The organism is Variovorax sp. KK3, from assembly GCF_001984055.1.
Classification (GTDB): domain Bacteria; phylum Pseudomonadota; class Gammaproteobacteria; order Burkholderiales; family Burkholderiaceae_C; genus Variovorax.
Genome location: NZ_LYVO01000045.1, coordinates 1 through 55,043 on the forward strand (window position 1 = coordinate 1; position 55,043 = coordinate 55,043).

Below are 55,043 nucleotides of genomic sequence, written 5' to 3' on the forward strand. Positions count from 1 at the left end.
TCCATGCAGTGGCCGCCTGCAGGCGGCCGACCTCGGCTTCCGCGACCGCGGCCTCCGCCGCCGCGACCGTGCCCTCGGCCTGGTGGCTGTCGGCGCGGGCCAGGTCGCCGGCACGCACGCGCCGCGTCACGTCGTCGGCCAGTTGCCGCGCGTTCGCGAGCCGCCGCGCAGCGAGCTGCTGTTCGCTGCCGGCGCGCTGGAGGGTCCAGTACGCCTCGCGCACCTCGGCCGCCAGGCGCCATTGGGCCGCGGCGAGCCGCGCGTCGACCGCCGAGGCATCCGACGACGCACTGGCCTGCGCCCGCGCGCGCTCGCCCGGCAGCCAGAGCGGAATGGCCACGCTGGCGTCGTACTCGCGCACGCCTTCGTTGCGGTTGTAGCGGTCGGTCCTGGCGGACAGGTCGAGCGATGGCGGCTCGGGTGTCCACCGGTCGGCGGCCGCGCGGTGGGCGGCCGCGGCCTCGTGCCGCAGGGCCGCGGAGCGCTGCTCGGGCTGGCGTGCCCAGGCCGCTTCGAAGCCTTGCCGGATGAATGAAGTCTGTGCGGATGCAGTACCCGGCGATGCGGACGCCATCAGCGCCATCGCCAGGACGCCGGGCCATGCCCAGGGTCGCTTTCTCATGAAACTCTCGTCGTGAAAGGAAGCTCGGGCTTCCCGGTCGATCAATCCGACGAGGACGTGGCGCCCTGCTGGGCGCCCAAGAAACATCCGCCTCGTCAGCCGCTAGGCGACGAGATGCAGTGGCGGCCGCAGAAGGCTCTGGATGGGGGGATCGGGCAGGAAGCGGCCGTAGGCCGGCAGCGCCCCGTGGTCGACCCACGCCTGCACGTCGGCCACGACCGATGCCAGGCAGGCCGCGCCGATGCCGTGGCAGGCCTGGCAGTCCGGGTGGTAGTTGACGCTGGCGTCGGTGGCCTCGTCGCCTGCGTTCGACGATGCGTGTCGGGTGTCGTCGGCCGCGCCGTGCTGATGCGCGTGGTGGCCGAAGTGCACCTTGTCCTGCTCCCGCTCGTGCGCGCAGACGCTCGCTGCCGCGGCCCAGCTCCACTGGAACGACAGAAGGCACATCATGACGATGAGGACGAGGCGGCGCATGCGCGGCGGAGTGTAGCAGTCGATGTCGAAGGGTTCGATGACGAAAGACGTTCGGTATTCAGGCCTTCTTGCGTACGCCGCCGAGCAGCCTCAGCCCATTGAAGACCACCAGCAGGCTGGCCCCCATGTCGGCGAACACGGCCATCCACATGCTCGCGTTGCCGAACACCGCGAGCACGAAGAACACGGCCTTGATGCCCAGCGCGAGCACGATGTTCTGCCACAGCACCGCATGCGTCCGCTTCGACAGGCGGATGGTTTCGGGCACCTTGCGCAGGTCGTCGTTCATGATGAGCACGTCGGCGGCTTCCTTGGCGATGTCCGTGCCGGCGGCGCCCATCGAGAAGCCGACCGCGGCGGCGGCGAGGCTCGGCGAATCGTTGACGCCGTCGCCGACCATGCCCACTTGTCCGGCGCTGCCCAGCCCTGCGACGACCTTCTGCTTGTCTTCGGGCAGGAGGCCCGCCTGCACGTCGTCGATGCCGACCTGCCGCGCGATCGCCTGCGCGGTCGCCGGGTTGTCGCCCGTGAGCATGACAGGCCGCAGGCCCATGGCTTTCAATTCGGCGATGGCTTGCTTGCTGCTGTCCTTGGTGGTGTCGGCCACAGCGAACACGGCCAGCACGGCATCGCCGCTGGCCAGCACAGAGGTCGTGCGGCCTTGGGCTTCGTGCGCCTGCAGGGTCGCTTCGAGTGCGTCGGAGCATTGGCCGCGTTCGTGAATCCAGCGGTGGTTGCCCAGCACGTAGTCCTTGCCATCGATGCGCCCGTGAACGCCGCGGCCCAACTCGGCACCGAAGTCCTCCACCGGCAGCGGCTCGCCCGCCAGGCCGGCGGCGACGGCCTTCGACACGGGATGGTCCGAACGCGCGGCCAGGCTGCGCGCGATGCGCAGCGCCTGGTCGTCGGGCAGAGAACCCGGCATCACCTGCTGCGCCACCAGCTTGGGCTTGCCCTCGGTGAGCGTGCCGGTCTTGTCGACCGCCACCACGCGCAGGTGGCGCGCCTGTTCGAGGTACACACCGCCCTTGATGAGGATGCCGCGCCGTGCCGCCGCCGCGAGCCCGCTCACGATCGTGACTGGCGTCGAGATGACCAGCGCGCAAGGGCAGGCGATGACCAGCAGCACCAGCGCCTTGTACAGCGCCGTGAGCCAGGGCCAGCCGAGCCACAACGGCGTGACCACGGCGACGGCCAGCGCCAGCACGAAGACGGCCGGCGTGTAGACCGCGGCGAAGCGATCGACGAAGCGCTGCGTCGGCGCGCGCTGCGACTGCGCCTCTTCGACCGCGTGGATGATGCGGGCGAGCACGGTGTCGCTCGCCGGCTTGGTGACCTCGAACTCGAGCGAGCCGCTCTGGTTGATGGTGCCGGCGAACACCTCGTCGCCGGGGCCCTTGTCGACCGGGATGCTCTCGCCGGTGACGGGCGACTGGTCGACCGCGCCTTGGCCTTCAGTCACCCGCCCGTCGAGCGCCAGGCGCTCACCGGGCTTGACGCGTACGGTGGCACCGACGTCGATGGCCTTGGCGTCGCGCATCGCCCACGAACCATCGGGCTGTCGCACCTCCGCCTGCGGCGGCGACAACGCGAGCAGCCCGGCGATGGCATTGCGCGCCCGTTCGACCGAGCGCGCCTCGATGAGCTCGGCCAGCGAGTACAGCGCCATGACCATCGCGGCTTCGGGCCATTGGCCGATCAGGAATGCGCCGATCACGGCCACGCTCATCAGCGCGTTGATGTTGAGTTGGCCCCGCAGCAGCGCGGAAAGCCCCTTACGGAACACGGCGAGGCCCGACAGCGCAATGGCACCCGCTGCGACGGCCATGCCGACCATCTTCCAGGCCATCGTGTCGGGCGCGAAGAAGTGAACGCCCTCGGCCGCAATGGCGACCACCAGGGCCGCGATCAGGCGCGTCAGTTCGTGGCGCTGGGCCCGGGCCGTGTCTTCGGCCTGCGGCGGCGCCGAGAGCGTTTCGGTCTTGAAGCCCGCGGCGCGAATGGCCGAGACGATGGGCTCCCACGATGCCGCCGGCGCATCGACGGCCAGCGCGCGGCCCGGAAGGTCGAACTGCAGTCGGCGTACTTCGGCGAAGCCTTCGAGCGCGCGGCGGATCTGGCCTTCTTCGACCGGGCAGTCCATCTGCGGAATCCGCAGCAGCAAGCCACCTGCAGCTGTTGCAGTCGGGGGAGTCGCCGCCGCCTGCGTCGAACAACCCGAGTCGCAGCACGCAGCGGCTTCATGCCGATGCGCCTGCGGCACGACCACCGGCCCGGGCACGACGTCGTCGTGGCTGCAGCAGTCGGCATCCTGGTGGCCGTGTTCTCGAATTCCGGTGCTCGTCATGAATGGTCCTGTTCCTGGAAGGCCATTTGAAACCCTGTAGCCACTCCAGAGTCAAGCCCCCTAAACTGAATCGCACCACTGATTCGTACAGCTGATTCGAGCAACCGAATCGCAAGCTTCCCCGGAGCACCCCATGAAGATTGGCGAACTGTCGGCCGCGTCATCGACGCCGGTCGAGACCATCCGCTACTACGAACGCGAGGGCCTGCTGCCTTCGCCGGCCCGCACGCAGGGCAACTTTCGCATGTACGAAGGCATGCATCTGGAGCGCCTGCAGTTCGTGCGCCACTGCCGCAGCCTCGATATGTCGCTGGACGAAGTGAGGCTGCTGCTGCGCTTCAAGGACGCGCCCGGTGCGGGCTGCGGCGACGTCAACGCGCTGCTCGACGAACACATCGGGCATGTGTCCAGGCGCATCGAGGAACTGCGGCTGCTCGAGAAGCAACTGCAGGAGCTCAGGCAGCGTTGCTGCGATGAAAGGTCCGCAGAGGAGTGCGGCATTCTTGCGGGACTGTCGGAAGCGGCCCATGAACCCAGTGCCACTTCGAAGGAGCCGACTCACCTTCGCTCCGTCCACTCGCATTGAGCGGCCTGGCAGGCCTGCCCGGGCGCACCGCGCTCAGAAGAACAGCCAGTAGAACAATCCGCCGAAGATCGCCCACTTGACGGCGTAGTAGCTGGGCTTGTTCCAGGCCTTCAGGCGCTTGCCCAGCACGCGGATCTTGTAGACCTGGGCGAAGGCCTTGTTGAGCCCGCCGATGGGCTCGCCTTCTTCGTTCTGCGTGGCGGCGGCCTTGATCATGCGCCAGCCGATCTCGCGGTTGATCCAGCGCGCGATCGGGTTGTTGAGCGGCCGCTCGATGTCGCAGAACAGGATGAGCCGGGTCTCGTCGGTGTTGTTCTCGGCGTAGTGGATGTACGTTTCGTCGAACATCACCGCCTCGCCGTCCTTCCAGAAGTAGGACTGGCCGTCGACCACGATGCGGCAGGCGGCCGCGTCCTGCGGCACCTTCAGGCCCAGGTGGTAGCGCAGCGAGCCGGCGAAGGGGTCGCGGTGCCGAACCAGCTTGCTACCCGGCGGCAGGATCGCGAACATCGCCGCGCGCACCGACGGAATGCCCGCCAGCAGCTCGGTCGTCTTGGGGCACAGGCCTTTGGCCGAAGGCAGGAAGTCGCCGTACCAGTTGAGATAGAAGCGCTTCCAGCCCGTGCGGAAGAAGGAGTTGAACCCGATGTCGGTGTAGCCCTTCGCCGCCTTGATGTGCCCCTCGTCGAACAGCCCCAGCCCTTCGTCGCGGATGGTCTGCCAGTTCTGCTCGAGCACCTTCAGCTCGGGGAACTGCTTCACGTCGATGTAGGGCTTCGACGGCACCGACGAGAACCAGTACATCAGCACGTTGAGCGGCGCGAAGAAGGTCGAGTGGTCGCTCAACTGCCGCCCCAGCCCATGCCGCACCTGGCCGCGAAAGTGCACGTACAGGCCGGCACCGAGAAAGATCAGGGGGATCAGGAGCTTGTAGGACAGGTAGCTGGACATCGGGCTCGCGGGCTGGGGGCCGCGGATTTTGGGCGAAGGGCGTATTTTCGCCGAACGGGCCTGCTTGACCCGAACATGGGGCTTCCAAAGGTAACCCGCTGTGGTGACATCGCCCTGCAGCTATATCAGCCGTCCGCGGCAGTTTGCCTTGGTCCGCCCTTCAACCAAACAGATACTGCGGCGTCCCATCCGCCGCGCTGACCTGCTGGCAGGGCGTGCCCCAGACTCGCTCGATCAACGCCGGCTGCAGCAGTTCGGCGGCCGGGCCGGCGTGCAGGGTGCCGAGGCCGTCGAGCACCAGGGCGTCGTCGGCGTAGCGACGCGCGAGGTTGAGGTCGTGCAGCACCACCACCACGCCGACGCCCTGCGCAGTCCAGCGGCGCAGCAGGCGCATGGTGGCGTGCTGGTGCGACAAGTCCAACGCAGCGGTCGGCTCGTCGAGCAGCAGCCAGCGCGCGGCGCCGTCGGGCCGGGGGCGCCAGAGCTGGGCCAGCACGCGCGCCAGTTGCACGCGCGCTTTCTCGCCGCCCGAAAGCGTGTTGAGCACGCGTGCCGCCAAGCCCTGCACGTCGGTATGGGCCATGGCGGCGGCGACGATGCCGTCCTCGCCGCCGTCGGGGCTGGTGGCCGGTTCGGGCGCGTGGCGGTGCGGGAAGCGGCCCAGCGCCACGACTTCATGCGCGCGGAAGTCGAAGGCGACCGCGTTTTCCTGCGGCATCAGGGCGCGGCGCAGCGCCAGGGCCTCGGGCTTCGATGCAGCGAGCGGTCGTCCGTCCAGCGTCACCCTTCCGGCAGCGGGTGCGCGGGCGCCGGCCAGCACGCCGAGCAGCGTGGACTTGCCGGCACCGTTGGGGCCGAGGATGGCCGTCACGCGGCCTTCCGCCAGCGGCAGCGTGCACGGCGCGAGCAGCTGCCGCGTGCCGGCTCGCAGCTCGAGCGCGTCGAATCGAAGGGTCATCGCTTCGGTCATGGCTTCTTCAGATGCGGCCGCGAAAGTGCCGCAGCATCAGCAAGAACATCGGCACGCCGATGGCCGCGGTGAGCACGCCCAGCGGCAGCTCGGCCGGCGCCATCACGGTGCGCGCCACCGCATCGGAGGCCAGCACCAGCGCGGCACCCACCAGGCCCGAGGCCGGCAGCACCGTGCGGTGGTCGGGCCCCGCGACCATGCGCACCCAGTGCGGTGCGATCAGGCCGATGAAACCGATGATGCCGGTGGTGGCCGTCACCGCGCCCACGGCCAGCGCGGTGAGCAGGATGGCCAGCCGCTTGGTGCGTTCGACGCGCACGCCCAGCAGCGTGGCCTGGCTCTCGCCCAGCGCGATGGCGTTGAGCGGCGCCGCCAGCGCCAGCGCTGCCGCGCAGGCCAGCATCACCACCGTGCCCACCAGCGCGACCGCGCTCCACCGCGCCCCGCCCAGGCTGCCGAGCAGCCAGAACTGCAGGCTGCGCAGCTGCTCGTCGGTGGCGATCACGCTCAGGAAGCCCAGGCCCGCGCCGGCCAGCGCATTGACGGCGATGCCGGCCAGCAGCATCAGCGCCATGCGCGTGCCGCCCTCGCTCTGCGACAGGCCGTAGATCAGCAGCGTGACCGCGAAGCCGCCGGCGAAGGCCATGCTCACGAGCGTCCAGCTGCCCAGCGTGCGCGGCAGCATCGGCAGCAGCGTGGCGCCCATCACGATGGTGAGGCCCGCGGCCAGCGCGGCGCCGCTGCTCACGCCGATCAGCCCCGGGTCGGCCAGTGGATTGCGGAACAGTCCCTGCATCAGCGTGCCCGACATGCCCAGGCCGATGCCGGCCGCCAGGCCCAGCAAAAGCCGCGGAAGGCGGATGTTGACGAACACCAAATACTCGGGCGTCGGATCGGCGGTGCCGGTGACCAGCGACCACAGCACGCGCAGCAACTGGCCCGGGCTGATCGCGTAGGCGCCGGTGCCGGCGGCCAACATGAAGCACAGCAAGGCCAGCAGGCCGGCACCGATCAGCACCAGCCGGCGCGAGCGCCGCAGTTGCGCGGCCAGCGGTATCCAGGTCGGATCGACAGGCGCGCCAGGCAAGGTAGCGCTCATGCCATCGCAGCGACGAAGCTCTTGTGCGCCTGCCCCACCGCCTGCGGCAGGCGCGGGCCGAAGCCGAGCAGCAGCAACGCGTCGAGCGTGACCAGCGCGCGCTTGCGGTACGCCGGCGTGAGTGCCAGCTCGGGCCGCTCCCAGAACTTGTCGGCGCCGCCGTGCGCCTCGATGCTCTGCTGGCTGGTGAGCACCACGTCCGGCGCCGCACTCGCCAGCGCCTCGGCATTCATCGGCCGGTAGCCCGCGAAGCCCGACAGGCAATTGATGCCGCCGGCATAGCGAATCATCGAATCGGCCGCCGTCTTCTCGCCCGACACCTGCGGATGCGCGCTGTGCGACAGCACGAACAGCACGCGCGGCTTGCGCCCCTTGGCCGCGGCCACCTGTTGCTGCGTGGCGGCCCACTGCGCATCGAGCTCGGCCTGCAGCGTGCGGGCCTGCGCCTCGCGCGCGGCGGCGCGGCCCACGGCCTGCACCTTGGCCTGCACCTCGGCCCAGCTGTGCTCGGCCGCCACCATTTCGACGCGCACGCCGGCGCTGCGCACCTGGTCGAGCACCACCGTCGGGCCGGCCTCGTTGGTGGTGATCAGCACGTCGGGCCTGAGCGAGAGCAGGCCTTCGGCGGACAGCTGCCGCATGTAGCCGACCTTGGGCGTCTTCTGCGCGGCCGCCGGGAACAGGCTGGTGGTGTCGGTGCCGACCAGCTGCCCTTCGGCGCCGAGCAGGTACACCACTTCGGTGATGGCGCCGCCGATGGTCACGAGCCTGGGCGCCGCGCCTTGCGCGCGTGCGGGCAAGGCCAGCGTGCCAACTCCCAGCAGTGCCAGCATTGCCAGCGCATCGCGCCGGCGCATGGTGGTGTCCAGGGCATTCATGGTTCGCGCGGGATGTTCTGCCCGATGCGCCAGCACACGCCCGCCGGGTCGATGAGGTTGAAGTCGATCATGGCCCAGGGCTGCTTGACCGGCTCGGTGACCCGCACGCCGTAACGCTCGACGATGCCGCTCGCCAGCACCTGGTCGTACCAGGCTTGCACGTCTTCCACGAGCAGGTGCATCTGGAGGTTCTTGGCAAATTCCTTCACGTACCAGTCCTGCAGCAGAAAGGCGCAATTGACATGGTGGAAGTACGCGATGCCGCCGCCCTCGGAGGCGCGCGTGAAGCCCAGGTCCTGGTAGAAGCGCTGCGACAGCGCGTAGTCCTTGGCGGGCACGAAGGCCTTGATCTCGACGGTCTTGAGATTGGGATCGCTCATGAGGCCGCCTCCAAAGCCGGCAGCTTGCGCACCAGCGCGCGCCAGGTTTCGAGTTCCGGCTTGCCGGGCTTGCGCGCGCCGAAGAACATCGCCATCAGCTCGCCCTTGCCGTCGAAGGCCTCGACCGACGTGACGACACCGTCGCTGGTGGGCTTCTCGACGATCCACACGGCGTCGATCATGTCCTCGCGCAGGTGCAGGTTGAAGCCCGGGTCCAGCACGTTGAGCCACTGCATGCCGTGCATGTCCATCGGCTCGATGCGCGTCACCGGCCCGGTGTGGATCTGGATGCAGCCGGGGCTGCCCACGAACACCATGATCGGCGTGCCGTCGAAGGACGCGTCGAACAGCAGCGAGCGCACGGCCTCGCGGCTCGCGCGGCGCGTGAACTCGCCTTCGGCCAGGCGAAAGCCCTGCTGGCGCTCGACCTCGAAGTTCTTGAGCAGACCGAAGAACTCGTGCGTGTCCTGCATCGCGCCCCAGGCCGCGCGAAAACCGGCCCCGTCGATCGCGGCATCGTCGCGCGGCCCGGCCTTCGGTGCCGCGGGCGTGAAGGCGACCTGCAGCGAAGGATCGGCGAAGCGCCCGGCCACGGCCTCGAAGGCGGCGCGGTCGCTGGCCTCGCGCAAGAAGATCTTGTGCACCGCCACGCCGTGCGGGCCGAAGAACTGCAGGCTGACCGACGGCTCGCCGTCACCGCTGGCTGGTGCCTCGCGCACCGCGAAGCCGGCATGCCATTGGCTGAAGAACAGGCGCAGGTCGATGTCTTCGCCGAGCGCCAGGCCCATGGCTTCTCCGCCACTGAGCTTCTGGTACACGCCGGTCTTTTCATGCACCGTGCTGTGGTTGCGCGTGAGCGCCAGCAGCGGGCCGCAGGGCTCCAGGTCTTGCAGCAGCGCGAGCCAGGGGCCCCGCAGCGGCGTCGCCTGCAGGCGTGCGTCGTGGGTGCCGATGTGGGCGGCGATGGCCTGGCCTTCGGACAGGCCGAGCGCCTCGGCCGCGTCCTTGTGCCGGCGGCCCTGGGCGCGCAACTCGGCGAAGCGTTGTCGGATGTCGGGGGAATTCATCTGGCAGCTTTCCTTTCGAGAAGTCACTCAGAAATCCTTGACCAGCGACACGTTCAGGTGCCGGCCGGCCTGGGTGAAGGCGTCGATGTTGGTGGCTGTGACTGCCCCGCCGCGCACGTCGCTCCACATCCAGTACTTTTTGTTGGTGAGGTTGACGATGGCCACATTCAGCCGCAGGTCGGGCCGGATGCGCCACTGTCCGCTCAGGTCCAGCGTGGTGGCGGACGGAATTGCATAGTACGCGCCCGGCAGCGCGCTGCGGTCGATGTCCTGCAGCTTCTTGGCCGCGTGGTAGACCGCGTCGACGCGCACGTTCCAGGTCGGCGCCTGGTACTTCAGGCCGATGCTGGCCTTGCGCGGGTCCACCGAGTTGAGCGGCTGGCCGCTGGTGCGGTCGCGCCCGCGTGTCTGGCCATAGGCGAAGGGCACCGACAACAGGTCGCCGCCCGCCAGCGGGAAGTTGGCCTCGCCCTTCATTTCGAAGCCGCTGATGCGTGCCCGCGCGATGTTGACCGACTGGAAGATCAGCGGATCGATGCGCGGAATGCCGCGTCCGCCGACCTGGCGGTTGTCTTCGATGAAGTCCTTGTAGTCGCCGGTGAAGGCGGCCGCATCGAAGTTGAAGTTGGCCCAGCGCGCACGCAGGCCCAGCTCGAAGTTCTCGCTGCGCTCGGGCTTCAGGTCGGGGTTGGGAATGGTCTTGTAGCCGGCCGTGACGTTCTCGAAGAAGTTGTTCACCTGGAACGCGTTGGGTGCCTTGAAGCCGCGCGCATAGTTGCCGTAGGCGCTCCACTCGGGCGTGAAGCGGTACAGCACGCCCAGCTTGGGCGACACGGCCGAGTCCTTCAACGACACGGCCTGCGCGTTGAAGCCCGCCTGGTCGGCCGCCAGCTTGAAGCGGTCGAAGCGAACCCCCGGCGTGATGCTCCAGCGGTCGCTGAAGATCTCGTCCTGGATGTAGAAGGCGCTGCTGGTTTCGCGCGTGTCCGGAAAGCGCTTGAGCGGAAAGCTCTCGCCCGCCGGCGGCGTCAGGCCGGTCTGCAGGTTCTCGACATTGGTGCGGACGTAGTCGACGCCGTAGATGATCTTGTGCGCCCAGCCCGTGTCGCCGATGCGCAGCGTCTTGCCGGCCTGCAGGCCCAGCTGCAGCGTGTTCTCGTCGTACACCGTGTCGCGCACCCGGTCGGCGGCGCTGCGCCGGTCTTCGAACGCGTATTCGCGCGAGCTCGACTTTTGATAGCTCGCCACCGCCTGCAGGTCGTCGGCCAGCGCGGCGCCGAGGCGCAGGCGGCCGTCCCAGCTCAGCCGGTCGCGCTTGAGCTCATTGCGTGCGTTCAGTCCGATCACCGAGGTTGCGACGTTGTTGGCCGGGTAGGTGAGGCCCGACAGCAGGTCGTAGTCACTGTGCTTCTGCACGTGCTCGAAGCTCAGGGTGTGCTTCTGGTCCGCGTTGGGGCGCAGGATCAGCTTGCCGAGAAAGGCGCCGTCGCGGTCGGTCTCGGGGTTGGGCACCGTACGGTCGTCGCCGGCGATGGCGCGGTCGCCCCGGTTCTTCAACTCGCCGTTGCGGCCCACCTTGCCCGAGATCAGCCATTCGACGGCGTCGCTGGGCCGCCCGGCCAGCGTGGCGCCGACGTACTTGCCGTTGTCGTCGCCGCTGTAGCCGATGGTGGCGCTGCCGCCGAAACTCTTGCCGCCTTGCAGGTACGAGCCCGGCTCACGCGTGATGAAGTTGACCAGGCCTGCCATGCCGTCCGAGCCGTACAGCGCCGACGCGGGGCCCTTGATCAGTTCGATGCGCTCGACCAGGCCGATGTCGATGTAGTCGCGGCCGAAGGCATTGGCGCTGAAGACGTAGCTGCGCGGCTGGCGGATGCCGTCGACCAGGATCAGCACGCGGTTGCCGTCCAGCCCGCGGATGTTGATGCCGGCGTTGCCGTCGCGCCCGGTGGCGCCGGCCGCGAGCCCGAAGCGGGCCGGGGCGCGCCGCACCGACACGTTGGGAATGTCCCTCACGGCCTCGCGCATGTCCTGCGCCTGCGACTGCTCGAGCTGCTGGCTGTCGATCACGTCGATCGATGCGGGCAGGTCGTCCTTGGGCTGCTCGGTGCGCGAGCCGCTGACGACGATCTCGTTGAGGGCGGCGACGCGTTGGGTCGATGGTGCAGCGCTTTGCGCCAGCACGGCGCCGGGCAGCGCGAAGCCGAGCGCGATGAGCCAGGGCAGGGCGCGCGGGCGCGAAGGAGGAATTGAACGAGAAGCGAGGAGTGCCATGGCAAGTCCAGGAAAGCAGTGAAGAAGCTGCTCGCTGGAACCCGTGCTGGCATCGCGTAGGCGATGGGGCGGGTGTCTTGCTGGCGGGGGCGCCGGGTTTGGGCCGGGCGGACGGCGGAGTATAGGAGATTGGTTTTCGTTTTGCGTTGAGAAGCCCGCTAATTCTTGAGCCTTGTCTCGGCGCGCGAGACACGTTGGCAGGTGGGCATGCCGAAGTCGGAAGCGAGCTTGGCGGTGTTGGAGACAGTGGGGCGTGATGGCCCAATGCAACACGTACTATGGTCTCTGGTGTTGCGCGATTCAGCCTTGCAAACTTGGTGGATGACAGAGTCCGACGCACACCATCCCCTCCCTTCCATTGGGTCAACCTTAGGGCCGATCCGCCGGCTGTTGGCGGAGCTGAAGCAGGTCCCGATTTCGCCGACGGGACAACTCGATGTGCAGGCTTGCGACGAGGCCGTGCGGCTCGGACTGGCCCAGCGTGTCGAATCGACGGTCACGATTATTGAGAGGGGCCTGCGTGTGATCGAGTTGCTGCTTGAACGGGCAGGGCCGTCGATCGATGAAGCCGCAGCTGATACGGATTCCTTGACCTGTCTTGGGCTTTTGATGGGTGAACTGCGGGGCGTGGCTGCCGCGTGCAGGTATCTGGCTGCTCGTTGTGGTGAGTGATGAGGCGGATTCGGCAATTGCGTGAGCGACGGTGCTGCAGCGCTTGACACCGTTCGTCTTCCGTGTATGAGTGATTGCTTTGGTCACGAAAGCTGACCCTTCACCCCGCGCCAGTCGGGCTTGGTCGCAATTCTGAGCGGATGGGCCAACTGAACGTCGGGGATGGAGCACCGAGCAGTGCACGGGCAGACGGCGGGGGGCGACAGTATGTTACGTTTCACGCAGTTTCGGTTTTGTATAGCCTGCCCCGGCACACAGGAGATCTCATGACTGCGGAAGACAAGAAAAGTCAATATGACGCGTCCGCCTCAGCGACAGGTTATCTGTACCAGTGCAGATACGCCCTACTTTTGGGCCTGCAGGCAATTGCCACTCGTCCAGAGTTGCTCCTAAGCATCGAGAAGTTCGACGACATTTCGTTTTCCGATGGCGAAGGCCCCGTCGCCCAGATCCAAGCCAAGCATCACGTCAGCAAGAAAGGAGATCTCACTGACGCCAGTGAAGATCTCTGGAGTACGCTGCGCATTTGGAGCGAGCAGGTCGCGACGGACCATGAGAAGGCCTTCCAGACGGCATTCATCCTTACGACCACCGCGACCGCGCCTGCTGGAACAGCGGCGTCGTTCCTGCGCGCTGCCGACCGCGATCCAGATAAAGCGCGCACCCTTTTGCTTAAAGTCGCGGCCAAGTCAAAGAGTAAGAAGAACGCACCGGCGTACCTTGCATTCACATCACTTTCCGAATTTTTACAGCAACGTTTGCTGAACGCCGTATCCATTCTGGACCGCTCAGCAAACATCGCAGATGTATGGGACGAGCTTTGTCAAGCTGTCAGGCTCGCGGTTCCCAAAGAACATGTCGGGCAACTTGTCGAACGTCTTGAGGGCTGGTGGTTTGGGCTAATGACAAGGATCCTGCTATCCGGATCGGATGTGTCCGTGCTCGCCATAGATAGCAAGCTTGATGAACTCCGTGAAGAATTCTCGCGCAGCCGTCTGCCCGTCGAGTTTGCAAGCGCCCAGCCGCCAACGTCCATCGTTGCTGACCTCGACAAGCGTCCCTTCGTTGCACAACTTCGGCGCGTCAACGTAGGCGCTCAACGCATCGAGTGGGCCATCCGCGACTATTACCGCGCATCGGAGCAACGGTCCAAATGGGCAAGAGAAAAACTCACCCTTGACGGCGAAGTCGAGCAGTATGAGCAAGATCTAATTGAGGCATGGCAACCGCGCTTTGCCGCCATGGTCGACAACCTTCCCATGCTCTGTGATGAAAAGACCAAAACTGCATCAGGACAGAAGCTCTATCAGTGGGCGGAACAAGATGCGCTGTTGCCGCTGCGTTCATTGGCCCAACGCTTTCTGACGCACGGCAGCTTCCATATTCTCGCCAACCGTCACGCTGTGGGCTGGCACCCTGAATTTGACCAGCCCGAAAGCAGCACGAAGGGAGTTGCATCGTGAGCCGCGCATGGACGAGTCGCGTAGTCGAAGAGGCTAACCTTTTCAATCCCGCCTACTGCGCGACGCTCCTAGCGGTAGCGACTAAGGACTATGCCAAGAAGGCCGAACGCCCTCTGCCTTTCGCACTCGCCTTTCTCGTACTCCCCATCGTCTTGCACGAAAAGACGCGAGAAGAACTGCCTCATTCCACGATCACCACATTGCTGCCCTGGTTGCAAGAGCACAAACCGGTACTCGTGGGATTTTCTCAACGCGCTGCCGGGCTAAGGCCTGCCACGCAGGAAGCTGTCATGTTTGGAATTCGCCAAGGTTCACTCGCTCTCGATGGGGCCGCGTTGAAAACCACCAGCAAGTACAAAGCACCCACCCCAGCACGCACCGACATGTTCACTAAGGAAACCACCGACACCGTAGAAGCAGCAGGCTTTCTAGGCCGTTGGTTTGCCAATGCGGGAACGACTTCTACGATCTACGCCGCCTGGGGAGTTACCCCATGAGCATGCAGATCGCAAAGATCGTCCTATACAGCCATCGCGGTGAAATCCGCGAGGTCTCGTTCCGGCTGGGGGCGATGAACATCCTCACTGGTGCCTCGAAGACGGGCAAGTCCGCGATCATCGACATCATCGACTATTGCTCGGGCCGCAGCGAATGTAACGTCGCAGCAGGCGTCATACGCAAGCATGTGAGTTGGTATGCCATCATCTTCCAGCTCGGTGAGGGACAACTTTTTGTCGCACGCAAGAACCCCGGCGTTGGAGACAAGACGAGCCCCGATGTTTACATCGCGCGGGGAAAGGCAATCGAAATTCCGCCGTTTGAAGAACTTCACAAGAACATCACCGTCGATGCTCTCGAAAAGTTTTTAGGCAGCGCCATTGGCATCAGCGAGAACGAACACCGACCGGATTTGCAGACGAGAGATCCTCTCGAAGCGAACTTCAGGCACGCGCTTCTGTTCTCGCTGCAAGATCAGAATGACATTGACAGTAAACAACGCTTGTTTCATCGACAGGGCGAGGATTTCATCGGCCAAGCGATCCGGGACACGTTCCCGTACTTCCTTGGTGCCGTAGATGAGGAGCGACTTCTCAAGCAAGCGCAACTGGACCAAGCACGTCGGCAGTTGCGTCAACTTGAACGGCAGTTGCGCGACGCCGAAGAGGTCGATACGCGCGCACTTCCCCGGGCCATGATGCTCCTTGACGAAGCGCGCCAGGTGGGACTTGTCGACGAACGCTATCGCGCCCCAGATAGCGAGGCAGCGCTCGCCGCATTGCGCCGGATCGCAAAAGAAGATCGCGCGCGGGACGACGTGATCATTGCTGACGGAGAAGCTGATCTTGCGGATCTGCGCGCTGAACGGCAGAGCTTCAGAACCGACCTTGAGCGCGTCAACGCCGAGATTCGCTCAACAAAGCTCTTCACCGCCGAGACCGGTGGATTTGAACGCGAAGCGAAAGAACAGAGAGCGAGGCTCAGTGCTGTTGGCCTCTTCAAGCACAACTCCGACCATGATCCCGAACAGTGCCCCGTGTGCTCCAGTGTGCTGTCGGCTCCTGTGCCCGCGGTCACAGAAATCCTCAGCTCGCTGCAGGACCTCACTCAAGACCTACAGGCAGTCGAAGCAGAAAATCCTCGACTGCAAATGCGCCTGGCTTCGCTAGAGGCAGAAGCTGACGCGCTTGAGAATAGGCTGCGGGAGAACCAACAAAGGATAAGCGCACGCATCCGAGAAAACGAAATTCAGAAGGTGCAGCAGGACACCTTCATTCTGCGCGCACGCGTCATCGGCAAGGTCATTCAGTATGTCGAAACAGCCGGGGAAACGCGTGCGGACTCGACGCTCAAGTCTCGAGTCGACTTGATGCGTGCTCGCGTGACTATGCTCGAAGCTGAACTCGACTCTGAAACAGTAAAGGAAAAGCTGCGGGCGTTCTTGAACATCATCGGCCACCACATGACGGAGTACGCCGCACAACTGGAGCTGGAGCATTCAAACTCCCAGCTTCGCCTCGACATTCGAAACCTGACCGTTGTGGCAGACACTGAGGATGGGCCAGTGCCACTTTACAAGATGGGCAGTGGTGAAAACTGGGTCGGCTATCACATCCTTGCTCACCTTGCTCTGCATCGGTGGTTCCGAAAGAAGGGGCGCCCCGTGCCGGCCTTCCTGATCCTCGATCAGCCCTCACAAGCTCACTACCCCCCTAGCCAGGATGTTGAAGGATCACTTGATGTACTTGAGGATGATGACCGCAAGGCGGTCAGAAGCTTGTTTAATTTAGTCGATCAGGCTGCGAAAGAACTTTCGCCTACGCTTCAAATCATCATCATGGATCACGCCGATCTTAAAGAAGACTGGTTTCGAGAAGCCGTCGTGGAGCGTTGGAGAGGAGGCGTCAAACTCATCCCTCCCGAATGGCTCAACAACTAGACGTCATGCGTGAAGATTCTCTGGGCTGTTGAGCCTAGAGCACTGGAGGCGGCGATGCTTCCGGCACTCGTTGACACACCGTTGGTCGCTCGCATGAGCGCCGCCTACGACCTGAAAAGCGCATCGGAGGGGTTTAACATCAACTTGATCGCTAGAACCCTAATGGACTCCACCCATCACATCCAGAAACAGCTAACCGGTTGGTTCATGAGACGCACCGCCAGCTCTGGGGTGCGCCGCGTCTCCGCGCTAGCCGCCGCCGTCGCAACGGAAGTGGGAAGCGTGCGCGCGGACAACCAAGACCGAGTGGCCGTGGCGAGGGGGTGGGACAAGGACGGCAGACCCTTTGCGGTGGCGGCCGTCGCCGACGGGATCGGCGGAATGCAAGACGGCGCACTCTGCGCCGCGATGGCGCTCGCGGGCCTCTTCGCCGAAGTCGCGGAGCAAGCCAGGGCCGGCTCGCCCTTTCACGAGTGGCTGCCCCGGGCGGTGGATGTGGCCAACGTGGCGGTGCACGCGAAGTTCAGGGGTGATGGAGGATCGACGTTGGTCGCTGCGCTCATGGGCGCGGATGGCAAAGTCGCGTGGACGAATATCGGCGACAGCCGCGTCTATCACCAGTTAGCTGGCAAGCTCGTTCGCCTTTCAACCGACGACACCATCGCCGGGCAGCTTGGTAAGGGCCGCGAAGCGGGCCCCGACCAATCCAAGCTGCTCCAATTCATCGGCATTGGCAATCCCATCGAGCCAGGCTTGGGGATGATCGATAGTCCAGCGGGCCAAGTGCTGCTTGCGTCCGACGGCGTGCATTTTCTCGACAGCACCCCGTGGTTCGAGGCGATCATCGCCTACGCGCCCGATCCTGGCGTTTGCGTCCGCCGGTTGACGGACTTGTCTAAAGCTTGCGGCGGCCACGACAACGCGAGCGCGTGCGTGATGGGCCTCGCGCTTGACGCGCAGGAGCGTGAACCAGAATTCTCATCAGCTTTGGAAATTTGGGACCCGTTCGGCGACTTGCAGATCATCGTCAGCCAGACGCCCGCGATCGCGGCGGCGAAGCCGTCGAGCATTGAGCCTTTCGACGCTCGCCACCCCGCGCCGCCCGCCATGGCGTCGGTCGAACCTGCGCTCCCCGACGCAGTCGAGGCGCCAGCGCCGTCCGCGACGCCTTTCGCGTCCGAGAAGTCTCAAAAGAAGCCTCGCAAAACAAATGGGCCGAAGAAGACGAAGCCCTCCAACAATCGAAAATCGGCCGAAGAGGATGGCGCGCATGCCTTGCCTGATGAACCGCCCCTGTTCGTCATGGAATTCCAAAGCAAGCAGAAGTGAGAAAACCATGGATCTGCCAGCTCGATACGAACCCACTGGCGATCCGCTCGATGGAGGCATGGGGTCGGTTCTACCGTGCAAGGACCGGACGCTCCAGCGGGATGTGGCGATCAAGGTGATCCACGGAGCGACGCACCGGCGCCGCATGCTCGACGAGCTGAGCGCGTTGGCAAAGATGCGTTCCAAGCACGTCGTTCAGATTTACGATGTGTTGCAGCCGTCGCGCGACGAGATCGGCATCGTTCAAGAGTTCATCTCTGGCGTCGATCTGTTCGACGAGGGCATCTCGCCGCACGACACCACGGGCTTATACAAGCAGCTCTGGCAGATCGCGTCGGGGATCAGCGACATTCACGCGCTTGGAGTGATCCACCGGGACATCAAGCCTAACAACATGAAGATCGATAGCGAGGGCGTCGTGAAGATCTTCGATTTTGGGTTGGCGCGCGACGAAGGCCCCTCGGCCGCGACGCTGGGCTTCGTGGGAACGAGAGGGTTCGCTGCGCCTGAGCTATACGTGGGCTCCGTTCGGTTTACTAAGGCCGTCGACGTTTACGCGTTCGGGGCGACCGCGCTGTATCTCGCGACCCGGGAGCTTCCCGACGAACTTATGGAGCAGCCTCCAACTTTTGGAGGTGGCAGCTATTTTGAAGACACCGACTACGACATCGCCGACGAGATCGCAGAAGTTCTGGACGCATGTTTGGCGCAGAACGCGAGCGAGCGTCCAGACATGTCTACCGTGCGCGACCTCTTGGCCAAGCACATCCTCCACGGACGGCATCGCGCTCTTGTGGTGTTCAAGGGGCAGCCGTCGTACCTCAACTCCAGTTCCGACTCCGTCAACCTCAGCCTGCTACCGTTGGGTCAAGTGAGGATCGGCTACGACGGACTGGACTTCAAGGTGGTCGAGCTGACGCCGGAGGTGTTTATCAACAACAAGCGCGTGGCTGTAGGAGACGTCTTGCCCGGTTCATGCGTTGTGACCCTTGGAGCCGCTGAGCACAAAGGCCGGCGAAGGCATATTACCTTCGACATCTCGCACCCGGAGTTCGTCCTGTGACCGGACCGCTTGACCAGGGGGATCTAGTCGGTGATCGCTACGAGATCGTCCGCTACATCGACGCGGGGAGCATGCAGTTCGTCTACGAGGCGAAAGATGTCCTCACCGACCGGCGGGTCGCCTTAAAAACCCCCAAGAACACCTCTGCGAGCAAAAGGTTTAAGCGCAGCGCGATCGTCGCCGCGCAAGTGAACCATCCCAACGTCGCCAAGACGCTTGACTATCTGAGAGTCGGCGACGACAGATATTTGATCGAGGAACTGATCGAAGGTCGAGACCTGTCGAAGGCCCTACTTCAGGAGACGAGGTTTGTGGACCCGTACCTCGCTGCGAAGATTTTGCACCACCTCGCCAAAGGAGTCGCGGCCGCCCACCATGCCGGCGTCATCCATCGCGACCTCAAGCCGAGCAACATTATGGTGATGGGCGGCTACTCCCTGCACGAGATCAAGGTAACCGACTTTGGCATCGCAAAGCTCGCCGGGGAAGTGATGGACGAAGCCATCGCGGGCGGCACGGCGTCCATGTTTCAGTCAGCCACGGTGATGGGCGCGCTGCCATACATGGCGCCCGAAGCCATCGACACGCCGGCAGAGGTGGGGCGCGCAGCGGACGTGTGGTCGCTCGGCGCCATGATGTATCACATGCTGACCGGCCAAACGCCGTACGGCGAGGGGCTGCGCTCGGTGCGTGCCATTCTTGCCGCCGAGCCGCCGGCGCAGCCCGCTTTTTTGACCGCCAACCCGCAATTTGCCCCGCTGGCGAGTGAGGTGATGGACCTCGCGTTGTCGTGCATGCAGCGCGATCCAAGCGACCGACCTAGCGCGGACCATCTCGTTGCGAGTTGCGGAAACCTTTGCTATACCCCAGGCGAGCGCACGGTGGGCACGGTGAAAACGATCTACGACCATGGGAGGTTTGGCTGGCTATCGATTGGACGCGCTAAAGACGTCTTCTTCCATGTAGAGAGCGTTTACGGGCCCGAAGCCGTCAAAGAGAATGACAGGGTTTTGTTGGCCAGCTATGACGGCGGCGGCGGCGACCGCGCACATCCGGTGATGAAGCTCGGACCTGCGGTCGATTGACGGACTGAGCCGTGGCGTGTGGCGTGGTGTCGCTCCGGCGCTCGCTTCCGCCAAAGTGTGCGCCGAGGCAGAAGACTGACCAAGGTCGCGACGCTCCCTCTCCCCGGCACTGCCGCATTTGCCTTCACTCATTCAGGCCCGCGCCGCTCACACCGAGAAACACGGTTAGTGACCACTCGATGGGGCCTCACGGAGCTAAGGGCACAAAGTCCCGCTTTTTCATTGAGGTTACGCTGCCCGTCGCACGGCACTCACTCTGCGAAACCACCTACGGTGCAGTCTTGCCGAGTGCCGGGTTCTGCGCGGCCGAAACCGGCAAGGATGCCTGAACTGGCACCAGCGGCAGCCCCCTATAACAGCGCCGAGCACTGACCATACGGTCCAAGTCGGCGTTGTCAGCTTCGGCGATGCCTGCGGCAGGGCAAGACTCTTGGGGTTGACACCTCGGTGGCCAAGCATCTAGCTTGTTAAAGAAACGCACAAGCCCCAACTCTGCACGCTGAAGGAAATCGCGAATAAGCGGTGTTGACGCTGGCGCTTCCCCCAAGGGACCGTGAAGGCCCATCGTCGGTAAATAGATTGAATCGTCGGACTAGAGCGACTGCTACGCTGAGGATAGCGGTCGGTCGGGAGCAACGTTCAAAAGACCGCGACCAGTCTGAAGCGGACCTACCTTCGTCCGTCGCGGCCTTGGCGAGGTACTCGGTCGCGACTGCGGCTAGTCTTGCTGTGAGTCCTTCATTGCTGCGCTCCCTCACCAATCGGGAATGTCGCCGCAGAAAGCCCCCTCACCATCAACCGCAGGTTCTGCACAGCCGCCCCCGCCGCACCTTTGCCCAGGTTGTCCAGCACCGCGCCCAGCACGACCTGGCCCGTGCGCTCATTGGATGCAACGAACAAGCTCATGTCGTTCGACCCGTTGTGGATCTGTGGGTCCAGCTCGACCGCCGGCGACTCGGAAGACATCGGCATCACGCACACGTGCGCCGCATCGCGGTAGCGCGCATCCAGGCATTCGTGGATGCGCGCGCCGGACACATCCGCGGGCAGCAGTCGCGTGTGCAGCCCGATGGTGAGCACGATGCCCTGCCGGTAGCTGCCATAGGCCGGCACGAAGATCGGCCGCGCTGCCAGGCCGGCGTAGGCCTCGATTTCGGGCACGTGCTTGTGTTCGAGCGCCAGGCCGTACACCTTGAGCGAATGCGCCGCCGCTCCGGCTTCGTGCGCCTCCGCGCCGGCGCGGCCCTGGCCCGAGTAGCCCGACACCGCATGGATGACCAGCGGATAGTCGGCAGGCAGCAGGCCGGCATCCGTCAGCGGGCGCAGCAGCGCGACCGCGGCGGTGGGATAGCAGCCCGGGTTGGTCACCCGCGATGCCGACGCGATGCGTGCGCCTTGGCCGGCGTCGAGCTCCGGCAGGCCGTAGACCCAGTCCGGGCTGGTGCGGTGGGCCGAGCTGGCGTCGATGACGCGCACGGCCGGGTTCTCGATCATCGCCACCGCGTCGCGCGCGGCCGCATCGGGCAGGCACAGGATGGCGATGTCGCATGCGTTGAGCGCGGCCCGCCGGGCATCCGGGTTCTTGCGCAGGGCCGCCGGCAGGGTGCGGATGCGGAAGTCGCTGCCGCACAGGCGGTTCTGCAGGTCGAGGCCGGTGGTGCCTTGGTCGCCGTCGATGAAGATGGTGTGGTCCATAGGCTGCGATCGTAGGCATGCGGCCTCGATGGCTCCAGCTGAATTTACTGAACTCCAGATTAAGAAACGTTAAATTGGCGGCATGCGGGAACTGAGCCTCGACCATCTGCGCACCCTGGTGGCCATCGCCGACCTGGGCTCCCTGGCCAATGCGGCGCGCGCCCTTCATCTGGCGGCGCCGACCGTCACCGTGCAGATCGCGGAACTCGAGTCACGCCTGGGGGGGCAGTTGCTCGTTCGCGGTCGCGGGCCCGCGCAAGCCACGGCGTTAGGGGAGCGCTTCATCGCGCGCGCCCGCCGGTTGCTGGCCGACGCGGACGATGCCGTGGAAGACGTTCGGCGCCAGCTCGCCGGCCAGACGGGCCGCGTGCGCGTCGGTGCCTCGACCGGCGCCATTGCGCACCTGCTGCCTCCTGCGCTCGAACGTCTTGCCCGGCACCATCCCGGCATCGACGTCAACGTGCAGGTGCTGACTTCCAACGACAGCATGACGCGGCTGGCCGCGGGCAGCCTGGACCTCGCGGTCGTGGCGCTGCCGCAGGCGCCGATGCGGGGCGTGCACGTCACGCCGCTGCGGCGCGAGGCGGTCGTCGCCTTCTTGCCGGCGGCCTGGAAAGCGCCGAAGCGGCTCACGCCGCAGTGGTTGGCCGAGCGGCCGCTGATCATGAACGACGCCTCCACGCGCCTGTACCGCCAGACCGCCGAATGGTTCTCGGCGGCCGGCGTCCACTGCCGGCCGCGCATCGAGCTCAACTACAACGATGCGATCCGGACCCTGGTCGCCGCCGGCTACGGTGCAGCCCTGCTGCCGGAGGAATCGCAGGATTCCGTGCGCGATACGCGTATCGCCGTCCGCCCGCTGAGCCCTGCGCTTTGGCGGCAACTGGGTCTTGCAGTCAGCGACCGAGGGGCGAGCGGGCCGACGCGGTTCGTGTTGGAGGCGTTGCTGCCGAAGCGCGATTCGGCTACCTGACGTCGACGCCAACACCGACGTCGACACCCAGGCTCAAGTCCCCGGCCGAAACGGCCCGCGCTCTCGGCCCAAAGCTGCTGATGTTCGTGAGCGTTTCGTTGTGATGCCGGATCACCTGCGTCGCGGACAGGTGCCGATTGCCTTCGGTGGTGTGCGCATCGCTGACCAGGATGACGGGGAAGCCCAGCGCGAGCGCCCTGCGCGTGGTGGTGTCGACGCAGAACTCCGTGTGCATGCCGCAGATGACGAGTTCCGTGACGCCGTGCTCTCGCAGAGTTTGCTCCAGCGTCGTGCGATGGAACGAGTCCGGCGTGGTCTTGCGAAGGCGCAGGTCCGACGGCGCCATGTCGAGGCCGCGCGCCAGTTGCCAGGCATCCGTTTCGAATTCGAGGTAGCCCGTTGTCGATTCGTGCTGGATGAAGACCACCAAGGCTCCGGCGGCGCGCGCCTTCTTCGACACCTGGTTGATGCGACCGATGACCTCTTGCGACTCGAAGGCGTCATGCTCACCTTCGCACAGGCCTTGCTGCACATCGATGACGAGGAGCGCTGTGGTCATGTGGATTCGATGCGAGGCGTGGTCTTGAGCAACCGGGCGTCAGCCGTAGAAGCTCGCCTCCCAGCGCGCCTGGTTGCGCGCCGCCACGCGCACGAAGGGCGTGGTGCGGATGATCGCCATCATCGCGTTGTTGAGCAACCTCGGCACCAGCGGCAGGGGCCGCAGGAAGTCGACGAAGAGCACGATGCGCCAGTGCGGCGTGCGGTTCCAGGCCTCGTGCTGGTAGGTGTCGTCGAACACGAGCGCATCGCCTTCGCCCCAGTTGCGCTGGATGCCGTCGACGCGGATGGCGCAGCTGTCGTCGACGGCGGGGATGCGCAGCCCGAGGTGGTAGCGCAGCACGCCGTTGTAGGGGCCGCGGTGCATCGGCAGCACTTTGCCGGGCGCGAGGATCGAGAAATACGCGGTGGTCATGCCCGGAATCAGGTCGAGGGCCTGTGCAGTGCGCGGGCAGCGTGCGCGGTTCTTCTCGCTTTCGACGCCGTAGCCGGCGAAGAAGAAGGTCTTCCAGCCGGCGTCGGTGGTCAGGATGGTCTGGTCCGGCGAGATGTCCTGAAAGTTCGGCAGGCTCTGCACCTGTGGCAGCAGCCCGTCCAGCTCCTGCTGGATCGCAGCCGTGTGCTTGGCCACCTCGCGCGTCCAGGGAAACTTGTCGAGGTCGAAGTACGGGCTGTCGCCATGCAACGAATGGCGGCGATTGAGTTGCTCCATCTCACGAAGCATGCGAAAGAGGATGCGGGTGATGAGGTTTCGGAGCATGGGGGGAAGAATCAGCGAAGCAGGTCGTCGGTGAGGCGCTCGACGCGCACCGGCTCGGGTTTGGCTTTCGATGCGCGATGGGCCGCCACCAGCTCGGCGGCGACCAGGTCCGGATCGTCCAGCAAGGCGGCGATGTCGTGTTCTCCGACGCAGTGGCCTTCGAGGCGCACGTAGACGCGGCTGAAGTTGGCGCCCATGCCTCGGGCCACGTGCAGCAGGCAGTCGGCCAGGCCGACGAATCCGCCTTCGTTGAAGGACACGGGTGGAACGACGCCGCCCGCGCGCGGCGCGCGGATGCCATAGGTGTATCCCGTCGCGTCGCTGCGCAGCTCGACCACCGGCTGCATGGATCGCTCGGCCTTCGTGGAGTTGTTGACCATGCCCGCGAGTGTACGGGCCCGACCGCTTCGACGCTCGATCGGGCCGGCGCTCAGGCCCCGCGCTCAGGCCGCGTGCTCAGGCCCGAAATGGTCGAAGGCCGTGAACGCCTGGGCGACGGTGGCCCCGGCTGCATCGACGATGCGAAGGCCCGGCGCGGCTTCGATGCGGCCGATGCGCGCGACCGGCGTCGCGCTTCGGCGTCCGGCGTCCTGCACGGCCTCGGCCGCGGCAGACGGCGCCGTGAACAGCAGTTCGTAGTCGTCGCCGCCCGCCAATGCGCAGGTGCGGCGAACGGCCAGATCGAGCCCGGCGGCGCCATCGATCCCGATGAGCGCGCAGGCCGCGTCGGCATCGACCGTAGCGCCGACGCCGCTGGCGTCGAGGATGTGCCCCAGGTCGCCCACCAGGCCGTCGCTGAGGTCGACCGCCGCCGTCGCGATGCCGCGCAGCGCCTGCCCGAGTGCGACGCGCGGTTCGGGCTGCTCCATGCGGCGACGCGCCTGGGCGAAGCCATCGGCCGGCAGCGTGAGCGTGCCGCGGAACACTTCCAGCGCCAGGCGCGCATCGCCGAGCGTGCCGCTGGCCCACAGCTCGTCGCCCGGCCGGGCGCCCGAGCGCAGCAGCGCGGCGCCGGCCGGCACCTCGCCGAAAACGGTGATGCAGATGTTGAGCGGCCCGCGCGTGGTGTCGCCGCCCACCAGCTCGCAGCCGTGCGCATCGGCCAGCGCGAAGAGCCCGCGCGAAAAGCCTTCGAGCCACGCTTCGTCCACCGACGGCAAGGCCAGCGCCAGCGTGAAGGCCAGGGGCTTCGCGCCGCAGGCGGCCAGGTCGCTCAGGTTGACGGCCAGCGCCTTGTGGCCCAGGCGCGCGGGCTCGACGGTGGAGAGGAAGTGCCTGCCTTCGACCAGCATGTCCATCGACACCGCGAGCTGCATGCCCGGGGCCAGCGCGAGCAGTGCGCAGTCGTCGCCCACGCCCAGCGGAGAGCGGCGCGCGGGGCGCTTGAAATAACGCGCGATGAGGTCGAACTCGCCCACGTCTGGCCTCGCAGGATCAGCCGTGCCGGAAGCGCATGGCCGACTGCCGCACGACCTCGGCGAGCAGCCTTTCCTTGGCCTGCCGCTCGCGCAGCCAGCGTGCGTCGTTGCGGTTGGCCTCCACGCTGGTGCGCAGCAGCGACAAGGCCTCGGTGGCGTCGAGCGCCTCGCTGTGCCATTCGAGCTGGGTCATGGTCATCAGGATGTGGTCGCGCAGCGGCATGTGGCTGCCGCTGGCAGGGTCGACGTACAGCGCGTCCAGGCCGAAGCGGCAGGCCTGGAAGCGGTTGTAGGTGTAGACCAGGTAGTCGTCTTCGCTGGGCGTGAAGGGCTGCTCCTGAAGAAACCAGGCGGCCAGCGACTGCACGTAGCCGGCCAGCGCCGCGGCGCGCTCCACCGACAGCGGCGTGTCGAACACGCGGATCTCGATGGTGCCGAACTCGGGCTTGGGGCGGATGTCCCAGTAGAAGTCTTTCATGCTGCGCACGACGCCGGTGCGGGTCATGCGCTCGAAGTAGTTGCCGAACTCTTTCCACGACAGCGTGAACGGCGCGCGGCCCGACAGCGGAAACGCGAACACCGAGTTGAGCCGCGCGGAGTCGAACTGCGTGTCTTGTCCCTGCACAAAGGGCGACGAGGCCGACAGCGCGATGAAGTGCGGGATGTAGCGCGACATGCGGTGCAGCATGAGCAGCGCTCCGTCGGCATCGGGGCAGCCGATGTGCACGTGCTGGCCGAAGATGGTGAACTGCTTCGACAGGTAGCCGTAGAGCTCCGAGAGTTCACGGAAGCGCGGCTTGTCGTAGATGCGCCGCTCGTGCCACTGCTGAAAGGCATGCGTGCCGCCGCCCACCACCGCGATGTTGAGCTTGTCGGCGTTCTTCACCAGCGCGTCGCGAATGGGCGAGAGCTGTGCCACCACGTCCTTGGCCGAGTGGCAGATGTCGGTCGAGATCTCGATCATGCTCGAGGTCATCTCGGGCACGACGCTGCCGGGCAGCGGGGTCAGGGCCATCAGGCGCAGCATGTCCTCGGCATAGGGCGCGAGGTCGTAGTCGTGCGTGTTGACGAGTTGCAGTTCGAGTTCGACGCCCAGCGACAGGGCCACCGACTTGTTGAAGGGCTCCAGCGGCACCACGCGGCTGTCGGGGCCGGACACGGCCGGCGGCGGCACGGCCGATGGGGGCAGGGGAGTGCGAGACGACAGGCTCATCGTTGCGTGTCCTCCGGAATGCGGAAGGCCTCGGGGGTCCAGGGCCTGGAGCTTTCGCCGGCACCATGGATGGCCACGGTGGCGAGCACCGCGCCGAGGATCTCCATCAACAAGATGGCGGGCAGCGCGATCTGCGTGATCATCGCGCCCAGCAAGGGCGAGGCGGTGACGAAGCCGGAGGTGATCAGCAGGGCGATGGACGACAGCGGCGCCATCGCGCAGCCCAGCCACAAGGCCTGCCGCCAGCTCGCGCCGCTGCCGGGGTTGGCGATGGCCACGCCGGCGATCTTGGCTACGGTGCGCACGGCGATCACCGCCAGCACCACGCTCGCGATCGGCAAACTCCAGTCGGCTTGCGCGGCCACCACCGACACCAGCACGAACATCAGCATCGTCAGCAAGGAAGCGGCCGTGCCCAGCTGGCGCGGCCACACCCAGGGCTTGGGATGCAGTGCCTTGAGCAGCAGGCCGCCGATCAGCGCAGCCAGCGGCGCCGAGCCGCCGAAGTGCGCGGCGATGGCGGCACCGGCCGCGATGATCGACAGCAGCAGGATCGAGGTGTTCTCGCTGGTCGGGCTCATCACGCGCAGCGCGGAGCGCAGCCCCAGTGACATCAGCGCGCCCACCACGAAAGACATGCCCAGCACCACCGCCACCGGGTAGAGCTTCTGGAACAGGCCGAGCGGCGCATGCTCGATCAGCCCGGCCTGCGCGTAGCCCAGCGTGAGCGCATAGAAGGTGTTGAGCGTGGCGAGCGTCATGGCGCGCTCGGTCACCGGGCCCGAGCCGCGGGTGTCGATCACCACGCGCATCAGCACCGCCGGCGAGGCGACGATGGCCATCAGCGCGATCGGGTTGGCCACCGGATCGGGCACGTCCATCCAGTGCAGGATCCAGAACACGCCGAAGTAGGTGAGCGTGGCCTCGAGCAGGCTCTGCACCAGCACCATCGGGTTGTGACGGAACCAGCGCAGCGGCAGCCGGCCGCCGGCCTCGAAGAGCACGATGGCCACGCCCAGTTCGAGCAAGAACAGGCTGATGCCCTGCAGCGGCCAGATCACGCCCTCGAAGCCGGCCAGGCCGACCACGGTGCCGACCATGGAATAGCCCACCACCTTGGGCATGCCCGCGTAGCGCTGCACCAGGTGGCCGGCCGCCGCGGCCGCGGCCAGCAGCAGCGACCACAGCACGATCGGCAGGCCCGCCGAGGGCCGCACCCACTCGGACCAGAAGCCCAGCAGGTCGTTGGTTATGAAGGAGCTCATCGGCCAATCAATACAAGTGACGCGTGCGCCCGCCGGGGGCGCCGCGAGTCGAGCTGAGCGCACAGGGCGTTCATGGCTCGAGAAAAGTGAAATACGTTCAGTGCAGCACGCGCGAGACGGGCGTGCCGCCCGTGTCGGCTTCCAGCACGAACAGGGGAATCGCGACGTCGAAGCGGTCGCCGTGCTCTGTCACGAAGAAGTAGCTCCCGTGCATGGTACCGCTGGGCGCCTGCAGGCGGCAGCCGCTGGTGTAGCGGAAGGACTGCCCCGGCGCCAGCAGCGGCTGCTGGCCGATCACGCCGAGGCCCTTGACCTTCTGCGTCTTGCCCGACGCGTCGTTGATGAGCCACGCCCGCGAGATCAGCTGCGCGGCCACCGGGCCGTTGTTGGTCACGGTGATCGTGTAGGCGAAGGTGTACACACGCTCCTCTGGCGAGGACTGGTCGGCCAGGTAGCGCGGCTCTGCCTTGATGTGGATCGGGTGGCTGGGCATGGGGGGCCGATGTTAACAACTGCCGAAGGAGGGCCTGCGACAATCCGCCCACCATGAGCAGCAGCCCCACATTCCGCATCGCGCCGTCCATCCTGTCGGCCGACTTCGCCCGCCTGGGCGCCGAGGTCGGCGACGTGATCGCCGCCGGCGCCGACTGGATCCATTTCGACGTGATGGACAACCACTACGTGCCCAACCTCACCTTCGGGCCGATGGTGTGCCAGGCACTCAAGCCCCACGCGAAGAAGCCCGACGGCACGGCGGTGCCGATCGACGTGCACCTGATGATCGAGCCGGTCGATGCGCTGGCAGCAGCCTTCGCCCAGGCCGGCGCCGACTACATCAGCTTCCACCCCGACGCCTCGCCGCACACCCACCGCAGCATCCAGGCCATTCGGGCCGCCGGCTGCAAGCCGGGCCTGGTATTCAACCCGGGCGCGGGGCTCGAGCCGCTGGACTGGGCGATCGACGACATCGACCTCATCCTGATCATGAGCGTCAACCCCGGCTTCGGCGGCCAGAGCTTCATCGATTCGGCGCTGCGCAAGATCGAGCATGCGCGCAAGCGCATCGAGGCCAGCGGCCGTGACATCCGGCTCGAAGTGGATGGCGGCATCAAAGCCGACAACATCGCGCGCGTGGCCAGCGCCGGCGCCGACACCTTTGTCGCGGGCAGCGCGATCTTCAATGCCAAGGACTATGCGGGCGTGATCTCGCAGATGCGCGCGCAGCTCGCCGGCTGACCTTCAGCGCTTGACCCTCAGCGCTTGACCTTCTCGTTGTAGACCCGGTCGGCCACCGGGCCGCGGTCGGTGTCGACCACGCCGCGCTCGACGTCTTCCATGCCCTTGCGGCCCAGTTCGGACGATCCGCCCTGGTTCTCCTGGCTGTCGGACGACTGGTCGTGCTCGTGCGGCAGGCGCGGCGCCGATTCGCCGCCCTGGCCAACCTTGGTGTCGCCTCCGCCTGCGTCCTTCAGCGGATCGGCCTTGCCGGCGTCGTCTGCGGTCTTCCTGGTGCTCATCGGGTGCTCCTTGTCATCGTCGACCGGTGTCGCATACCACGGCGAAAAACCCGGTAGGACCGGCCTGTGCCGCCCTGTAGGATGTGCAGCGAGATGAGCGACACGCAGCAGCCCCACCCCCTTCGCGACACCCTGCGCTCCCATACCTTCGCATCGCTCGAGCCCGGCCCCCGGCTCATCGTGCTGGGCGGCGTGCACGGCGACGAGGTCTGCGGCACCGCGGGCATCGAGCGCACGCTGGCCGAACTCGACAGCGGCGCGCTCACCCTGCTGCGCGGTCGGCTCACGCTGGTTCCCGTGGCCAACCCGCTGGCCCGCCGCCTGATGCGGCGCGAGGGCGAGCGGAATCTCAACCGCCTTTTCCAGCCCACGCCCGCGGGCGAGCAACCGGCCGACTACGAGGCCCGCATCACCGACCTGCTGTGTCCGCTGCTCGATGCACACGACGTGCTGCTGGACCTGCATTCGTTTCAGAGCGCCGGCGACGCCTTCGCCATGATCGGCCCGCGCGACAACCGCGGCACGCTCGAGCCCTTCGCCCGCGCATTCGAGGAAGGCCAGCTCGCGCTGCACCTCGGCACGTCGCGCGTGGTCGAAGGCTGGCTCGACATCTACGCGGCCGGCCTGGCCCAGCGCGCCGGCGGCAAGCCTGCAGACGACCGCGCCATCGCCTTCGGCTGGGGCACCAACGAATACATGCGCAGCCGTGGTGGCTACGGTGTCACGCTCGAATGCGGGCAGCACCAGGACCCGGCCGCGCCCGAGGTCGCGCACCGCGCCATCCTGGCCGCCTTGCGCCTGCTGGGCATGATCGCCGTCGAGCCGCAGACGCAACCGCAGGAGCCGCCCGCGCTGCTGCGCCTGGTCAGCGTGACCGACCGCGACGGCGAAGGCGACCGGTTCGTGCGCGAGTGGGCCACCTTCGACCCGGTGTCGCGTGGCGAGCCCATCGGCCTGCGGGCGGATGGCCGCGTGCTGGCGGCCGAGCGCGACGGCTTCATCGTGTTCCCCAACTCGACCGCGCTGCCGGGCACCGAGTGGTTCTACTTCGCGGTCGCCAGCGAGCGCGACTTGCGCCGGCCTGCCGCCTGAGGGCAAGCAATCGGGTGGCCAGCGCCACTCCCAAATTCCTCCGCATTCGGCGGCCAGCATGAGGCGATGGATCGCAGCGTCGATCCATCCTTCATCCACTCCACCGGAGGAATCGACATGGCACCCCTGTCCCATCTGCTGGCCGTCCTCGGCCTGAGCGCAACGCCTTCCCTCGCACGCAGACCCCGCGAGCCTCTCGCGATGGCCTCGCGCGCCGAGCCGCTCGAACGCCGCTGGCTCGACCTTCGTGCACTGCTCGAAGACATGCCCGCTTCCTGCGGCGCCTCGCTGCGCGCGGCCGGCATCGCGCTCGAGCATCGTCTGCCCGAAGTGGCGCTCGGCGTCTGGGCCGACCCGCGCGAACTCAAGCTGACCTTGGGCCACATCGTCCGCCTGGCCTGCGACGCCATGCCGCGCGGCGGCGTGTTGAAAACCTTCGCGCGGCGCGAGAACGATCAGGCCGTGGTCAGCTTCATGGACTCCAGCCTCGCGTCGGGCCGACAACCGATGCTGGCCACGCTGTACCAACGCTTGTTCATCGCGCGCGCGGTCCCCATTGCCAAAGACGAAGAAGTGTTGCGCGAGGGCGCCCTGTGCTCGCGCCGCATCGTCGATGCGCTGGGCGGGCGGCTGTATGCGGCGCCCTCGGCGCTGGGCGGCATGGGGCTGACCCTGCGCATGCCGCTGGTGCAGGCACGCGAGGGCGTCGGCGCCAGGCCAGGCCTGGCGCCATGAGCGGACGGGAAGCGGATGCCGCTCGCCGGGGCGACTCCCGTACCGGCTCCCAGATTCCTACGAATTCGGCCTCCATCATCGGCCGGATGGCGATCACACTGCACGACCCCGATCCTTTGCTGCCGCCCCGCCTGCCCGCGGTCGCCGTGGTGCCGCGCACGCGCACCGCGTCCTTCCGCGCCGTCGGCGCGATCGGCGCATTGCTGGTCACGCCGCCGGCCGTGTTCGGCCTGCTGCAAGCCGTGGACCCGGAGTCCGACCTCGGCCTGCGCGATGCTTTCGAACGGGGCCTGATGGCCGCCAGCGTGCTATTCATGCTGGTGCTGCACGTGTGGGCGCTGGTGCTGCTGCTGCGCGAATCGCGCGCGCAGCGTTGATGCATCGGCGGCGCCCTTCGCCACCACGGGCTGCTCCCCATTTCCTCCGCTTTTGATGTCGAACATGACAGTGCCGCTCCACTTGGAGCGGTGGCGCGATGCGGCTTCCGGCTCCATCGCACCTGCCTTGAAACCGGAGCAATCTGAATGAAGAAATCCTTTCCGGCCCTCGCGGCCTTCGCGGCTCTCGCCGCCGGCCCGGCCTTCGCCCAATCGTCCGTCACGCTGTTCGGCGTGGTGGACGCGGGCGTGAGCTACCAGTCGGCGACCTCGCGCGATGCCGTGACCGGCCTGAGCAGCAAGCAGAGCCGCTGGAGCCTGTCGAACTCGGGCTACGCCTCGAGCCGCATCGGCTTCCGCGGCACCGAAGACCTGGGCGGCGGCCTGGCCGCGAGCTTCTGGCTCGAAGCGCCCATCAGCAACGACGACGGCGCGACCGGCATCGGCAGCTTCGACCGGCGCTCGACGGTGAGCCTGTCGGGCGGCTTCGGCGAACTGAGGCTGGGCCGCGACTACACGCCCACCTACTGGAACGACACGGTGTTCGACCCCTTCGGCACCAACGGCTCGGGCGCCAACGAGATCAGCTCGGTGGGCGCGAGCAGCAGCCTGGCGAACACGAACTACGCACGCGCCAGCAACTCGGTCGGCTATTTCCTGCCGTCGAACCTCGGCGGCTTCTATGGTCAGTTGCAATACAGCCTGCACGAGAACACCGACACCAGCGTCTCGGCCGGCACCGCGACGTTCAACAGCCGCGCAGGCCGCTCCGTCGGCGGCCGGTTCGGCTGGGCCAACGGCCCGCTCGACGTCGCCGTGTCGCTCGGCGAGAGCCTCGCGGTGGACGACGGCACGCTCACGCGCAAGGTGCGCACCGCCAACCTGGGCGCTTCCTACGATTTCGGGCCGGTCAAGCTCTTCGGTGAAGTTTCGAGCGTGCGCAACGGTTTCGAGACCGCGTTCGCATCCACCCGCGACCGCTATGACGGCTACCTGCTCGGCGCGACCGTGCCGGTGGGCGCGGGGCTGATCCGCGCCTCGTATTCCACGGTGCGCTACGACGAGGGCGTGGCCGGCCTGGTGGGGCAAGACCCGCGCGTGCAGAAGCTCGCGCTCGGCTACGTGCACAACCTGTCGAAGCGCACGGCGCTCTACGCCACCGTCGCACGCGTCAACAACCGCAACGACGCGGCCTACTCCGGCAGCCTGAGTTCGGCCATCACCACGGGCTATGCCGGCAACGGCGTCGGCTTCGGCGCGGGCCTGCCGCGCTCTTCCACCGGCTATGACTTCGGCATCCGCCACGCCTTCTGATCGGCCGGCCGCCGCAGCGGCGGCCGCGGGGCCGTGACGGCAGAATGCCGCCATGCGCCCCACGTGCCGCCGACGATGCCTTCGATGCCCCGCCTGACGCTCACCCGGAAAATCTTCTTCGCCCTGGCCACGCTGCTGGTGCTGTTGCTGCTGATCTCGGCCGGCTTCTCGATCTTCGCGTTGCAGCGCGGCCTCGGCCCCTACGTCGCCGAGATCGAGATCCGGCGCATGGACTGGCTGGCGCAACTGCTGCAGAAGCATTACGTGGCCAATGGCAACTGGGACCGCCTGCGCGACAACGAGGAGCAGTGGCGCCGCCTGCAGATGGGCGACGTCGGCTTGCCCAAGAGCGAAGGCCGCGAGGGCGACGACGCCCGCCTGCCGCCCTGGTACGCGCGTTCACCGCGCCCCGACAACGGCGAGCCGCCCGGCCCGCCGCCGCAGCTGGAATTGCTGCCGCGCCGCTACATGCATCCCGCGCCGCCGTGGTTGTTCGCCGGCCTGCGCGAGGCGCCCGATTCCATCTACCGGCGGCTCGGCGTGATCGACGCGCAGGGCCGGCAGGTGGTGGGTGCGGCCGTCGACCGCGACACGGCCGCGCACCTGCCCATCCGCCGCGCCAACCTGGTGGTCGGCGAACTGGTGCTCGCGCCCATCGAGGGCATCGAGAGCGAGGCCGACCGCGCCTTCGTCGCGCGGCAGTCGGGCTTCATCGCGCTGACCGGCCTGGCCGGACTGGTGCTCGCGCTGGTGCTGTCGTGGCTGCTGGCGCGGCGCTGGCTGAGCCCGATCGACGCGCTCACCCAGGGTGCGCAGGACGTGGCGCGGGGCCGGCTCGGCACGCGCGTGCAGGTGCAGGGGTCGGACGAACTGGCCCTGCTGGGCCGCACCTTCAACGACATGGCCGAGCGCCTGGACACGGCCGACGCCTCGCGCCGCGCCTGGCTGGCCGACGTGGCGCACGAGCTGCGCACGCCGCTGGCCGCGATGCGCGCGGAAATCGAAGCGCTGCAGGACGGCGTGCGCACCTTCGACGACCGCACGGCGCTGCGGCTGCATCGCCAGGTGATGCGGCTCAACCAGCTCGTGGACGACCTGCGCAGCAGCATGCGCGGGCCGCAGTCGGAGGCGCTGACCCGGACCACCGTGTTCCCGCTGGCCGTCTTGAAGGAGACGCTGGCCGCCACGCGCGACCGCTTCGCGAAGCGCCGTATCGATGTCGATGCCGCGGCCGTCGATGCGCTTGCGGCAGCGTCGCAGCCCATGGTCGAAGGCGATGCGCACCGCCTGCACCAGGTGTTCATGAACCTGCTCGACAACACGCTGGCCTACACCGACGAAGGCGGCCTGCTGCGCATCGGCGCGGCGGTCGAGGGCAGCGCCGGCGCGCAGCGGCTTGTGCTGCGCTTCGACGACAGCGCGCCCGGCGTGGCAGCGCACGAGCTGCCGATGGTCTTCGAGCGCCTGTTCCGCGCCGATGGCTCGCGCAGCCGCGAGCTGGGCGGCTCCGGCCTCGGCCTGTCGATCTGCCGCGCGATGGTCGAGGCGCACGGCGGCGAGATCGATGCCGCGGCATCGCCGCTGGGTGGGTTGCGCATCGTTCTTTGGCTTCCACTTTCCCAAGCATCGCAAGCGTCATAGGCGCCACCAGATCATGAGCCGAATCCTGATCGTCGAAGACGAAGCCGACATCGCCTCCGTGCTGCAGGACTACCTGCGCCATGCCGGCCACGAGACCGAGCACGTGGCCGACGGCCGCGCCGCGCTGGCCCGCATGCTCGAGGCCCCGCCCGACCTGACCCTGCTGGACATCATGCTGCCCGGGCTCGACGGCCTGAGCGTGCTGCGCCAGGCTCGCGCGCATACCGCGCACCCGGTCATCCTGCTCACCGCGCGCATCGAGGAGGTCGACCGCCTGCTGGGGCTGGAGCTGGGCGCCGACGACTACGTCTGCAAGCCCTTCTCGCCGCGCGAAGTGGTGGCGCGCGTTCGCGCCGTGTTGCGCCGTGTCGAAAACAAGCCGGCCGCGCGCGGTGCGGAAGCGCTGACGCTCGACGAGGCCCACTGGCGCGCCACGCTGTCCGGCACGCCGCTCAACCTGACGCGGCGCGAGTTCCGGCTGCTGCAGACGATGTCGCGCCATCCGGGCCGCATCTTCTCGCGTGCGCGCCTGCTCGAGCTGGCCTACGACGACGACGCCGACGTGTCCGAGCGCGCGGTCGACAGCCACATCAAGAACCTGCGGCGCAAGCTCTCCACGGCGTCGCCCGCGCACGACTGGATCCGCTCGGTGTACGGCGTCGGCTTCGCGTTCGAACCGCCCGTCGAGTGATGCCAGCCTGGGGCGCCGTCCCGGTGCGCAGCGAATCATCCAGCGCGAGTCCACATGTCGGTGGATGACCTTCACGGCGGTCCGGCGTAGCGTCTGCGGCGTCCATTCAACCGAGAGGAAATCGTCATGGCCACATTTGGTGAAGCACTCGAAGCGCTCGAGGAATTTCGGGCAGACCTCGTTCAGGCTCAGATGAGCGTCGCGGTGCCGCAGGCCCAGGCCATGGCTTTCAGCGCCATGGCTGGCGAAGCGGCCGCCGGGCCCTTGGCGCATGTCCACGCGACCGGCGTCGGCATTCGGGACGACGGCCAGTTCGTCGTCAAGGTCTACATGTTCGACGCGCCCTCCGTCCAATCGGCTTCCACGGTGCCGGTGCTGAGCGATGCGAGGCAAGGGGTGGCGATCGACGTCGAGCACCTGCCGGTGCAGGTGGCGTTCGACAGAAGGGCGTCCCGCAAGAGCGTGGCGGCGCTGGTCGCGAACCCGGGCCAGCACCAGATGCGCCACCGACCGGTTCCTGCGGGCGTCGAGATCGGCCCGTTGGGCGGGAAATTCGTCGGCACGCTCGGCTGCTTCGTGCGGCGCGGGGGAGACGAGGGCGGCGGGCCGCTCTTCATCCTGAGCAACAACCACGTGCTCGCCAACGTGAATCGCTTCCCGGTGGGCACCCCGTTCACCCAACCCTTCTCTGCGGCATCCGCGGACACGATCGCCTCGCTCAGTTCCTTCGAGCCGATCCTGTTCCCGGCACCGGGCTCGCAGCCGCGCAACGTCATCGATGCGGCCATCGCGGTCGTGCAGGATCCGAAGAAGATCAAGACCGGCGCCATGCTCAACATCCCGAACTACACGCCGCAGTTGCTGGCGCCGCGGCCCGGCATGGTCGTCACCAAGGCGGGCCGAACCACGGGCGTCACGGTGGGCATGATCCGCGCCATACGCGTGCGCGGCGTGCAGGTGAACTACGGCACGCAGCAGATGCCGATCATCGCCACCTTCGATAACGCGATCACCATCACGGGCAACGCCAACTTGCCATTCAGCAACCCAGGTGATTCGGGGTCGGTGATCCTGGAGCAGAAATCGGGCCGTCCGGTCGCGCTTCTCTTTGCGGGCGATGGCGCGACCACCACGGCCTGCGACGTGTCCGCAGCCTGCGCGCGCTTCAACGTACATCCTGTCTAGAACCCACGACGACGACGCTGGTGCGCCGTCGCGCGTGGTGATTCGGCGGATGCTCGCTAAGATTTCCCGCTCATCCGAGGAATCAACGCATGAAGCCCGCTCGTACGCACCACGCCGGGGAGCCCAGTACGCCGGAGCCGCCCGAGCGCCTGCTCGCCGTTGCCGACACTTGTCACGATCCGCAAGTCCGGCAATGCGGCGTGACGACCACCGCCGATGGCCGCTGGGCGCTTTATGTCACCGTTCCTGCCGATGCGACGGTGCCCATCGCGAGCATCGAGCGGCAGGCGGATGGCTTTCCCGTCGTCTACGAGGCCGAGTTGCCGGCACCGGTTCGCGCGGGACCGGCCTTCCCTGGACGCCGGCGCTGAGACGCACGGCCGGCCTTGCCGGCTTCCTACAGCTCGACTGGCCGCCTGGCTCTACGGTCGTCGCAGGAGAACCATCCCATGCCTGCATCGACGCGCGCCCGCGAAGCTGACCAAGCATTGGCGGACTACCGCCGCAAACGCGATTTCCGCCAGACCCCCGAACCGCACCGCACGGGTCGCGGCTCGCAGGGACACAGCTTCGTGGTGCAGAAGCACCATGCGCGCCAGCTGCACTACGACTTTCGCCTGGAACTCGACGGCACGCTGAAGAGCTGGGCCGTGCCGAAGGGGCCCTGCCTCGATCCGGCCGTCAAGCGCATGGCCGTGCACGTGGAAGACCATCCGCTCGGCTATGCGGGCTTTGAGGGCACGATCCCGGCGCATCAGTACGGCGCCGGCACCGTGATCGTGTGGGACCGCGGCAGCTGGGAGCCTGAAGGCGATGCGCGCCGCGGCCTGGCCGATGGCAAGCTGAAGTTCGCGCTGCACGGCGACAAGCTGCGCGGCCGCTGGGCGCTGGTGCGCATGCGCGGCCGCGGACGCGACAAGCAGGAAGCCTGGCTGCTGATCAAGGAAGACGATGACGAGGCCCGCGCGCTCGCGGACTACGACGTGGTCGACGCCGAGCCCGACAGCGTCGTCAGCGGTCGCGACGTCGATCATCCGCCCGGCAGTGACGCGCCGAGTGCCGAGCAGAAGCAGCCCGTCGCTGCGCCCGACTCGCCGAAGCCGACGCGTCGACCCCCTCAAAAAAGGCCAGCTGTGAAATCGATGCGCATCACCCACGCCGAACGTGTGATCGACGACGAGAGCGGTGTCACCAAGGGCGAACTGGTCGCCTACTACGACCAGGTCTCGGCCTTGATGCTGCCGCACCTGCGCGGCCGGCCGGTGTCGCTGGTACGCGCGCCCGAGGGCGTGAGCGGCGAACTCTTCTTTCAGAAGCACGCCAACCAGAACGAGATGCCCGGCGTCCGATGGCTGGATCCGGCGCTGGACCCGGGCCACGAGCCCTTGCTGCAGATCGACACCGAAGCCGGCCTGCTGTCCGCCGCGCAGATGAACGTGATCGAGCTGCACACCTGGAACGCGACTTCCAAGGCCATCGGCCAGCCCGATCGCTTCACGCTCGACCTCGACCCCGGCGAGGGCGTCGACTGGCCCGCCATGCAAGAGGCCACGATGCTCGTGCGCGTGCTGCTGGACGAATTGGGCCTGGCGGCTTTCCTGAAGACCAGCGGGGGCAAGGGCATGCACGTGGTGGTGCCGATTCGCCGCCACTACGAATGGGACGACGTCAAGGGCTTCGCGCAGGCGCTGGTGCAGCACCTGGCCCGCATCGTGCCCGATCGATTCGTCGCCAAGAGCGGCCCGCGCAACCGTGTCGGCCGCATCTTCGTCGACTACCTGCGCAACGGCTTCGGCGCCACGACCGTCAGCGCCTGGTCGGTGCGCGCGCGGCCGGGCCTGGGCGTGTCGGTGCCCGTGCACTGGGATGAACTGCCGATGCTGGACAGCGCAGCGCACTGGACGGTGCGCGACATCGCCGAGCGGCTGGACGTGGGCAATGCACCGTGGGCTGCCATGGACGACGGGCGCAAGGGCCTCGCGGCGGCCATGAAGGCATTGGGCTGGATGCCGGGCGCCTGAGTCGCGGCGCTCCGCGGGCCGAGAGGACAGTGGCGCCCCTCGCTTCCGCCTCAGGCTGCCTTGCGTCCTTTGGCCGGTGCGCTCTTCTTCGCGGCCGCCTTGCGCGCGGTCTTCTTCGCAGGTGCAGCCTTGGCTGCCTTCGCCGCCTTGGTGGCCGTCTTTGCAGGCTTCGCCTTCTTGCCACCCAGGCTGCGCTTGAGCAATTCCGTCAGGTCGATGATCTCGGCGCCTTCGGCCAGGGGCTCTTCCTCGGGTTGGATCACCGTCTCGGTGTCGCCGGCCTTGACCTTCTTGTTCACGAGCTTCATCACCTCGTGCTTGAACTCGTCCTTGAAGTCCTCGGCCTTCCATTCGCCCGACATGTCCTTGACCAGTTGCTCGGCCATCTTCATCTCGGCGGCGCCGATCTTGGCGCCCTTGGCACCGGCCGCGGGCAGGTCCAGCCCGTCGAGCGGCTTCACTTCGTCGCCCCAGCGCAGCAGGTTGAGCACCAGCGCGTTCTCGCTGGGGACCAGCGCGGCCAAGTGCTGCTTGGTGGCGATCACCACCTTGGCCAGGCCGATCTTCTTCGTCTTCACCAGCACTTCGCGCAGCAGCGCGTAGACCTTCTGGCCCTTGTTGATCGGTGCCAGGTAGTACGGGCGCTCGAGGTAGACGAAGGGAATCGCATCGGCGTCGACGAAGCGCTGGATCTCGATGGTCTGCGTCGTGCGCGGGTACGCCGCCTCGATCTCGTCGGCCGAGATGATGACGTACTTGCCATCCTCGTATTCGACGCCCTTGACGATGTTGTCCTTGTCGATTTCCTTGCCGGTCTTCTTGTTGATGCGCTTGTAGCCCACCGGGTCCATGCTTCGCTTGTCGAGCCAGTCGAAGTCGACGCCCTGCTCGGTCGTGGCCGTGTGCAGGCCCACGGGGATGTGCACCAGCCCGAAGGTGATGGCGCCCTTCCACAGTGTTCTGCTGCCGGTGGCCATCAGGTTTCCTCCGTCACGACTTCGAAGCGCGCCAGGCTGTGCTCGCCGAACACCATGGTGATCGGCACGTCGGCCGCGTCGCGGCCGCGCGCGATCGGAATGCGGCCGATGCGCGGCTTGTTGTGGCGTGCGTCGAAGGCCCACCAGCGGTCGCCCAGGTACACCTCGAACCAGGCGCTGAAGTCCATCGGGTAGGGCACCGGCGGCACGCCGATGTCGCCCAGGTAGCCGGTGACGTAGCGCGCCGGCACGTTCATGCAGCGGCACAGCGTGATCGCCAGGTGCGTGAAGTCGCGGCACACGCCGGTGCGCTCGCGCCAGCCTTCCAGCGCGGTGCGGGTGCGGCGCGCGTTCTGGTAGTCGAAGCGGATGTGCTGGTGCACGTAGTCGCAAATGGCCTGCACCAGCGACCAGCCGCGCGGCACGTGGCTGAAGTTCTGCCAGGCGAATGCCAGCAGCTCGCCGTCGACCTCGCAATAGCGGCTGGGCAGCAGGAAGCGAAGGGTGTCGACCGGCAGCTGGTCGGGCGTGTGCGCCACGGCATGGTGGTCGACGGGGTCGGGCCAGCCCGAGTCGAAGATCGTCGCCTCGTTGCGCAATCGCACGTTCGTCACGCCGGCGGGCACGTGCACGCGGGCGCAGTGGTTGTCGAAAACGTCCAGGTAGTGGTCGGTGGTCAGCGGCGGGCTGATGGTGATGTTCTCGGTGCCCTGGATATCGCCGGCGCGCGAGGGATGCACCTGCAGCATGTAGACCATGGCCGTCGGCGGGCTGAGGACCAGTTCGATGTCGAAGCCGATTCGGATGAGCATGGCAGTGGTTGGCTAAGGTGAAGAAGCATCGGGAAGGCGCGCTGGGGAAGCGCGCGCCGGCCGCCGACAGCGCATCGTATGGAAGAGTGTTGCGCCGCAGCGTGAGCCGATTCGCGAAGCGTCGTGGGCCGGCGCGCGAAAGCGCGTAGGCCGCGCGTGCGAGCCGTCAGCGCGTTCCTACCGAGAGCTGCTGGACCTTCCCACACTGCACGGTGCGCGGCCACTACGGGGTTCCGGGGGCCGGCCGCCTAACCTCGGTCTTCGCAAGCGGCTGTTCGCCAGCCGCTCCCGCCACTTCTGCTTCCGGCCTTGCCGACAACCCCATGACACGGAGCGCACCATGGAGCTTTCCTCGATGCTTGGTTTCCTCAACGCACCCTGGATCGACGACGTGCTGCTCTGGGCCGTCGTGGGCGTCGCAGGCGTGCTCGGTCTGGCGGTCGTGGTCAATGCCCTGGATGCGTTCTTCGATGCAGAAACCGGCTGAAGCCGCTGCGCCCAGGGATCCGGACGAGAGGAAAACCCGATGACCACGCGCAACAAGACGGCTGGAAGCCGCCGCCCCAAGCCGGGCAACGGCAGCGAAGGCAAGCAGGAGCAGCTTGCCGCATCCACCGCCGACAACACGCCCCGGATCACCACGAACCAGGGCGTTCAGATCCCCGACAACCACAACTCGCTGCGCGCCGGCGTGCGCGGGCCGTCGTTGCTCGAAGACTTCATCCTGCGCGAGAAGATCACGCATTTCGACCACGAGCGCATTCCCGAGCGGGTGGTGCATGCGCGCGGAGAGGCGGCGCACGGCTACTTCGAGGTGTACCGCTCGATGTCGCAGTTCACGTCTGCCGACTTTCTGCAGGACCCTTCGGTCAAGACGCCGGTGTTCGTGCGCTTCTCCACCGTGGCGGGCTCGCGCGGCTCGGCCGACACCGTGCGCGACGTGCGCGGCTTCGCCGTCAAGTTCTATACCAACGAAGGCAACTACGACCTGGTCGGCAACAACATCCCGGTCTTCTTCATCCAGGACGCGATGAAGTTTCCGGACCTGATCCATGCCGTGAAGCCCGAGCCGCACAACGAGATGCCGCAGGCCGCCAGCGCGCACGACACCTTCTGGGACTTCGCCTCGCTGATGCCCGAGACCACCCACATGCTGATGTGGGCCATGAGCGACCGCGCCATTCCGCGCAGCCTGCGCATGATGGAAGGCTTCGGCGTGCACACCTTCCGCTTCGTCAACTCGCGCGGCGAGAGCCATTTCGTCAAGTTCCACTGGAAGCCCAAGCTCGGCATCCACGGCCTGGCTTGGGACGAGGCGCAGAAGATCGCGGGCAAGGACGCGGACTTCCACCGTCGCGACCTGTGGGAAGCGATCGAGCGGGGCGACTTTCCCGAATGGGAGCTCGGCGTGCAGATGATCCCGCAGGACAAGGAGCATTCGCTGCCCTTCGATCTGCTCGACCCGACCAAGCTGATCCCCGAGGAGATGGTGCCCGTCCAGCGCATCGGCCGACTGGTGCTCAACCGCAACCCCGACAACTTCTTCGCCGAGACCGAGCAGGTGGCTTTTCATCCGGGCCACGTGGTGCCCGGCATCGACTTCACCAACGACCCGCTGCTGCAGGGCCGCTTGTTCTCGTACACCGACACCCAGCTCTCGCGACTGGGCGGGCCCAACTTCCACGAGCTGCCGATCAACCGCGGCGTGTGCCCCTTCCACAACTTCCAGCGCGACGGCATGCACCGCCAGACCATCGCGCGCGGCCAGGTGGCGTACGAGCCGCATTCGCTGAACGACGGCAAGGAATTCCGCATCGACGGCGGCAGCAGCGGCTTCCAGTCGTATCCGGAAGAACTGGAGTCGCCCAAGGTGCGGCGCCGCAGCCCGACCTTCGACGACCACTTCACCCAGGCGCGCCTGTTCTTCAACAGCCAGAGCGTCTGCGAGAAGGACCACATCGTGGCGGCCTTTCGCTTCGAGCTGTCGAAAGTCGAGCTGCCCGCCATCCGCCAGCGCATGGTGGACAACCTGGCGCACGTCGACGAAAAGCTGGCACGCCGCGTGGCCGAGCCGCTGGGCATCAATCCGCCCGATGCGAAGGCGGCCGCCGGCCGAGCCGGTTTCCGCGAGCACCGCATGAAGCTGCCGCTCGAAGAATCGGCCGCCTTGCGCATGATCGACACCGGCGACGGCTCCATCCGCACGCGCAAGGTGGCGATCCTGGCCGTCGACGGCATCGACTCCGCATCGCTCAAGCCGATCCGCGAGGCCATCGAACAGGCCGGCGCCCAGTGCAAGGTGATCGCGGCGAAGCTCGGCACGGTGACCAGCGCTTCGCGCCGGCAACTGGAGGTGGACGCCACCTTCGTCAACATGCCCTCGGTGATGTTCGATGCCGTGCTCGTGCCGGCCGGCGCGCAGGGCATCGAGGCGCTGGCACGTAGCGGCGACGCGGTGCATTTCGTGCTGGAGGCCTACAAGCATTGCAAGGCCATCTGCACCATCGGCGAAGGCGTGAAGATGCTGGCCACCCTGGGCATCGGCGAAGAGACGGGTACCCGGGCGGCGGGTGTGGTGGTGGCGGCGACGCCCACCACCAACCTGGGCGACAACACCGCGGCATTGAAGATCGCGCAGGACTTCATCGCTGCGATCGCGAAGCACCGGCATTGGGAGCGGCCTAACATCGAGGCTGTGCCCGCCTAGGGCGCCCGGGGGCTTTCTTCCGCAACAAGCAGGGCCTATCGGCCCTGCTTTGCTTTGGGCTGGACGAATGCGTGGCAGGCATCGCGGGCCAGGGCTGCCCGTGGATTCGTTGACGATTGCGCGCGCTGCTCCGTTCAGGGCTGATCAATTGTCGCGCGCCGACAAGTCGGCGAACGAAACCTTCGACCATCCGCCGCTGACACCTGGCTGCGTCCCGAGGGGACGCCCGGCTGGCGGGCCACGCCTGCGAAGCCGCATTTCGGCCGGTGCACGCCTTGCAGCCCCATGAACACCTTCTATCGAGTCGTCTTCCATTTCACCGCCCTCTCGCTCGTCACCGGTAACGCCATCGCGGATGGCGGTGCAGGAGGCTCCAGCTACTTGGATGTGGCCAGGGGTGGCGCAGGCGGCACCGCAGCGGCACCCAGCGGCAGCGATGGCGCGGACGTCAACGCCATCATTTTCAGGGGACGCAGCGGCGGCGGAGGTGGTGCGTACAGCGCGTCGGGTGATGGCGCGCCTGGCGGTATGGGTGCAGGTGACCAGGGCGGTGCCGGAGGCCGCGGCGGCGCTCTTGGCCTGCTGCTGCCATCGAATGCGGTGTTGTCGGCCTACGACGTGGGCGTGGTCTCTGGTGGTGCCGGTGGCACTGGTGCGGCCGGCGTCGGCGCCCTGAACATGGGCAGCGGAGGCGGTGGTGGCGGCGGCGGCGGCGCCGCGATGCAGATCGAAGCCGACGCTGGCCGGCGCGTCCTGAACGGCGACTTGGCCGGTGGCAGCGGCGGCATGGGTGGTCGTGGCACCGAAATGGCAGGCGGTGGCGGCGGTGGGCAAGGTGGCGCTGGTCTGCTGGGTCAAGGCACCGGCCTCGTCATTCGGCGCGGAACGAGCATTCGGGGCGGCTTTGGTGGCAATGGCGGCATCGGTGGCACCAGTGGCGCCTTGGCCGGCGCTGGCGGCTCGAGTGGCGCTGGCGGGGACGGCGGTGCCGGGGTGGTCTGGACCGGCGGCCCGGGTTCTCTGCAAAACGATGGACTCATCAGCGGCGCTCTGGGCGCCGGCGGTCCCGGTAGCGTAAATGCAAGCGGGGGAAATGGAGGGCGCGGCGGCGTTGGTCTCGTCTGGTCCGCGGCCGGCGGCACGTTCGTCAACACATCGATCGTCGGAGGGGGAAACGGCGGAATCGCCGGACCCGGCGCTGGACCCGCCTGGGCGGCCATCGATGGCAGCGGCGGCGCGGGCGTCAGTGCTTCGAATCTCGAGCTCGTCAATTTCGGCACCATCATCGGCGGTGTCGGCAAGGGCGGCGCGGGCGCTCGAGCCGAAGCCATCGTCTTCACGGGCGGAACGAACAAGCTGGAACTGCACCCCTCGTCGGGGATCGTCGGCGAGGTCGTGGCGGTAGCCGGTGGCTCGGACCAGCTCATCCTGTCCGGCACGGGAAACGGCACGCTCGAGGTCGCGCAGTACCGCAACTTCGCGTCGTTCACCAAGCGCGGTGCGGGCAGTTGGACGCTGGCCGGCAGCACCACGGCGCTGACACCGTGGACGATCACGGAAGGCACGCTGTCGATCGGCGACGACCGCAGCCTGGGGTCGACCGCCGGCGCATTGACGATCGATGGGGGTCGGCTCCGCACGACCGCCGACGTGGCCAGCATGCGCCCTGTGGGCATCGGAACGCTCGGCGCAAGCTTGCTCGTCGACACCGGTACGACGTTCACCGTGGGCGGCGTGGTCAGCGGCGGCAGGCTGGTCAAGGAGGGCGACGGTGCCCTGGTTCTTACGGGCGACAGCAGCCACACGGGCGGCACGCGCATCGCCGCCGGCGTGCTGTCGTTGGGCAACGGCGGCAGCGGCGGGTCGATCGTGGGTGACGTCGTCAACGGCGCACTGCTGCGCTTCAACCGCAGCGATGCCGCCACCTTCGGCGGCGTCGTCTCCGGCAGCGGCGCCGTCGAGCAAAGGGGAACGGGCACCACCACGCTCGTCAATGCCAACACCTACACGGGCGGCACCACCATTGCCGCGGGCACCTTGCAGCTGGGCGACGGCGGAAGCCGCGGCTCGATCGCGGGCGACGTCACGAACCACGGCATCCTGGCCTTCAACCGCGCGGATCGGTCCGACTTTGCAGGCGTCATCTCCGGGGGCGGGGCGGTCGAGCAGCGCGGCACGGGCACGACCACGCTGACGCGAACGCAGGCCTACTCGGGCGGCACCGTCGTCGCCGGCGGAACGCTGCAGCTCGGAGCCGGCGGCACCGATGGCTGGATCACCGGCGACGTGGCCAACCGCGGCACGCTCGCCTTCAATCGCAGCGATGCGACCACCTTCGACGGTGCCATTTCTGGTGACGGCAGCGTCGAGCAGCGCGGGGCCGGCACGACCACCTTGACGGGCGCCAACCGCTACGTCGGCAACACGACGGTTCATGCGGGAACACTGCGAGCCGGCGGGCCGGCGGCCTTCGCGCAGGGCGGTGCCTACACCGTCCATGCCGGCACGCTGGATCTCGCCGGCTTCGACCTCGAGGCGAGTGGCTTGTCCGGCGCGGGCGGTCGCATCACGCTGGGCGGCGCGCGACTGACCGTGAACCAGGGTATCGACACCACCTACGCCGGCGCCGTGGGCGGCGCGGGTGGCGTCACGAAATCCGGCACCGGAACGCTGGCGCTCACCGGCATCAACACCTATGAAGGCGGCACCGCGATCGAGCGCGGCGTGTTGACCGGCCACGCGCGCAGTTTCGGCAGCGGCGCGATCACGAACCACGCAGCCCTGGTCGTCGACCAGCCCGCGGACGCAGCGTTCGCCAACGCCATGTCGGGCAGCGGCAGTTTCACCAAGACCGGTGACGGCAGCCTCGACATGACCGGCGACGGCAGTGCGTTCACCGGAACCAGCCGTGTCGCCGCAGGCACCCTCGCAGTCAACGGCGGGCTGGGCGGCACGCTCAGCGTGGCCGCCGGTGCCACGCTGCAGGGCAACGGCACGGTCGGCAGCGCCGTCGTCGAACGCGGTGGCATCGTGGCGCCGGGCAACTCGATCGGCACCCTGCACGTGGCGGGCGATCTCACCTTGGCGCCCGGCGCCACCTACCGGGTCGAAGCCGCGCCTGACGGCCGGAGCGACCAGATCCTCGTCGGCGGCAAGGCGGGGATCCAGGGCGCGTCAGTCGCCGCGCTCGCGGCCGATGGCCACTGGAATCCGTCGGGCACGTACACCATCCTGAAGGCCGATGGCGGCATCACCGGCCGCTTCGACGGCATCAGCGCGAACTTCGCCTTCCTCGATCCGACGCTGAGCTACACCGCCGACAGCGCGCTGCTGGCTTTCATGCGCAACGACGTGCGCTTTTCCTCGGTGGCGGCGAGCGGCAACCAGCGTGCCAGTGCCGCTGCCGTCGAAGCGCTGGGCCGGAGCGTCTTGTACGACCGGGTGGTGCAGCTCGACGCAGCCACCGCCCGTGCCGCGTTCGACCAGCTCTCGGGCGAGGTGCACGCCAGCGTGAAGTCGGCCGCGCTGGAGGACAGTCGTCTCGTGCGCGAGGTGGCGCTCGATCGCGCACGGCGCGGGCCGGGCGGCGCCGGTCTGGCCCAGGCCGCGCCGACGGGCGAGGCAGGCAATGGCGGCGTCTGGACCCGGACCTACGGCGCACGCAGCCGGGCCGACGGCGACGGCAATGCCGCGCGTGCGGACCGCAGCACCGGCGGCCTGCTGGTCGGCGCCGAGCGTAGCGTCGGTGATGCGGGCCGCGTGGGCGGTTTCGGCGGCCTGGGCCAGACCAGCCTGGACCTTCGGGAGCACCGGGGCAGCGCCAGCGGCCAGGCTTGGCACCTCGGCGCGTATGGCGGCGCGCAATGGGGTGCGGCGGGGTGGCGCGGCGGCGCCGCCTACAGCCGCCAATCGCTGGACACACGCCGCGACCTCGCCTTTCCCGGCTCGAGGGATGCCCTGAGCGCCAGCTATTCATTGCGCACGCTGCAGGCCTTCGGCGAACTGGGCTGGCGCATCGACGCCGGCGCCGCGACCGCCGTCGAGCCCTTCGCGAGCCTCGCGCACGTCGACATCCACGGCGGCGATTTCCGCGAGCGGGGACTGGGCACGGGCGCCGAACTGGCCGGCCGCGGCCATGGCATGCGCGCCACGTTCGCCACGGTCGGCATGCGCACGACGACCCGGATCAACGTCGGCGGCGTGTGGGCCACGCTGCGTGCTTCGGCTGGCTGGCGAAAGGTGGTCGGAGGCGATGCCGTGCCCACCGCTGACCTCGCCCTGGGTGGCACGAGCCGCTTCATGTCCGCAGGCGTGGCCGTCGCCCGCGAGGCCTTCGTGCTCGACGCCGGGCTCGACCTGAACCTGCGGCACGACCTGAGCCTGGGCGCGTCGTTCAGCGGCCAGGCGGGCGGTGGCTCGCGCATGCAGGCGTTCCAGATCGGGCTGCTCTGGAAGTTCTGAACTCGGCAGGATGCCGGCTCGCGACGACGCCCGACGGAAGGTGGCGTCGCATGAATGCACGCCAAAGTAGCAAAAATTGTTAACTCTGTTGTTACTTTCGACCGACGCGGTTACAACCCTGGGTTGCCAGCGCCTTACCGCCACGACCCAGTGCTTCCCAACGATTCGATCTTCCGCTTCGACAACATCGAGGTCCGCCCTTCGACCCGGCAATTGCTGGTCGAGGGCCAGCCCGCCAACGTAGGGGCCAGGGCCTTCGACGTGCTGTCGGCGCTCATGGCCCACCGCGAGCGGATGCTGACCAAGAACGAGCTGCTCGAGATGGTGTGGCCGAACCTGGTGGTCGAGGAAAACAACCTCCAGGTGCACGTGAGCGCGCTGCGCAAGCTGCTGGGCAGCCGGGCCATCGTCACCATCCCGGGCCGGGGCTACCGTTTCGCCGCCGACCTGGACGCGCTGCCCGTCGCGAGCGCCTCGCTGCCGCCCGCCGCGCGCGCCGCCACACCGCCGCAGCCGCCGCGCCGCGCCGCACCCCTGCCGCCGGGCGCCGGCGTCATGCGCCCGGACACCGGCAACCTGCCCGCGCTGTTGCCCGAGTTGCTGGGCCGCGATGCCGAGCAGGGCATGTTGCGCGATGTGCTGCGCCAGCACCGCCTGGTCAGCCTGCTCGGGCCCGGCGGCATCGGCAAGACCAGCCTGGCCCGGACGGTCGCGCGCCAGGTGGCGCACGAGTTCCGCGATGGCGCCTGGATGGTGGAGCTGGCCAGCACGTCGGACCCGGCCGCGCTGCCGGGCGCCGTGGCGCTCGCCCTCGGCATCCACCTGCCCGACCGGGCCGACGCGGTCGCCGAACTGACCGAGCGCCTGCGCGGCCACGAACTGCTGGTGCTGGACAACTGCGAGCACCTGGTCGAGCCCGTGGCCGCGCTGGTGAGCCAACTGCTCGAAGCCGTGCCCGAGCTGCACGTGCTGGCCACCAGCCAGGAGCCCCTGAAGCTGGCGACGGAAAGGCCGGTGCGTCTGGGCGCGCTCGCGGTGCCCGACCATGCCGTGCTGGCAGACGCGGCCGCGCACGGCGCGGTCGCCCTGTTCGTGGCGCGTGCGGGCGCCACGCAGCCGGGCTTCCGCCTGGACGCGGCCAACCTCGATGCCGTGGTCGACATCTGCCGTGAACTCGACGGCCTGCCGCTGGCGCTGGAGCTGGCCGCGGCACGTGTGCCGCTGCTGGGTGTGCAGGGCGTGCGCCAGCACCTGGCCCAGCGGTTGCATGTGCTGAAGAACGGCGTGCGCGACGCGCCCACGCGCCACCGCACCCTGCGCACCACGCTCGACTGGAGCCATGCGCTGCTGAGCCCCGACGAGCAGAAGGTGTTCCGCCGCCTCGGCGTGTTCGTCGGCGGCTTCGGCCTGGAGCTGGCGCAGCAGGTGGCGTCCGATGCCGACATCGACATCTGGGCCGTGCTCGATCACCTGGGCGACCTGGTCGACAAGTCGATCGTCGTGGTCGATGCCGGCCCGGTGCCACGCTACCGCCTGCTGGAAACGGCCCGCGCCTATGCCCGCGAGCAGCTCGAGGCCAGCGGCGAATGGGACAGCCTGTGCCAGTGGCACGCACGCTGCATGCACAGCGCGCTCGACCGCCGCACCCGCGCCGGCCGACTGGGCGTGGAGACGGTCGACCAGTGGGTGCAGTCCTGCAGCCCCGAGATCGACAACCTGCGCAGCGCGATCGAATGGGCCTGCGGGCCCGGCGGCGATGCCGCGCTGGCGCTCGGCCTGGTCAACAGCGCCGCGGTGCTGATGTACCAGGCGGGCCGCTACCCGGAATGCCTGCGCTGGATGCAGATGGCCGAACCGCTCATCGATGCGGCCACGCCGCCGCCGGTGGTGGCCGAGTTCAGCCTCGGCCTGGCGCTGGTCGGCCTGCATGGCGGCATCAGCGCGCCGCGGCGGATGGAACTGCTCGACCGCGCCTGCCAGATATTCGCGCAGCAGCCGCCGGACGGGTTGCTGGCGCTGTCACTGTGTTCCTACGCCTACGTGGCTGCCGTCAGCGGCGACTTCGACAGCGCCGAGCGCCGGCTGGAGCAATGCCGAAAGGTGGTCGAGCAGCCGGGCCTGCGCGCCTTCCGGGGCACCTTGCTCTATTGCACGGGCATGGTGCGGCGCTACCAGGACCAGCCGGTGCGCGCGCTGGCCGCGTACTCGCAGGCGCTGCCGCTGGTGCGCTCCGAAGGCAACGCGCGCACGCTGTTCCACGTGCTCAACAACCTGGCCGCCATCCATCACGAGCTGGGCCACGTCGACGAGGCGGTCGCGCAGTTCCGCGGCGTCATCGACCACCTGCGCCGCTCGCCGCTGACCGACTCGCAGATGATGGCCTTCGCGCTCAACTGGTACGCCCATGCGCTCACCGGCCAGGGCTCGCTCGAGGAAGCCCAGGCCCAGGTGCTGCGCAGCCTGCCGTACTGCCGCCGTTCGCTCGGCCTGCGCCACTTCGCCGGCATGCTCGCGCTGCTGGCGGCGCGCCAGGGCCGGCTGCGCGAGGCGGCACTGCTGGTCGGCTGCGACGACGGCGCGCGACAGCGCCGCGGCGAGCGGCGCACGGCCACCGAGCAGCGCACCCTGGCAGCCGTGCTGGCGCTCGTCGGCGCCGCGCATCCCGCCGCCAGCATCGAGGCCTGGCGCCTCGAAGGCGCCGGGCTCGACGAAGACGACGTCGTCGCCCTGGCATCCGGCAATCTCACCGCGGACCCGGCTTCTCCAACTGCGCGATGAGGTAGGGGAACACGTCGCGCGCCGCATCGCGGCCGACGAACAGATCCATGTGGGCGTAGCCGTCGAAGACCTGGCGGGTGTAGAGGGCCGGGTCGTTGTGGGCCGACAGCCAGCGCTGCGTGCGGATGCAGGTTTCGGGAAAGAACAGCTGGTTGTCCGCGCCGGCCACGAAGGCGATCGGCAGGGCCAGCCGGTGCGCCTTCCCGGGCACCACGTAGCTGTCGCGGCCCTTGCTGTCCACCGCCTTGGCCTGCTGCATCATCAGGCTCAGCTGCTCGAAGGGGCGCAGCGACACGCAGCCGAACATCTCGGTCAGCGCCGTGTGCGTGGCATGGTTCAGCTGCGCGTGCGCATACGACGGCCCGAAGATCGAGAACACCCGGCGGCACAGCGGGTTCTTGCATTCCTCGCCGTGCGGCACGGGCACCTTCCAGGCCAGCGTGTCGATCTCGCGGTCGAGGTCGGTGGTGCCGGGCACGCTGTCGAAGCGGTCCTGCAGCGGCGCGTAGCCTTCCAGCAGGCGGGCCAGGCCGAGGTCGGCCTTGGCGTAGTTGAGCCAGTTGGTCACCGGGTGCAGCGTGAGCTGCGACGAGACGATGGATCGCACGCCGGTCATGCCGTCGAGCAGCGCCATCAGCAGGCTCATCGAGCCCACGCAATGCGCGATGGCCTGCAGGTCGGGCGCACCCGTCGCCGACAGGATGAAGCGCACCGCGGCCGGCCAGTCGATGCGGGCGATGTCGTCGATGGTGAAGGGCGCGATCGGGCTGCCGGAGTCGGGGCTGGCCCGGTAGTCGAACAGCCACACGTCGTAGCCTTGCGCGCACAGGGCCTCCACCAGGTTCTGGTCGACCGTGTCGGTGGCGAAGGACGAGGCCCGCACCGAGAAGCCGGGTGCCAGCACCACCGGCCCGCGTGTGCCGCCGAGATAGCGCGTCAGCTTGATGCGGAAGCCGTCGCCCACCTCGACGCTGTGCACCACGGGCAGCGGCGCATGCAGCTCGCGCCGATGAAGGTGGGGCAGGTCGAGCGCCGGAAAGTTGTTGAGGTCCGACAGCAGGCCGCCATAGGCGCGGAACAGCGTGGTGGCGAAGAAGCCGCCGAACTTGGCGAGGTAGATCGCATTGATGGCGTCGCGCGCGGCCGGCACCTGCTGCTCCACCACGCCGAGCAGGTTGGCGGGCGGCTCCAGCTTGATGGTAGAGGCCTGCCACATCAGGTCTTCGAGGTCGAGCGTCAGGATGCCCTGCGCGACCACCGGGCAGGCGGCGCCGTCGGCGTCGTGCACGCGCACGAAGAGCGTGGTGGTGTCGGTCCACGGCGAGGAGCCGGGCCGCTGGTGCAGCACCTTGTGGCCCTTGAAGCGCAGCCGGCCTTCACCGCGCTGCAGCATCATCTCGTAGGTCATGGTCCAGGTCTCCACGCGCTGCGCATCGGCCGGCAGCAGGTGGAAGACGCCGCTGGCCACCGGCATGGGCTCGGGCCACAGGGAGGGGCAGTCGACGGTGCCGGTGATCGACGCGGCATGCGTCGGGTCCGTCACCATCTGGTACAGGTCCGGCGTGTGGATGGTCAGCTCGAAGCGCATCGGCTGGTCGTTCACGCGGCCCCAGGCGCTGGCCAGCTCGTAGTCGTCGGCGATGCGGCGCGCGCCCTCGGAGCGCGGCACCACCGCGTCGGTGCTGATCCAGCCGTGCATGGTCTCGGTGAACTCGAAGCTCGGGCTCAGCAGGGCCGGGTCGTTTTCGATGAGCTTCTTGATCGCGAACTTGGCCAGGTCGATCGCGCCCGCTTCCAGGTGGCCGGCCGCGCTCTGCACCAGCGCCTCGGCGTCGTGCGCGATCGATGCGATCTCGCGTTCGAGCCGCTCCAGCAGGCTGGCAGGTGGCGCCGGGGCTGGCGGCTCGGCAGCGCCGCCCGGCGGCAGCGGTTTGCGCGCCGCCATGCCGAGGTCGAGGGTCCAGCCCCGCGCATCGCACAGGTTCTGGCAAGTGCGCTCGGCCAGCGCGCTGATGGTCAGGAGCGGATTGACGCCCGCCGCGCCCGGCAGCACCGCGCCATCGCAGACGTACAAACCCTCGTGCACCGCAACGCCCTCGGTGCCCGCGAACACCCGGCCCTGATGGTCGACCACGCCCTGGCTCGCATCGTCGCCCATGCCGCAGCCGCCCAGCGGATGCACGGTGATCAGCTTGCGGCCCAGCGATTCGGCGGACAGCGGATTCGGGATGAACTGGCCCTGCACCGCATCGTTGGCGGCGCGCAGCCAGGCTTCGTCCCGCGCGATGGTGGGGCTGTCGCCCGCGCCGGGCCAGCGGATGCGCAGCCGGTCGTCTTCCAGCTGCAGGCGGCCGGCCGCGTCGTCGACGCTCATCACCAGGTAGGTCTGCGTGCGCGCGACCGCGCCCGAGTAGGCCAGTGCCGTCAGGCTTCCCGGGTCGTTCTGCACCGCCTCGCCCAGTGCTTGTGCGTCGAGCAGGCGCGACTTGGCCTGCGCGGCGCCATAGGCGAACTCGCCGCCGTCCATCGCGTCGGAGAAGAACAGCGCGGGCGTCAGCATCGGTGCCAGCGCGCCGGGGATCACGCCCTCTTCGATCACCAGCCCTTCGCTCACCTCGGCCGTGCCGCGCATGTCGATCACGCCGGTGATGCACGGCCCGGGCAACTGCTCGGCTGCCAGCTCGTTGCGGCCCGCGCCGACGCCGTGGATGCCGGCCTGCGTCGCCTGGCCCTGGGCATCGGTGCCGGATTGCCAGTAGCTGTTGTAGCCCAGCGCCAGCACGTCGCCGTTGCCCGAGAAGCGCTGGCCGACGCGGTCCGACAGCGGCAGGCCGTTCGCCTTGGAGCGCAGCAGGATCTCGGTCGAGCCCAGGGCGCCGGCGCCGAGCATCACCACGTCGGCCGTGACGCTGCGCCGGCTTGCGCCGCCCTGCGTGGGCGCGCCGCCCCGCAGCGCCACCTCGTCGAAGAACACGCGCCAGCGCGCGCCGTCGCGCTCCACATGGCTCACGCGTGCGCCCGTGAAGATCTGCGCGCCGTGGTTGTGCGCATCGGGCAGGTAGTTCATGCGCGTGGTGTTCTTGGCGCCGGCGTTGCAGCCGCTCGTGCAGTCGCCGCACAGGTTGCAGCGCGGCTGCGCCACGCCGAAGGGGTTGATCTGGTCGACGAAGTTCACCGCGATCGGCGGCCGCAGGAAGGGCTTCTTCATCGTCGCGGCCGATTTCTGCAGCGCCATCAGCTTGTTGAGCGGCGGGAAGTCCTTCGAGCCTTCGGGGTAGGGTGACGGGTCGAGCATCTGCCTCGCCCGCGCGACGTAGGGCTCGAGCAGCGTCTTGTCGCGGCGGAACTCGGCGGGCCAGGGGGTCGCGTCGAACAGGCGCGGGTCGATTTCGAGCGCGACGTTGGCGTTGATCAGCGAGGTGCCCCCGAGCCCGCAGCCCACCATGGCCAGCATGTCGTCGTTCAGGTGCAGGTTGTACAGGCCGTCGGGCGCGCCGAGCTTGCCGCGCGCGCCGTCGACCTGCATGTCGGCCCGTGCGCCGGCCATGTCGTTCGGAAACTCGCCGGGCAGGATCTCGCGGCCGCGTTCGAGCACGCAGACCGTCTGGCCGGCGCGCGCCAGGCGCGATGCCGCCACGCCGGCGCCGTAGCCGGAGCCGACGACGACCACGGTGTAGTGGGGCTCGATCTCGCCGACCGGCCGCGAGATGGGGGCGAAGGTCGTCATCGTCATGCCCTCGCCTTGCCGGCCGTCATGGCGGCCCGTGCAGTCACCACCGCGACCGAGGCGTCGAAGAACTCGTCGAGCAGCAGCGTGGCGCGGCTCTCCGTCGCTTGCTGCGCATTGCGCGAGAAGGCGTCCCAGGCCGGCCGCGTGCGCTCGACGGCGGCCGACAAGGCGGCCAGCATCGGGTTGTCGCGGTCGCGGAAGCCGCCCACGCCGCGCGCGTGCACCGGCGTGATGCTGCCGTTCACCGGGTCGTTGAACAGGCGCAGCGCCGCGATGTCGAGCGCCTCGCCGATGAACATGGCCGACGCGCCCTGGGCCGACGCCATGGTCGGCTGGTCCATCACCCAGCCGCCGGTGTTGAACACGCCGACCGGCCGGTCGAAGCCCGCCACCGGCAGCTCGTCCTCGAAGGGCTTGTGGCTGTGGCCGAAGACGAAACTCAGCTCCAGCGCCGAGGCGTCGAGCCCGGCCTGTTCCAGCTCCAGCTTCACCGGGCCCGACAGGAACCAGCGCAGGTCGGCCGTGTCGTCGGTGCTCATCACCTGCGCGTAGCCGTCGCGCTGCGACTCGGCGCCCCGGCCCAGCGTGGCGTCGAGCGCACCCAGCACCAGCTGCCGGAGCGTGACGCCCTGGAACACGTCGAGGCTGCCGCTCATGCCGAGGCTGCTGTCGAGCTTGGACACCAGCAGCGCGGCCAGGCGCTGGGTGAAGTCGTGCGAGGCGGCGGCGTCGCGCATCACCTCGTAGAGCTTGCCGGCCCCGGCGCCGGTCACCCCCGAGCTGCCCAGGTCCGACCACATGAAGTCGACCCAGGCGCCGTTCTGGCTTTCCAGGTCCGACACCGTCACGCGGGCCGGGTTGCGCCCCGCGCTGCGGCCCGGCGCCTGCGCGTTGAGGATGGTCATCACCCGGTACATCGGGTCGATGTAGTGGCCGTGGTGCAGCACCACGCAGCGGCGCCTGGCCGGGTCGAGCAGGCCGAGGTTCGGGTAGGCGATCTCCACCCGCGCGTCGGCCAGCCCGGCGCAGCCCCGCATCAGCTGCGTGAGCATCGACGAGGCGATGCGCGAGGCGCCGGGCTCCTCGAGCGCCGGCTCGAACAGGGCCGTGTGCTCGATCAGGTCGTCGCCGATGCGGCCCTGCGCCAGCGCGTCCAGGTAGTGCTGGTCCTGCGCGATGCGCCACAGGTGGTGGTCGTGGTTGCCCGGCACGTACAGCACGCGCGGCGCGAAGAGCGGCCGGCCGTCGTCCTGCATCACCGTCTGCACGAACGCGCGGAAGGCGGCAGCCACGTCGCCCATGGGCGAGAGCCCCATGTCGAGCACGTCGCCCAGCAGGATCAGCGTGGGCGGCGGGCCCTCCATCGCGCCCAGCAGCGCGCTCAGGGCGCGGCCGAAGGCGATCTGGGTCTCGCTCGGGCGGGCGG

At 67.9% G+C, this 55,043-nt stretch carries 46 protein-coding genes; 23 read left to right on the plus strand and 23 right to left on the minus strand.

Translation table 11 applies throughout. From position 1 onward, the window contains the following. The 3 genes from B0W80_RS20555 to B0W80_RS20565 form a co-directional block, all read right to left on the minus strand. Positions 1–622, minus strand: a 622-nt coding sequence (locus tag B0W80_RS20555; RefSeq protein WP_179106986.1) for a TolC family protein, incomplete at its 3' end; no start/stop codon positions are given. Between the two features lie 102 nt (positions 623–724). Continuing rightward, positions 725–1,096, minus strand: a complete 372-nt coding sequence (locus B0W80_RS20560) for a hypothetical protein (protein ID WP_077001021.1) — start codon at positions 1,094–1,096, stop codon at positions 725–727. Between the two features lie 58 nt (positions 1,097–1,154). Next, positions 1,155–3,443, minus strand: coding sequence for a heavy metal translocating P-type ATPase (locus B0W80_RS20565; protein ID WP_373038855.1), 2,289 nt, complete (start codon positions 3,441–3,443; stop codon positions 1,155–1,157). A gap of 133 nt (positions 3,444–3,576) precedes the next feature. Between B0W80_RS20565 and cadR the strand changes: the two genes are divergently transcribed. Next, positions 3,577–4,029, plus strand: coding sequence for a Cd(II)/Pb(II)-responsive transcriptional regulator (cadR, locus tag B0W80_RS20570; RefSeq protein WP_077001022.1), 453 nt, complete (start codon positions 3,577–3,579; stop codon positions 4,027–4,029). Between the two features lie 33 nt (positions 4,030–4,062). On the opposite strand, the gene B0W80_RS20575 is transcribed toward cadR, so the two are convergent. The 7 genes from B0W80_RS20575 to B0W80_RS20605 form a co-directional block, all read right to left on the minus strand. After that, a complete protein-coding gene (locus B0W80_RS20575) occupies positions 4,063–4,980 on the minus strand; it encodes an aspartyl/asparaginyl beta-hydroxylase domain-containing protein (protein ID WP_077001023.1) in 918 nt (305 codons plus the stop codon). Positions 4,981–5,140: 160 nt separating this feature from the next. Next, positions 5,141–5,938 (minus strand): heme ABC transporter ATP-binding protein, encoded by a 798-nt coding sequence (locus B0W80_RS20580; protein WP_077001060.1) that lies wholly within the window; start codon positions 5,936–5,938, stop codon positions 5,141–5,143. Between the two features lie 19 nt (positions 5,939–5,957). Further along, positions 5,958–7,049, minus strand: a complete 1,092-nt coding sequence (locus B0W80_RS20585) for an iron ABC transporter permease (RefSeq protein ID WP_077001024.1) — start codon at positions 7,047–7,049, stop codon at positions 5,958–5,960. Continuing rightward, a complete protein-coding gene (locus B0W80_RS20590; protein ID WP_083745531.1) occupies positions 7,046–7,927 on the minus strand; it encodes an ABC transporter substrate-binding protein in 882 nt (293 codons plus the stop codon). The genes B0W80_RS20585 and B0W80_RS20590 overlap by 4 nt, the downstream gene beginning before the upstream one ends. Then, positions 7,924–8,307, minus strand: coding sequence for a VOC family protein (locus B0W80_RS20595; RefSeq protein ID WP_077001025.1), 384 nt, complete (start codon positions 8,305–8,307; stop codon positions 7,924–7,926). The genes B0W80_RS20590 and B0W80_RS20595 overlap by 4 nt, the downstream gene beginning before the upstream one ends. After that, complete coding sequence (locus B0W80_RS20600; protein WP_077001026.1) at positions 8,304–9,374, minus strand: hemin-degrading factor; 1,071 nt, start codon at positions 9,372–9,374, stop codon at positions 8,304–8,306. The genes B0W80_RS20595 and B0W80_RS20600 overlap by 4 nt, the downstream gene beginning before the upstream one ends. Positions 9,375–9,401: 27 nt before the next feature. Further along, the gene (locus B0W80_RS20605) at positions 9,402–11,648 is read right to left on the minus strand and encodes a TonB-dependent hemoglobin/transferrin/lactoferrin family receptor (protein ID WP_077001027.1); all 2,247 of its coding nucleotides are present in this window, start codon (positions 11,646–11,648) and stop codon (positions 9,402–9,404) included. Between the two features lie 165 nt (positions 11,649–11,813). Between B0W80_RS20605 and B0W80_RS20610 the strand changes: the two genes are divergently transcribed. The 7 genes from B0W80_RS20610 to B0W80_RS20640 all read left to right on the plus strand — a co-directional run bounded on the left by B0W80_RS20610 (position 11,814) and on the right by B0W80_RS20640 (position 19,697). Further along, positions 11,814–12,320: a hypothetical protein gene (locus tag B0W80_RS20610; protein ID WP_143684709.1), complete on the plus strand. Its 507-nt coding sequence runs from the start codon at positions 11,814–11,816 to the stop codon at positions 12,318–12,320. A 266-nt stretch (positions 12,321–12,586) separates the two neighbouring features. Further along, the gene (locus B0W80_RS20615; protein ID WP_077001029.1) at positions 12,587–13,783 is read left to right on the plus strand and encodes an ABC-three component system protein; all 1,197 of its coding nucleotides are present in this window, start codon (positions 12,587–12,589) and stop codon (positions 13,781–13,783) included. Continuing rightward, entirely contained in the window at positions 13,780–14,280 is a 501-nt protein-coding gene (locus B0W80_RS35070) for a three component ABC system middle component (protein ID WP_143684710.1), read from the plus strand. Before B0W80_RS20615 ends, B0W80_RS35070 begins: the two co-directional genes overlap by 4 nt. Further along, positions 14,277–16,220: a DUF3732 domain-containing protein gene (locus tag B0W80_RS20625; RefSeq protein ID WP_077001031.1), complete on the plus strand. Its 1,944-nt coding sequence runs from the start codon at positions 14,277–14,279 to the stop codon at positions 16,218–16,220. The genes B0W80_RS35070 and B0W80_RS20625 overlap by 4 nt, the downstream gene beginning before the upstream one ends. A 93-nt stretch (positions 16,221–16,313) precedes the next feature. After that, positions 16,314–17,549 carry a PP2C family serine/threonine-protein phosphatase gene (locus B0W80_RS20630; protein ID WP_179106988.1) on the plus strand — a complete coding sequence of 412 codons (1,236 nt, stop codon included), beginning with the start codon at positions 16,314–16,316 and terminating at the stop codon, positions 17,547–17,549. Positions 17,550–17,556: 7 nt separating this feature from the next. Next, on the plus strand, positions 17,557–18,612 hold the full coding sequence (locus B0W80_RS20635; protein WP_077001033.1) for a serine/threonine-protein kinase: 1,056 nt from the start codon (positions 17,557–17,559) through the stop codon (positions 18,610–18,612). Then, positions 18,609–19,697, plus strand: coding sequence for a serine/threonine-protein kinase (locus B0W80_RS20640; protein WP_077001034.1), 1,089 nt, complete (start codon positions 18,609–18,611; stop codon positions 19,695–19,697). The genes B0W80_RS20635 and B0W80_RS20640 overlap by 4 nt, the downstream gene beginning before the upstream one ends. A gap of 738 nt (positions 19,698–20,435) precedes the next feature. Here the strand turns inward: B0W80_RS20640 and argC are convergent. Beyond that, on the minus strand, positions 20,436–21,392 hold the full coding sequence (gene argC / locus B0W80_RS20645) for an N-acetyl-gamma-glutamyl-phosphate reductase (protein ID WP_077001035.1): 957 nt from the start codon (positions 21,390–21,392) through the stop codon (positions 20,436–20,438). A gap of 82 nt (positions 21,393–21,474) precedes the next feature. On the opposite strand from argC, the gene B0W80_RS20650 reads away from it, so the two are divergent. Further along, complete coding sequence (locus B0W80_RS20650; RefSeq protein ID WP_077001036.1) at positions 21,475–22,365, plus strand: LysR family transcriptional regulator; 891 nt, start codon at positions 21,475–21,477, stop codon at positions 22,363–22,365. On the opposite strand, the gene B0W80_RS20655 is transcribed toward B0W80_RS20650, so the two are convergent. The 7 genes from B0W80_RS20655 to apaG form a co-directional block, all read right to left on the minus strand. Further along, entirely contained in the window at positions 22,358–22,924 is a 567-nt protein-coding gene (locus B0W80_RS20655; protein ID WP_077001037.1) for a cysteine hydrolase family protein, read from the minus strand. The two genes, B0W80_RS20650 and B0W80_RS20655, sit on opposite strands and share 8 nt — an antisense overlap. Positions 22,925–22,963: 39 nt before the next feature. Continuing rightward, a complete protein-coding gene (locus B0W80_RS20660; protein WP_077001038.1) occupies positions 22,964–23,683 on the minus strand; it encodes an aspartyl/asparaginyl beta-hydroxylase domain-containing protein in 720 nt (239 codons plus the stop codon). Positions 23,684–23,694: 11 nt separating this feature from the next. Continuing rightward, the gene (locus B0W80_RS20665) at positions 23,695–24,063 is read right to left on the minus strand and encodes a hypothetical protein (RefSeq protein WP_077001039.1); all 369 of its coding nucleotides are present in this window, start codon (positions 24,061–24,063) and stop codon (positions 23,695–23,697) included. Positions 24,064–24,126: 63 nt separating this feature from the next. Next, entirely contained in the window at positions 24,127–25,101 is a 975-nt protein-coding gene (gene thiL, locus B0W80_RS20670; RefSeq protein WP_077001040.1) for a thiamine-phosphate kinase, read from the minus strand. Between the two features lie 16 nt (positions 25,102–25,117). Further along, on the minus strand, positions 25,118–26,236 hold the full coding sequence (locus tag B0W80_RS20675; RefSeq protein ID WP_077001062.1) for a YbdK family carboxylate-amine ligase: 1,119 nt from the start codon (positions 26,234–26,236) through the stop codon (positions 25,118–25,120). A gap of 74 nt (positions 26,237–26,310) precedes the next feature. Further along, positions 26,311–27,579: a cation:proton antiporter gene (locus B0W80_RS20680; protein ID WP_077001041.1), complete on the minus strand. Its 1,269-nt coding sequence runs from the start codon at positions 27,577–27,579 to the stop codon at positions 26,311–26,313. A gap of 97 nt (positions 27,580–27,676) precedes the next feature. Continuing rightward, on the minus strand, positions 27,677–28,072 hold the full coding sequence (gene apaG, locus B0W80_RS20685) for a Co2+/Mg2+ efflux protein ApaG (RefSeq protein WP_077001042.1): 396 nt from the start codon (positions 28,070–28,072) through the stop codon (positions 27,677–27,679). A 53-nt stretch (positions 28,073–28,125) separates the two neighbouring features. Between apaG and rpe the strand changes: the two genes are divergently transcribed. Beyond that, entirely contained in the window at positions 28,126–28,815 is a 690-nt protein-coding gene (gene rpe, locus B0W80_RS20690) for a ribulose-phosphate 3-epimerase (protein WP_077001043.1), read from the plus strand. 17 nt (positions 28,816–28,832) lie between these two features. Here the strand turns inward: rpe and B0W80_RS20695 are convergent, their stop codons facing one another. Then, the gene (locus B0W80_RS20695; protein WP_077001044.1) at positions 28,833–29,096 is read right to left on the minus strand and encodes a hypothetical protein; all 264 of its coding nucleotides are present in this window, start codon (positions 29,094–29,096) and stop codon (positions 28,833–28,835) included. A gap of 93 nt (positions 29,097–29,189) precedes the next feature. On the opposite strand from B0W80_RS20695, the gene B0W80_RS20700 reads away from it, so the two are divergent. From B0W80_RS20700 to ligD, 9 genes are all read left to right on the plus strand, one after another. Next, positions 29,190–30,188: a succinylglutamate desuccinylase/aspartoacylase family protein gene (locus tag B0W80_RS20700; RefSeq protein ID WP_077001045.1), complete on the plus strand. Its 999-nt coding sequence runs from the start codon at positions 29,190–29,192 to the stop codon at positions 30,186–30,188. Positions 30,189–30,305: 117 nt separating this feature from the next. Beyond that, a complete protein-coding gene (locus B0W80_RS20705) occupies positions 30,306–30,923 on the plus strand; it encodes a HAMP domain-containing sensor histidine kinase (RefSeq protein WP_143684712.1) in 618 nt (205 codons plus the stop codon). Between the two features lie 86 nt (positions 30,924–31,009). Then, positions 31,010–31,300, plus strand: coding sequence for a hypothetical protein (locus B0W80_RS20710; protein ID WP_077001047.1), 291 nt, complete (start codon positions 31,010–31,012; stop codon positions 31,298–31,300). Between the two features lie 147 nt (positions 31,301–31,447). Beyond that, positions 31,448–32,614, plus strand: a complete 1,167-nt coding sequence (locus tag B0W80_RS20715) for a porin (RefSeq protein ID WP_077001048.1) — start codon at positions 31,448–31,450, stop codon at positions 32,612–32,614. Between the two features lie 84 nt (positions 32,615–32,698). Next, positions 32,699–34,255, plus strand: a complete 1,557-nt coding sequence (locus B0W80_RS20720) for an ATP-binding protein (protein ID WP_077001063.1) — start codon at positions 32,699–32,701, stop codon at positions 34,253–34,255. A 13-nt stretch (positions 34,256–34,268) separates the two neighbouring features. Further along, a complete protein-coding gene (locus B0W80_RS20725; RefSeq protein WP_077001049.1) occupies positions 34,269–34,946 on the plus strand; it encodes a response regulator in 678 nt (225 codons plus the stop codon). 126 nt (positions 34,947–35,072) lie between these two features. Further along, complete coding sequence (locus B0W80_RS20730) at positions 35,073–36,131, plus strand: hypothetical protein (RefSeq protein WP_077001050.1); 1,059 nt, start codon at positions 35,073–35,075, stop codon at positions 36,129–36,131. 89 nt (positions 36,132–36,220) lie between these two features. Further along, on the plus strand, positions 36,221–36,502 hold the full coding sequence (locus tag B0W80_RS20735) for a hypothetical protein (RefSeq protein ID WP_077001051.1): 282 nt from the start codon (positions 36,221–36,223) through the stop codon (positions 36,500–36,502). 78 nt (positions 36,503–36,580) lie between these two features. Beyond that, complete coding sequence (gene ligD, locus B0W80_RS20740) at positions 36,581–38,152, plus strand: non-homologous end-joining DNA ligase (protein WP_077001052.1); 1,572 nt, start codon at positions 36,581–36,583, stop codon at positions 38,150–38,152. Between the two features lie 50 nt (positions 38,153–38,202). Here the strand turns inward: ligD and B0W80_RS20745 are convergent, their stop codons facing one another. Both B0W80_RS20745 and B0W80_RS20750 read right to left on the minus strand, forming a co-directional pair. After that, complete coding sequence (locus B0W80_RS20745) at positions 38,203–39,129, minus strand: Ku protein (RefSeq protein ID WP_077001053.1); 927 nt, start codon at positions 39,127–39,129, stop codon at positions 38,203–38,205. After that, entirely contained in the window at positions 39,129–39,941 is an 813-nt protein-coding gene (locus B0W80_RS20750) for a transglutaminase family protein (RefSeq protein ID WP_077001054.1), read from the minus strand. Before B0W80_RS20750 ends, B0W80_RS20745 begins: the two co-directional genes overlap by 1 nt. A 340-nt stretch (positions 39,942–40,281) precedes the next feature. Here B0W80_RS20750 and B0W80_RS35590 point away from each other — a divergent pair, with 340 nt between their 5' ends. The 4 genes from B0W80_RS35590 to B0W80_RS20765 all read left to right on the plus strand — a co-directional run bounded on the left by B0W80_RS35590 (position 40,282) and on the right by B0W80_RS20765 (position 49,887). Next, positions 40,282–40,428 (plus strand): hypothetical protein, encoded by a 147-nt coding sequence (locus B0W80_RS35590; RefSeq protein ID WP_179106989.1) that lies wholly within the window; start codon positions 40,282–40,284, stop codon positions 40,426–40,428. A 39-nt stretch (positions 40,429–40,467) separates the two neighbouring features. Further along, positions 40,468–42,648 carry a catalase HPII gene (gene katE / locus B0W80_RS20755; RefSeq protein WP_077001055.1) on the plus strand — a complete coding sequence of 727 codons (2,181 nt, stop codon included), beginning with the start codon at positions 40,468–40,470 and terminating at the stop codon, positions 42,646–42,648. A gap of 285 nt (positions 42,649–42,933) precedes the next feature. After that, the gene (locus B0W80_RS20760) at positions 42,934–47,109 is read left to right on the plus strand and encodes an autotransporter domain-containing protein (protein WP_143684713.1); all 4,176 of its coding nucleotides are present in this window, start codon (positions 42,934–42,936) and stop codon (positions 47,107–47,109) included. Between the two features lie 150 nt (positions 47,110–47,259). Next, the gene (locus B0W80_RS20765) at positions 47,260–49,887 is read left to right on the plus strand and encodes a winged helix-turn-helix domain-containing protein (RefSeq protein WP_077001057.1); all 2,628 of its coding nucleotides are present in this window, start codon (positions 47,260–47,262) and stop codon (positions 49,885–49,887) included. Here the strand turns inward: B0W80_RS20765 and B0W80_RS20770 are convergent. Together B0W80_RS20770 and B0W80_RS35595 are read right to left on the minus strand one after the other, a co-directional pair. Continuing rightward, a complete protein-coding gene (locus B0W80_RS20770; RefSeq protein ID WP_077001064.1) occupies positions 49,853–53,614 on the minus strand; it encodes an alpha/beta fold hydrolase in 3,762 nt (1,253 codons plus the stop codon). The genes B0W80_RS20765 and B0W80_RS20770 overlap by 35 nt on opposite strands. A gap of 2 nt (positions 53,615–53,616) precedes the next feature. Further along, positions 53,617–55,043, minus strand: a 1,427-nt coding sequence (locus B0W80_RS35595; protein ID WP_077001058.1) for a hypothetical protein, incomplete at its 5' end; no start/stop codon positions are given.

Excerpts from the sequence above, each read along its gene's own strand:
- B0W80_RS20560 (WP_077001021.1), bottom strand. The coding sequence starts at position 1,096 with ATGCGCCGCCTCGTCCTCATCGTCATGATGTGCCTTCTGTCGTTCCAG.
- B0W80_RS20565 (WP_373038855.1), bottom strand. The coding sequence starts at position 3,443 with ATGACGAGCACCGGAATTCGAGAACACGGCCACCAGGATGCCGACTGC.
- cadR (WP_077001022.1), top strand. The coding sequence starts at position 3,577 with ATGAAGATTGGCGAACTGTCGGCCGCGTCATCGACGCCGGTCGAGACC.
- B0W80_RS20575 (WP_077001023.1), bottom strand. The coding sequence starts at position 4,980 with ATGTCCAGCTACCTGTCCTACAAGCTCCTGATCCCCCTGATCTTTCTC.
- B0W80_RS20580 (WP_077001060.1), bottom strand. The coding sequence starts at position 5,938 with ATGACCCTTCGATTCGACGCGCTCGAGCTGCGAGCCGGCACGCGGCAG.
- B0W80_RS20585 (WP_077001024.1), bottom strand. The coding sequence starts at position 7,049 with ATGAGCGCTACCTTGCCTGGCGCGCCTGTCGATCCGACCTGGATACCG.
- B0W80_RS20590 (WP_083745531.1), bottom strand. The coding sequence starts at position 7,927 with ATGAATGCCCTGGACACCACCATGCGCCGGCGCGATGCGCTGGCAATG.
- B0W80_RS20595 (WP_077001025.1), bottom strand. The coding sequence starts at position 8,307 with ATGAGCGATCCCAATCTCAAGACCGTCGAGATCAAGGCCTTCGTGCCC.
- B0W80_RS20600 (WP_077001026.1), bottom strand. The coding sequence starts at position 9,374 with ATGAATTCCCCCGACATCCGACAACGCTTCGCCGAGTTGCGCGCCCAG.
- B0W80_RS20605 (WP_077001027.1), bottom strand. The coding sequence starts at position 11,648 with ATGGCACTCCTCGCTTCTCGTTCAATTCCTCCTTCGCGCCCGCGCGCC.
- B0W80_RS20615 (WP_077001029.1), top strand. The coding sequence starts at position 12,587 with ATGACTGCGGAAGACAAGAAAAGTCAATATGACGCGTCCGCCTCAGCG.
- B0W80_RS20625 (WP_077001031.1), top strand. The coding sequence starts at position 14,277 with ATGAGCATGCAGATCGCAAAGATCGTCCTATACAGCCATCGCGGTGAA.
- B0W80_RS20630 (WP_179106988.1), top strand. The coding sequence starts at position 16,314 with ATGAGCGCCGCCTACGACCTGAAAAGCGCATCGGAGGGGTTTAACATC.
- B0W80_RS20635 (WP_077001033.1), top strand. The coding sequence starts at position 17,557 with ATGGATCTGCCAGCTCGATACGAACCCACTGGCGATCCGCTCGATGGA.
- argC (WP_077001035.1), bottom strand. The coding sequence starts at position 21,392 with ATGGACCACACCATCTTCATCGACGGCGACCAAGGCACCACCGGCCTC.
- B0W80_RS20650 (WP_077001036.1), top strand. The coding sequence starts at position 21,475 with ATGCGGGAACTGAGCCTCGACCATCTGCGCACCCTGGTGGCCATCGCC.
- B0W80_RS20655 (WP_077001037.1), bottom strand. The coding sequence starts at position 22,924 with ATGACCACAGCGCTCCTCGTCATCGATGTGCAGCAAGGCCTGTGCGAA.
- B0W80_RS20660 (WP_077001038.1), bottom strand. The coding sequence starts at position 23,683 with ATGCTCCGAAACCTCATCACCCGCATCCTCTTTCGCATGCTTCGTGAG.
- B0W80_RS20665 (WP_077001039.1), bottom strand. The coding sequence starts at position 24,063 with ATGGTCAACAACTCCACGAAGGCCGAGCGATCCATGCAGCCGGTGGTC.
- B0W80_RS20680 (WP_077001041.1), bottom strand. The coding sequence starts at position 27,579 with ATGAGCTCCTTCATAACCAACGACCTGCTGGGCTTCTGGTCCGAGTGG.
- apaG (WP_077001042.1), bottom strand. The coding sequence starts at position 28,072 with ATGCCCAGCCACCCGATCCACATCAAGGCAGAGCCGCGCTACCTGGCC.
- rpe (WP_077001043.1), top strand. The coding sequence starts at position 28,126 with ATGAGCAGCAGCCCCACATTCCGCATCGCGCCGTCCATCCTGTCGGCC.
- B0W80_RS20695 (WP_077001044.1), bottom strand. The coding sequence starts at position 29,096 with ATGAGCACCAGGAAGACCGCAGACGACGCCGGCAAGGCCGATCCGCTG.
- B0W80_RS20700 (WP_077001045.1), top strand. The coding sequence starts at position 29,190 with ATGAGCGACACGCAGCAGCCCCACCCCCTTCGCGACACCCTGCGCTCC.
- B0W80_RS20705 (WP_143684712.1), top strand. The coding sequence starts at position 30,306 with ATGGCACCCCTGTCCCATCTGCTGGCCGTCCTCGGCCTGAGCGCAACG.
- B0W80_RS20710 (WP_077001047.1), top strand. The coding sequence starts at position 31,010 with ATGGCGATCACACTGCACGACCCCGATCCTTTGCTGCCGCCCCGCCTG.
- B0W80_RS20715 (WP_077001048.1), top strand. The coding sequence starts at position 31,448 with ATGAAGAAATCCTTTCCGGCCCTCGCGGCCTTCGCGGCTCTCGCCGCC.
- B0W80_RS20720 (WP_077001063.1), top strand. The coding sequence starts at position 32,699 with ATGCCCCGCCTGACGCTCACCCGGAAAATCTTCTTCGCCCTGGCCACG.
- B0W80_RS20725 (WP_077001049.1), top strand. The coding sequence starts at position 34,269 with ATGAGCCGAATCCTGATCGTCGAAGACGAAGCCGACATCGCCTCCGTG.
- B0W80_RS20730 (WP_077001050.1), top strand. The coding sequence starts at position 35,073 with ATGGCCACATTTGGTGAAGCACTCGAAGCGCTCGAGGAATTTCGGGCA.
- B0W80_RS20735 (WP_077001051.1), top strand. The coding sequence starts at position 36,221 with ATGAAGCCCGCTCGTACGCACCACGCCGGGGAGCCCAGTACGCCGGAG.
- ligD (WP_077001052.1), top strand. The coding sequence starts at position 36,581 with ATGCCTGCATCGACGCGCGCCCGCGAAGCTGACCAAGCATTGGCGGAC.
- B0W80_RS20745 (WP_077001053.1), bottom strand. The coding sequence starts at position 39,129 with ATGGCCACCGGCAGCAGAACACTGTGGAAGGGCGCCATCACCTTCGGG.
- B0W80_RS20750 (WP_077001054.1), bottom strand. The coding sequence starts at position 39,941 with ATGCTCATCCGAATCGGCTTCGACATCGAACTGGTCCTCAGCCCGCCG.
- B0W80_RS35590 (WP_179106989.1), top strand. The coding sequence starts at position 40,282 with ATGGAGCTTTCCTCGATGCTTGGTTTCCTCAACGCACCCTGGATCGAC.
- katE (WP_077001055.1), top strand. The coding sequence starts at position 40,468 with ATGACCACGCGCAACAAGACGGCTGGAAGCCGCCGCCCCAAGCCGGGC.
- B0W80_RS20760 (WP_143684713.1), top strand. The coding sequence starts at position 42,934 with ATGAACACCTTCTATCGAGTCGTCTTCCATTTCACCGCCCTCTCGCTC.
- B0W80_RS20770 (WP_077001064.1), bottom strand. The coding sequence starts at position 53,614 with ATGACGACCTTCGCCCCCATCTCGCGGCCGGTCGGCGAGATCGAGCCC.